This window comes from Streptomyces sp. NPDC086549, from assembly GCF_044746205.1.
Classification (GTDB): Bacteria; Actinomycetota; Actinomycetes; order Streptomycetales; family Streptomycetaceae; genus Streptomyces.
Map to the genome: position 1 here is coordinate 1 of NZ_JBIVBS010000034.1, position 46,489 is coordinate 46,489.

At 69.7% G+C, this 46,489-nt stretch carries 41 protein-coding genes and 5 pseudogenes; 12 read left to right on the forward strand and 34 right to left on the reverse strand.

All coding sequences use genetic code 11. The features are described 5' to 3' along the window. Nucleotides 1-94: 94 nt before the first annotated feature. Both ACIPSA_RS48765 and ACIPSA_RS48770 read right to left on the reverse strand, forming a co-directional pair. Nucleotides 95-292, reverse strand: a pseudogene (locus tag ACIPSA_RS48765) (transposase); the annotation flags it as partial. A 58-nt stretch (nucleotides 293-350) separates the two neighbouring features. Then, complete coding sequence (locus tag ACIPSA_RS48770; RefSeq protein WP_402648070.1) at nucleotides 351-935, reverse strand: GNAT family N-acetyltransferase; 585 nt, start codon at nucleotides 933-935, stop codon at nucleotides 351-353. 429 nt (nucleotides 936-1,364) lie between these two features. On the opposite strand from ACIPSA_RS48770, the pseudogene ACIPSA_RS48775 reads away from it, so the two are divergent. Next, a pseudogene (locus ACIPSA_RS48775) lies at nucleotides 1,365-1,466 on the forward strand (IS5/IS1182 family transposase); the annotation flags it as partial. A 165-nt stretch (nucleotides 1,467-1,631) separates the two neighbouring features. On the opposite strand, the gene ACIPSA_RS48780 reads toward ACIPSA_RS48775, so the two are convergent. The 4 genes and pseudogenes from ACIPSA_RS48780 to ACIPSA_RS48795 all read right to left on the reverse strand — a co-directional run bounded on the left by ACIPSA_RS48780 (nucleotide 1,632) and on the right by ACIPSA_RS48795 (nucleotide 4,441). Next, a complete protein-coding gene (locus ACIPSA_RS48780) occupies nucleotides 1,632-2,030 on the reverse strand; it encodes a hypothetical protein (RefSeq protein WP_402648072.1) in 399 nt (132 codons plus the stop codon). After that, nucleotides 2,027-2,347: pseudogene (locus tag ACIPSA_RS48785) on the reverse strand (IS5/IS1182 family transposase); the annotation flags it as partial. The pseudogene ACIPSA_RS48785 and the gene ACIPSA_RS48780, both read right to left, overlap by 4 nt. 23 nt (nucleotides 2,348-2,370) lie before the next feature. Further along, the gene (locus ACIPSA_RS48790; RefSeq protein WP_402648074.1) at nucleotides 2,371-3,336 is read right to left on the reverse strand and encodes an SMP-30/gluconolactonase/LRE family protein; all 966 of its coding nucleotides are present in this window, start codon (nucleotides 3,334-3,336) and stop codon (nucleotides 2,371-2,373) included. Nucleotides 3,337-3,517: 181 nt separating this feature from the next. Beyond that, nucleotides 3,518-4,441: a helix-turn-helix domain-containing protein gene (locus ACIPSA_RS48795; RefSeq protein ID WP_402648077.1), complete on the reverse strand. Its 924-nt coding sequence runs from the start codon at nucleotides 4,439-4,441 to the stop codon at nucleotides 3,518-3,520. Nucleotides 4,442-4,580: 139 nt separating this feature from the next. Between ACIPSA_RS48795 and ACIPSA_RS48800 the strand changes: the two genes are divergently transcribed. Together ACIPSA_RS48800 and ACIPSA_RS48805 are read left to right on the forward strand one after the other, a co-directional pair. Beyond that, entirely contained in the window at nucleotides 4,581-5,120 is a 540-nt protein-coding gene (locus ACIPSA_RS48800; protein WP_402648080.1) for an SRPBCC family protein, read from the forward strand. A 10-nt stretch (nucleotides 5,121-5,130) separates the two neighbouring features. Next, nucleotides 5,131-5,913: a hypothetical protein gene (locus ACIPSA_RS48805; RefSeq protein WP_402648082.1), complete on the forward strand. Its 783-nt coding sequence runs from the start codon at nucleotides 5,131-5,133 to the stop codon at nucleotides 5,911-5,913. A 31-nt stretch (nucleotides 5,914-5,944) separates the two neighbouring features. On the opposite strand, the gene ACIPSA_RS48810 is transcribed toward ACIPSA_RS48805, so the two are convergent. Continuing rightward, nucleotides 5,945-6,820: an IS5 family transposase gene (locus tag ACIPSA_RS48810; protein WP_402648169.1), complete on the reverse strand. Its 876-nt coding sequence runs from the start codon at nucleotides 6,818-6,820 to the stop codon at nucleotides 5,945-5,947. An 80-nt stretch (nucleotides 6,821-6,900) separates the two neighbouring features. Here ACIPSA_RS48810 and ACIPSA_RS48815 point away from each other — a divergent pair. After that, a pseudogene (locus ACIPSA_RS48815) lies at nucleotides 6,901-7,904 on the forward strand (IS5 family transposase). A 19-nt stretch (nucleotides 7,905-7,923) separates the two neighbouring features. On the opposite strand, the gene ACIPSA_RS48820 reads toward ACIPSA_RS48815, so the two are convergent. The 13 genes from ACIPSA_RS48820 to ACIPSA_RS48880 all read right to left on the reverse strand — a co-directional run bounded on the left by ACIPSA_RS48820 (nucleotide 7,924) and on the right by ACIPSA_RS48880 (nucleotide 26,729). Next, complete coding sequence (locus tag ACIPSA_RS48820) at nucleotides 7,924-9,579, reverse strand: DUF2637 domain-containing protein (RefSeq protein WP_402648085.1); 1,656 nt, start codon at nucleotides 9,577-9,579, stop codon at nucleotides 7,924-7,926. A gap of 86 nt (nucleotides 9,580-9,665) precedes the next feature. Next, the gene (locus tag ACIPSA_RS48825; RefSeq protein ID WP_402648088.1) at nucleotides 9,666-12,380 is read right to left on the reverse strand and encodes a hypothetical protein; all 2,715 of its coding nucleotides are present in this window, start codon (nucleotides 12,378-12,380) and stop codon (nucleotides 9,666-9,668) included. Then, nucleotides 12,377-12,958 (reverse strand): hypothetical protein, encoded by a 582-nt coding sequence (locus tag ACIPSA_RS48830; protein ID WP_402648090.1) that lies wholly within the window; start codon nucleotides 12,956-12,958, stop codon nucleotides 12,377-12,379. Before ACIPSA_RS48830 ends, ACIPSA_RS48825 begins: the two co-directional genes overlap by 4 nt. Before the next feature lie 148 nt (nucleotides 12,959-13,106). Further along, on the reverse strand, nucleotides 13,107-13,259 hold the full coding sequence (locus ACIPSA_RS48835; RefSeq protein WP_402648092.1) for a hypothetical protein: 153 nt from the start codon (nucleotides 13,257-13,259) through the stop codon (nucleotides 13,107-13,109). Between the two features lie 459 nt (nucleotides 13,260-13,718). Continuing rightward, nucleotides 13,719-14,639, reverse strand: a complete 921-nt coding sequence (locus ACIPSA_RS48840) for a replication-relaxation family protein (RefSeq protein ID WP_402648172.1) — start codon at nucleotides 14,637-14,639, stop codon at nucleotides 13,719-13,721. 146 nt (nucleotides 14,640-14,785) lie between these two features. Then, nucleotides 14,786-17,419: an ATP/GTP-binding protein gene (locus tag ACIPSA_RS48845; RefSeq protein WP_402648095.1), complete on the reverse strand. Its 2,634-nt coding sequence runs from the start codon at nucleotides 17,417-17,419 to the stop codon at nucleotides 14,786-14,788. Beyond that, on the reverse strand, nucleotides 17,395-18,042 hold the full coding sequence (locus ACIPSA_RS48850; RefSeq protein ID WP_402648096.1) for a hypothetical protein: 648 nt from the start codon (nucleotides 18,040-18,042) through the stop codon (nucleotides 17,395-17,397). The genes ACIPSA_RS48845 and ACIPSA_RS48850 overlap by 25 nt, the downstream gene beginning before the upstream one ends. Further along, nucleotides 18,039-19,151, reverse strand: coding sequence for a C40 family peptidase (locus tag ACIPSA_RS48855; protein WP_402648099.1), 1,113 nt, complete (start codon nucleotides 19,149-19,151; stop codon nucleotides 18,039-18,041). Before ACIPSA_RS48855 ends, ACIPSA_RS48850 begins: the two co-directional genes overlap by 4 nt. A 35-nt stretch (nucleotides 19,152-19,186) precedes the next feature. Beyond that, the gene (locus tag ACIPSA_RS48860; RefSeq protein ID WP_402648101.1) at nucleotides 19,187-22,060 is read right to left on the reverse strand and encodes a hypothetical protein; all 2,874 of its coding nucleotides are present in this window, start codon (nucleotides 22,058-22,060) and stop codon (nucleotides 19,187-19,189) included. Between the two features lie 346 nt (nucleotides 22,061-22,406). Then, nucleotides 22,407-25,064 (reverse strand): ATP-binding protein, encoded by a 2,658-nt coding sequence (locus ACIPSA_RS48865; RefSeq protein ID WP_402648104.1) that lies wholly within the window; start codon nucleotides 25,062-25,064, stop codon nucleotides 22,407-22,409. 32 nt (nucleotides 25,065-25,096) lie between these two features. Then, entirely contained in the window at nucleotides 25,097-25,672 is a 576-nt protein-coding gene (locus ACIPSA_RS48870) for a hypothetical protein (RefSeq protein WP_402648105.1), read from the reverse strand. Beyond that, a complete protein-coding gene (locus tag ACIPSA_RS48875) occupies nucleotides 25,669-26,010 on the reverse strand; it encodes a hypothetical protein (protein WP_402648108.1) in 342 nt (113 codons plus the stop codon). Before ACIPSA_RS48875 ends, ACIPSA_RS48870 begins: the two co-directional genes overlap by 4 nt. After that, complete coding sequence (locus ACIPSA_RS48880) at nucleotides 26,007-26,729, reverse strand: conjugal transfer protein (protein ID WP_402648110.1); 723 nt, start codon at nucleotides 26,727-26,729, stop codon at nucleotides 26,007-26,009. Before ACIPSA_RS48880 ends, ACIPSA_RS48875 begins: the two co-directional genes overlap by 4 nt. 1,206 nt (nucleotides 26,730-27,935) lie before the next feature. On the opposite strand from ACIPSA_RS48880, the gene ACIPSA_RS48885 reads away from it, so the two are divergent. From ACIPSA_RS48885 to ACIPSA_RS48895, 3 genes are all read left to right on the forward strand, one after another. Continuing rightward, on the forward strand, nucleotides 27,936-29,396 hold the full coding sequence (locus tag ACIPSA_RS48885; RefSeq protein WP_402648112.1) for a hypothetical protein: 1,461 nt from the start codon (nucleotides 27,936-27,938) through the stop codon (nucleotides 29,394-29,396). 225 nt (nucleotides 29,397-29,621) lie between these two features. Further along, on the forward strand, nucleotides 29,622-30,176 hold the full coding sequence (locus ACIPSA_RS48890) for a hypothetical protein (protein WP_402648115.1): 555 nt from the start codon (nucleotides 29,622-29,624) through the stop codon (nucleotides 30,174-30,176). A 986-nt stretch (nucleotides 30,177-31,162) separates the two neighbouring features. Then, entirely contained in the window at nucleotides 31,163-31,687 is a 525-nt protein-coding gene (locus tag ACIPSA_RS48895) for a peptidylprolyl isomerase (RefSeq protein WP_402648117.1), read from the forward strand. Nucleotides 31,688-32,148: 461 nt separating this feature from the next. On the opposite strand, the pseudogene ACIPSA_RS48900 reads toward ACIPSA_RS48895, so the two are convergent. Beyond that, nucleotides 32,149-32,946: pseudogene (locus tag ACIPSA_RS48900) on the reverse strand (IS701 family transposase); the annotation flags it as partial. 58 nt (nucleotides 32,947-33,004) lie between these two features. Between ACIPSA_RS48900 and ACIPSA_RS48905 the strand changes: the two are divergent. Beyond that, nucleotides 33,005-33,463 (forward strand): DUF4231 domain-containing protein, encoded by a 459-nt coding sequence (locus ACIPSA_RS48905; protein WP_402648120.1) that lies wholly within the window; start codon nucleotides 33,005-33,007, stop codon nucleotides 33,461-33,463. Between the two features lie 130 nt (nucleotides 33,464-33,593). On the opposite strand, the gene ACIPSA_RS48910 is transcribed toward ACIPSA_RS48905, so the two are convergent. The 11 genes from ACIPSA_RS48910 to ACIPSA_RS48960 all read right to left on the reverse strand — a co-directional run bounded on the left by ACIPSA_RS48910 (nucleotide 33,594) and on the right by ACIPSA_RS48960 (nucleotide 41,436). Next, nucleotides 33,594-34,103 (reverse strand): hypothetical protein, encoded by a 510-nt coding sequence (locus tag ACIPSA_RS48910; RefSeq protein ID WP_402648122.1) that lies wholly within the window; start codon nucleotides 34,101-34,103, stop codon nucleotides 33,594-33,596. After that, nucleotides 34,103-34,876 carry an aldo/keto reductase gene (locus tag ACIPSA_RS48915; protein WP_402648125.1) on the reverse strand — a complete coding sequence of 258 codons (774 nt, stop codon included), beginning with the start codon at nucleotides 34,874-34,876 and terminating at the stop codon, nucleotides 34,103-34,105. The genes ACIPSA_RS48910 and ACIPSA_RS48915 overlap by 1 nt, the downstream gene beginning before the upstream one ends. Further along, the gene (locus ACIPSA_RS48920) at nucleotides 34,873-35,469 is read right to left on the reverse strand and encodes an AAA family ATPase (protein WP_402648128.1); all 597 of its coding nucleotides are present in this window, start codon (nucleotides 35,467-35,469) and stop codon (nucleotides 34,873-34,875) included. Before ACIPSA_RS48920 ends, ACIPSA_RS48915 begins: the two co-directional genes overlap by 4 nt. Further along, nucleotides 35,466-36,068 (reverse strand): exonuclease domain-containing protein, encoded by a 603-nt coding sequence (locus ACIPSA_RS48925; protein WP_402648131.1) that lies wholly within the window; start codon nucleotides 36,066-36,068, stop codon nucleotides 35,466-35,468. Before ACIPSA_RS48925 ends, ACIPSA_RS48920 begins: the two co-directional genes overlap by 4 nt. Further along, nucleotides 36,065-37,255: a radical SAM protein gene (locus tag ACIPSA_RS48930; RefSeq protein ID WP_402648133.1), complete on the reverse strand. Its 1,191-nt coding sequence runs from the start codon at nucleotides 37,253-37,255 to the stop codon at nucleotides 36,065-36,067. The genes ACIPSA_RS48925 and ACIPSA_RS48930 overlap by 4 nt, the downstream gene beginning before the upstream one ends. Nucleotides 37,256-37,281: 26 nt before the next feature. Continuing rightward, on the reverse strand, nucleotides 37,282-38,316 hold the full coding sequence (locus tag ACIPSA_RS48935; protein WP_402648136.1) for a nucleoside-diphosphate kinase: 1,035 nt from the start codon (nucleotides 38,314-38,316) through the stop codon (nucleotides 37,282-37,284). Between the two features lie 14 nt (nucleotides 38,317-38,330). Beyond that, nucleotides 38,331-39,356 (reverse strand): thymidylate synthase, encoded by a 1,026-nt coding sequence (locus tag ACIPSA_RS48940; RefSeq protein WP_402648138.1) that lies wholly within the window; start codon nucleotides 39,354-39,356, stop codon nucleotides 38,331-38,333. 86 nt (nucleotides 39,357-39,442) lie between these two features. After that, nucleotides 39,443-40,105: a hypothetical protein gene (locus ACIPSA_RS48945; protein ID WP_402648141.1), complete on the reverse strand. Its 663-nt coding sequence runs from the start codon at nucleotides 40,103-40,105 to the stop codon at nucleotides 39,443-39,445. After that, the gene (locus ACIPSA_RS48950; protein ID WP_402648144.1) at nucleotides 40,102-40,272 is read right to left on the reverse strand and encodes a DUF5999 family protein; all 171 of its coding nucleotides are present in this window, start codon (nucleotides 40,270-40,272) and stop codon (nucleotides 40,102-40,104) included. Before ACIPSA_RS48950 ends, ACIPSA_RS48945 begins: the two co-directional genes overlap by 4 nt. Before the next feature lie 220 nt (nucleotides 40,273-40,492). Further along, nucleotides 40,493-41,086 (reverse strand): hypothetical protein, encoded by a 594-nt coding sequence (locus ACIPSA_RS48955; protein ID WP_402648147.1) that lies wholly within the window; start codon nucleotides 41,084-41,086, stop codon nucleotides 40,493-40,495. Beyond that, nucleotides 41,083-41,436: a hypothetical protein gene (locus tag ACIPSA_RS48960; protein WP_402648150.1), complete on the reverse strand. Its 354-nt coding sequence runs from the start codon at nucleotides 41,434-41,436 to the stop codon at nucleotides 41,083-41,085. Before ACIPSA_RS48960 ends, ACIPSA_RS48955 begins: the two co-directional genes overlap by 4 nt. A 639-nt stretch (nucleotides 41,437-42,075) precedes the next feature. Between ACIPSA_RS48960 and ACIPSA_RS48965 the strand changes: the two genes are divergently transcribed. The 4 genes from ACIPSA_RS48965 to ACIPSA_RS48980 are packed head-to-tail and all read left to right on the forward strand — an operon-like array spanning nucleotide 42,076 to nucleotide 44,035. Further along, complete coding sequence (locus tag ACIPSA_RS48965; RefSeq protein WP_402648153.1) at nucleotides 42,076-42,495, forward strand: hypothetical protein; 420 nt, start codon at nucleotides 42,076-42,078, stop codon at nucleotides 42,493-42,495. Continuing rightward, a complete protein-coding gene (locus ACIPSA_RS48970; RefSeq protein ID WP_402648155.1) occupies nucleotides 42,455-42,979 on the forward strand; it encodes a DUF6879 family protein in 525 nt (174 codons plus the stop codon). The genes ACIPSA_RS48965 and ACIPSA_RS48970 overlap by 41 nt, the downstream gene beginning before the upstream one ends. 7 nt (nucleotides 42,980-42,986) lie before the next feature. Continuing rightward, a complete protein-coding gene (locus ACIPSA_RS48975; RefSeq protein WP_402648157.1) occupies nucleotides 42,987-43,841 on the forward strand; it encodes a helix-turn-helix domain-containing protein in 855 nt (284 codons plus the stop codon). 20 nt (nucleotides 43,842-43,861) lie between these two features. Beyond that, the gene (locus ACIPSA_RS48980) at nucleotides 43,862-44,035 is read left to right on the forward strand and encodes a DUF397 domain-containing protein (protein WP_402648160.1); all 174 of its coding nucleotides are present in this window, start codon (nucleotides 43,862-43,864) and stop codon (nucleotides 44,033-44,035) included. 194 nt (nucleotides 44,036-44,229) lie between these two features. Here the strand turns inward: ACIPSA_RS48980 and ACIPSA_RS48985 are convergent, their stop codons facing one another. Both ACIPSA_RS48985 and ACIPSA_RS48990 read right to left on the reverse strand, forming a co-directional pair. Further along, on the reverse strand, nucleotides 44,230-46,032 hold the full coding sequence (locus tag ACIPSA_RS48985; protein ID WP_402648163.1) for a serine/threonine-protein kinase: 1,803 nt from the start codon (nucleotides 46,030-46,032) through the stop codon (nucleotides 44,230-44,232). Next, complete coding sequence (locus tag ACIPSA_RS48990) at nucleotides 45,978-46,373, reverse strand: hypothetical protein (protein ID WP_402648166.1); 396 nt, start codon at nucleotides 46,371-46,373, stop codon at nucleotides 45,978-45,980. Before ACIPSA_RS48990 ends, ACIPSA_RS48985 begins: the two co-directional genes overlap by 55 nt. Between the last annotated feature and the right edge of the window lie 116 nt (nucleotides 46,374-46,489).

Here is a 46,489-nt window from a genome sequence, read left to right on the forward strand (position 1 = left end):
ACCCGTCGAATACGAGATCAACTACTACCGAGCAACCACGAAACCCCAGGTCGCAGCCACAAAGTAGAGTCTCGATCAAACCCGGAACGGTTCAGACTCCGGAGCAGCCCACAGTCTCGGCGGGCACATCGCGCCACGCGACACCGGTCCGCAACACGTACATGACGCCCGCGAGGGCCGCCCTGTCCGGAACGCGCAACCGCCCGGGGTAGCGGCGGCGCCGTTCGGGAGTGGGCGGAAGCAGCGGAGCCACGCGCTCCCACAGGTCATTTGAAACAAGATCAGCACGCACGCGGACACCCTGCCGACCAAGATCGCCGAGCGCAAGGTCCGAGGCTCAACTGAATTGGTCAGAAAGGCTGGTGGGCGTAGATCTTGCGCCACTGGTCAGCGGTGCCTCGCTCGCTCATCCCGGCGGCCCGGTAGACGCTGAGAGCGCCGGCAGAGTTGTGGGTGTCGACGTCGACGCCCACGCTGTGATGGCCACGGTCCCGGAGGAGCCGGAAGACGGTGAGCAACAACTGCGTGCCGATGCCGCGGCCGCGGTAGGCATCGAGAACTCCGAGCCAGGCGATCCATGCGCGCTCCGACGGGTCGCGAGCGATGACAGCACCCGCACAGACCCCATCGACCTCGGCCAGCCACCACAGGGCCGCGTCGTAGCTGCCGCGCTGTCGCTGGGCACGGTCAAACTCGGCGAAGGTACGCCGCCGGTGGTTCCAGTGCCCGGCCAGCGCGTCCTCCAATACAGAGTGGACGGCGCGCCGGTCCTGGTCATCGGCAGCGACGCGCAGTCGCACACCGAGGGGTGGCTGAGCCGGTTCGGGGAACTCGGTGGTGTCCAGGTCGACTCTGAGGCGCGTGTAGCTGTGCACGATGCTCCAGCCCTCGGCGGCCATGAGGTCATGGGCCGGGCAGTTGGGCAGCTGAAACATGGTCACGGGGGTGTTGGGGTGTGACACGTCCCGTAGCACCCACTCGTCGAGCAGGTGAAGCAGTGCTCGAGCCGTGTCCGTAGCGCCGTCTGCGGGTGCAAGGATCAGATGGGCCCGGAGTTGGCCAGCCTGCGGTGCCGGATGCAGGGCGACGAAGCCACTGAGCCGACCCTCCTTCGACTCCACGACCATCGTCCGCGACGCCACATCCAGGCCGGGGCTCGCGAGCAGATCACGCACGTCTGCTCGCGTCGTCTCCCGGCGCCCGATTGCGGCGTGCTCGGCGCAGCCGAATAGATCGAAGATCGCCTCGATGTCAGACTCGTTGACGGCTCTGCAATGCACACGGGCACCGTCGCAGGAGCGTGCAGTTGTTCACAACCGATATTTGTCGTTGACTATCTCGGGGACCCGACCCAGCATCGCCCACGGCTCCGCACCCGCTACGAACGACAGGCCGACCTCCACCAGGGCGTGCTCGAACTGGCCTGCTGCCTCATCTGCCTCCGTCGCCTGGGCACCTCATTCTGAAACGATCAGTTAGCCGCGGCGCGAGCCGAATTCGCGTTGGCGACCGCGTTGAGACGGGCTAGATGCGCACATTGCGATACTTCGCCCCCGTAAGTGGCGGTTCGTAAGGTGATGATCGTTCCTGGCTGAGGTGGGGGCAAGGACGCTGGTGGAGGTTCTGTCGGGCTATTGCTTCCTGGCAAAGTTGCCGGTGTCGGCCTCGGTGAGGATCCCGAGTTTGACCAGGCGTTTCAGCTTGGCGCGGGTGCCTTCGACGTTCTTCGGCAGCAGTTCGTGGCCGAGGACTTCGCAGACGTCCTTGGCCCGTAGCGGCTCGGTCGCGTGGTTGAAGGCGGCGAGGATGCGGGGGTAGTCCGGGTGCTCGGGCAGGTCCGGCGCAACGGCCGGGAGCCGGTCGGCGAGGGCGGTGACGGTCTTGCGGGTGATCGTGAGGTGCTCCAGGTGCGTCTCGGCCTCCCGCAACCGGGTCTGCCGGTCGTCGATCTGTGCGCGGAGGTTGTCGGCCAGGGCCCGGGCGGCGTCTTCCTGGAGGTCCAGGGCTTCGAGCAGGGGCTGAATGTTCACGCTGCCACCACCTGCGCCACGCGCCAGGTGGGTGCGTTCGCGCCGGTGAGGCGTCGGGTCATCACGTGAGTCATCGCCCAGTAGACGCGGGAGGCGGAGGAGGAGGGGCGGTGCTCGTAGTCACGGACCAGGCGCCGGTGCAGTATCAGGATCCCGTAGGTCTGCTCGACCCTCCACCGCTTCGGCTGCGGCACGAACCCCTTGTCCTGCGGGTTGCGTGCGACGATCTCGACGTCAATTCCCAGGCCGACGCCATGCACGACGACCTGGTTCTTGAAGCCCTGGTCGACCAGGGCTTTGCGGACGGTTCCGCCGGCACTCGGGTCGGTGCCCGCGGCACTCAGCGCTTCAGGTGGACGCGGAGCAGGTTGGGGTCCTTGCCGGTGAGGTAGGCGGCGCTCGTCACATGGACGGTGTCTCCACGCACAGCAAGGGAGGTGGGGTTCTGCAAGCCGTCGGCCGGGGTCAGCACGATGGAGTGTCTGCCGTCGGGCTGGACGAGCGTGACCTGGCTCGTACCGTTGAGGGTGGCCAGCAGCTGGTCGCCGCGCCCGGTGAAGGCGAAGTCGTCGATCCCCTGCAGGCCGGTGGCCTCGGTCCGGACCCGGCCGGCGCAACCGTCTGGGCGGATGGGGATGCGCAGGATCGTGCCCTTGTCGAGGTTGGTGGCCCAGACCGCACCCTTGTGGATCTTCAGGCCGTTGGCGCCGAGGAAGCCGGTGGAGGCCAGCTCGGGGGCGGTGGACCAGGCGGTGGGGGTGCCGCCGGTGGTGCGCACCCTCCAGATGGTTCCGAGAGCGGAGTCGGTGATGTAGAGCATGCGGGTGCGTGCGTCCAGCGCCAGGCCGTTGGGCAGGCCGTTCGCGGGGAGCGCGGCGATCCGCTGCGGCTTGCCGCCGGGGCGCAGGCGCCACACGCCGGTCAGGTCGGCGGTACCGGTGGCGTACAGGAAGTACAGGGTGCCGTCGTGGGCGCGGACGATGCCAACCGTCAGCGGGAAGCCCAGCACCGGGGTGTGGATGCCGCCGTCGGCGGGCTTGGGCAGGGTCGCCAGGATCCGGGTGGTGCCGTCGCGGGAGACCTTGGCGACCTGGCGGCCCGCGGCGAAGGTGACATACGCGTCGCCACCCGGTGTCAGGGCTATGTTCTCCGGTGTCTGGCCCTTGGCCAGGTCGAAGTGCACGGACACTCGCGGGCCGCTCAGCGGCGCGGCACCGGTCGAGGCCGGGCTGAGCACTGCCGCGCTGGCCGCGACCAGGACGGCTGACGCCGCCGAGAGAGTGAGCAGCTTCTTGTTGCTGGACATGGTTCCTTCATTGGTTTCGGCCATGCGGCAGCCGCACGCCGATGCATGTGTGTGACTGGGTGAGAGAGGGTGGTCCAGGGCTGGGCAACCATGTGGCTGCTCGGCAGCGGCTGGTGGGCCGTGCCCGGCGGATGCGCCTGAATATGCGCGGGTGCGATGTGGCGGGCGTGTTGTGTGGGTGTCAGTCGGTGAGCAGTCGAGATCCCGGCAGCGCCGGGTCCGCCGGGCGGGGTTCTTGCGTCACGGGCCGGGTGGTGGACGGTGCGGTGGCCTGGGTGAGCAGGGTCAGTGCTGCACGCGAGGGCGAGTCCGCCTCCGTGGTGGCGACGACGACAACGGGGCCGGGCCCGTGGCTCAGGGTCTGCTGGATGACGGTGAGAGTTCCGACCAGTGGGTGCCGCATCTCATAAGCCGCGACTGTGCACGGCTTGACCCGGTGGTCGGCCCACATCGACGCGAACTCGGTGCTTTTCGAACCCAGTTCACCCACCAGCGCGTGCAGCGCACTGTCCTGCGGGTGCTGGCCCGCCACGAGCCGCAGATTCCCCACCACCGCCCTGGCCTTACTGGGCCAGTCCGCGTACAGCTCGCGGGTGTGGTGGTCGAGAAACACCAGTCGGGCCATGTTGGGACGCTCACCCACGCTCACCGGGGCGTCGGGGTCCAGGTGTCCGGCGAACAGTGCGTGGCCCAAGCGGTTCCACGCCAGCACGTCGCTGCGCCGGCCGAGCACGACCGCGGGAACGTCCTTCAGGACGTCCAGCAACTGACGTGCCGCCTCGGTCACGCGCTCCGGCGCGGGCCGCCGGTTCCGGGGGCGATGCCGGTCCGCCTGGGCCAGGTCGTGCAGGTGCAGCCGCTCGGACTCGTCCAGCTGCAGGGCTCGGGCGATCGCGTCCAGTACCTCGGGTGAGGCGCTCTGCGACTGGCCCTGCTCCAGCCGCGTGTAGTAGGAGACGCTCACGCCCGCCAGCTGTGCCAGCTCCTCGCGCCGCAGACCCGGCACGCGCCGGCGCTCGCCGTAGGTGGGCACTCCGACATCCACGGGACGCAGCTGGGAACGCCGCGTCCTCAGGAAGTCTCCGAGCTGTGCTTGTCCGTTCATGGCTCCGAGTATCGACCCGTTCAAAACGCCTTGCCTGCCCCGGATGTGGATAGGAACGGGCGGGCCTGGCTACCGGGCGACACCATCGGTGAAGTGGGTACTGCCGATCCGGCATCCCACGTACCCCCAGGAGCACGCTTTGAGCGCCCCCACCAGCGAACACGACCCCATCGAGACTCCGGACGCAGCCGACTACGCCTTCACCAGAAGGGTATGGGTCGACGCCGCACCCGCCCGCGTCTACGACTTGGTCAGCGACGTGTCGGCGATCAGCCGATGGAGCCTCAACGCGAGCGACGTCGCCTACGACCACGGTGCCGGGCCCCGCGTCGGCGCCTGGTTCAGCGGCCGCAACCGCAAGGACGGAAGGGAGTGGACCACCCGCTCCCAAGTCGTGCGAGCCGAACCCGCCACCGCATTCGGCTTCGTCGTGGGCGGGCACGAGAAGGGCATCGTGCAATGGGGCTGGACCTTCCATCCACAGGGGCGCGGCACCATCGTCCAGCAGTCCTGGCAGCTCCTGCGCCTCGACCCGGTCCTGGGCACGACCCGCGCGGACTTGGACGCGCTACGCCGCTACATGGAAGACAGCGTCGAAACCACCCTGGCGTCCCTGGCCCAGTGGATCGCGGAGGATCGCCGGCCACGCGAGACCACCGACGGCCATTCCTCCTCCTAGGGCCTGTCCGATGAGTCAGGAACAGGGACGTCCACCCCGGCTGCCACGGGGGCGCTTTAATGCCCAGGTGGTGAACTGGACGCAGATGCACGACTGCTACGGGGATGTCGATCGCGTCCCCGCGCTTCTGGAACGGGTGGAGCTCGAGGACAACGCCGAAGCGTGGGAGGAACTGGGATATCGGCTGGTCCTCGAAAACGACCTCGTCTTCCCCGCCAGCTTTGCCGCCCTGCCGGGCCTGGTGCGTCTCGCCTCGAGGAGCGCACGGGCGCGTGGACTGGCCGGGGCGATCCTGCGAGGTGCGGCAGGACACCACGGCTGCGACGATCTGCTGGCGGACTGCGCCGACGCGATCGCGGAGTTCCGCAAGCTGCTGGACCGGCACCTGCAATTGCGGCCGGTCGACTACTTCGCGGCCTTCCTCGATCTGCTTGCGGCCAAGGAGGAGTACCACTGGAGTGCCGTCCTGGGGGACTTCACGGACGACTTCTACCACTTGGCCTGCCCCCACTGCGCCGTGGAAGTGACGTTCGCCATCGGGGACTACGGGCGCTATTCAGCGATCCGGGACTGGAACCTGGGCGACGTGGACCGTCGCGGCCTGCGGCCGGCGTCCTTCGAGGAGCTCTCCGGCACCGGCCGTTGGATGCACGAGACTGCCGTCCGCGACGGACACGAGGCACTCGCCGACGGAATCGCCCACCTCTTCGGCAAGGCCGAATGCCCACACTGTGCCAGCGTATTCAACATCGCGGACGAGTACACATCCGCCAACCGCCCTGTCCTGCGGTAGACAGGGTGAATCGGAAGTAGGCGGGGAGGGCTCAGGAGCGGAGCCACAGCCGGATCGCAGTGACGGTCACCGTGCCGTGAAAGACGTAAGCCCGTTTGTCGAACCGAGTGGCCACGGCGCGGAAGCCTTTGAGGGCGTTGATCGTTCGCTCGACCTCGTTTCTGCGGGCATACCGGGCTCGGTCGAAGCCGGGGGGCCGACCGCCCTTGCTGCCGCGCTTTTGCCGATGGGCCCGCTGGTCTCGGCGCTCGGGAATGGTGTGCTTGATCTGTCGGCGTCGCAGATAGCGGCGGTTGCGGCGTGAGCTGTACGCCTTGTCGCCGCTGAGGTGGTCCGGCCGAGTGCGAGGACGCCCGCCGGCCGGGCGCGGCACACGGACGCGCTCCAGCACCGGGATCATCCGTGGCCCGTCGCCTGCCTGCCCCGGTGTGATCAGCACGGCCAGCGGCCGCCGCCCGCCTTCACCCACCAGATGAATCTTCGTGGTCAGCCCTCCCCGGGAGCGGCCCAGCCCTTCGTCGTCCCGATGATGAACGGGCCGACTCCGCCGACCGGGGAGGCGCGGAGGCTGCTTCCGTGCACCGGCCGCGTGCTGGTGCGCCCGGCAGACCGTCGAGTCCACCCCCGCCATCGTCCAGTCCAGACGGCCCTCGATATCGGCGTCGGCCTGGACGGCCCGCAAGATCCTGTCCCACGTGCCGTCCGCCGACCACCTGCGATGCCTGTCATGCACCGTCTTCCACTTGCCGAACCGCGTCGGCAGGTTCCGCCACGGGATGCCGGTCCGTTGCCGGAAGAGAATGCCGTTGAGCACCACACGGTGGCTCTTCCACCGCCCGCCCCGGCCTGCGTTGAGGGCGTGAAGTGCGTCCTGGTCGAGCGGCTGTCGGCAGGCGACGGGCCGCAGCGTCCTAGGGCGCGTATCGAGTCGTGATCAATCTATCGATTCGCCCTCGCGATGAGGCCTGGACCGGTAGATCTTCTTCCGTGACGCGAGTGCAACTGAGGGATGTGGAATGGGAGTTCATCGGGCCGTACCTGCCGATCGGCGAGTACGGCCCGTATCCCGAGCGGCTGCGACAGCAGTTCGAAGGGGTGATCTGGCGGTTCAGGACCGGCGGGCAGTGGCGGGAGATGCCGAAGGAGTTCGGCGCCTGGTCGACCGTCCACAACCGCTTCCGGCAGTGGCGTGACGCCGGCGTCTTCGAGGCTCTGCTGGAGGGCCTGATCGCGGAAGCCGCGAAGCGAGATGAGGTGGACCTGTCCCTGGTCAGCATCGACTCCACCACCGCGCGCGCCCACCACGACGCGGCCGGGATGCACCTTGGCGAGGACGTCCTCACCGCCCTGGAGAAGGCTGCCGCCGAGGCGGAGAAAGCCAGGTCAAAAGGGGCAGCCTCGAAGAACAAGACGGACAGGACGCCGAGGCCGATCCCGAGCGCGAGGAGCGACGACGCATCCGGCGCCGGCGAAAACTCCGGCTGAAGGCCGCCCTCCTGGGACGCTCCAGAGGCGGGCAGACCAGCAAGGTTCACCTGGCCGCCGACCGCAAGTGCCGCCCGCTGGCGTTCGTGCTGACCGCGGGGCAGGCCGCGGACAGCCCGCAGTTCATCCCCGTGCTGGGGAAGATACGGGTCCGCGGCCCCGTCGGCCGCCCCCGCAGCCGGCCGGACGCGGTCGCCGGGGACAAGGCCTATTCCTCCCGCGGAAACCGGGCCCACCTGCGTAGACGCGGTATCAAGGCAGTGATCCCGCAGAAGAGGGACCAGGCCGCCAACCGGAGGAAGAAGGGCTCCGCGGGCGGTCGGCCCGTCAGCCACGACGCCGCCCTCTACAGAGAGAGGAACACCGTCGAGCGCCTGATCAACAAACTCAAGGCCTGGCGAGGCATCGCCACCCGATACGACAAGACCCCGGACAGCTACCTCGCTGGCCTGCACCTGCGCGGCTCGGTGATCTGGATCAAGGACCTCACTCGGACCACCAATTGATCACGACTCGATACGCGCCCTAGCGGTCTTGTCGGAGTGCCAGCCAGCGGCGTTCGAAGGTCTCGTGGTGTCGTTTGAGGTCTGCTTCCTCGATCGGTCTGTTGTATTGGCCGGTGATGCCGGATTGTGCGAGTTGAGTGGCGACCTGGGCGAGGTTCGGGTTGTCTGTGCTGGCTTGGTGCTGGGCCCAGACGGCGTAGATGCGGAAGCCAAGCAGGTAGCGGGCCAAGGATTTGGGTTTGACTGGTTGGCCTCTTCTGTCGAGTACTCCGTGGTGGGCAAGGTGGGCTGAGAGTTCAGTCGTGTCTGGTTCCCGGCCGTGTTGCTGTTTGAAGCTGTGCCAGCCTGCGTAGTACCGGTCCACGGTGGTCGGTCGGGGGGCGTCGGCCTGTCTGCGGGCACGTGCGCTTGCCGGACGGGATGGCTGAGGAGCAGCCGCCAGACCGTGTAGGGGCGGCCGGGGTTGCCCGGCGTTGAGGCTGGAGGCGGCCGGTTCACCGGAGTTGGCGGGGTGCTCGGGCTCCTGGTGGTCCGCCTCGACGGACGCGGCGGCACGGTTGCCGACGTCGTGGCGGGTGCGGATCGTCCGGTCCGGCGTGGGGAGGCTGTCGGCGTTCTTGGGGGCGGGCTGCTCGAGCGGCTCGGGCTGCTGTCGGTTGTTCGGCTCACCGTGTACGGGTTGGGGGCCGTGGCCACCCTGAGGGTTGGTTTGCTCGCGGGCCTGGAGCCAGCAACTTTGGCCCGGTGCCTGTTGGTATTCCGGTTGTCTGGTGTTGTTGCTGGTTGGATTGGGGTGATGCCGGTTGGGAGGTGCAGATATGCCCGCCTGTGCCCCGGCGGTACGGCTCCCCGCATCTGCGGCGTCTGGTTCGGCTGAGTGCGCCTCGGGCGGCTCCCGCGTGCCCGTGGTGGCGGGTGCGGCCTGCGGCGGTGCCGCTGGTGTCAGGACTGGTTGGATGCCTGCTGCTGTGAGGCCTGCCGGGGCCGTTTCCGCGAGGGGGATACCGTACCTCGCCAGCCTCAGGGGCATCAGGGACTCCACGGGAGCCTTGCGGCGCCAGGCGCGGCCGAAGCGGGCGTGGAGGCGGGCCTGGTAGACGAGACGTTCCTGCTCCAGCTTGATGACCTGCTCGTAGGAGCGGAGCTCCCACAGCTTCATCCGGCGCCACAGGAGGAAGGTGGGGAGGGGGGAGAGCAGCCAGCGGGTGAGGCGGACGCCCTCCATGTGCTTGTCGGCGGTGATGTCGGCGATGAGGCCGATGGCGTGCCGGGCCGCCTCGACGGCGACCACGAACAGGATCGGGATCACCGCGTGCATGCCCACGCCCAGCGGGTTGGGCCAGGCGGCGGCGCCGTTGAAGGCGATCGTGGCCGCCGTCAGGAGCCAGGCCGTCTGGCGCAGGAGCGGGAAGGGGATGCGGATCCAGGTCAGGAGCAGGTCCAGGGCGAGCAGGACGCAGATGCCCGCGTCGATGCCGATCGGGAAGACGTAGGAGAAGGTGCCGAAGTCCTTCTTGATCGCCAGGTCGCGGATGGCTTGGTAGGAACCGGCGAAGCCGATGCCGGCGATGGCGAGGGTGCCGGTGATGACCGTGCCTGCCACCGCACGCTGGGCACGGCTGAGGAATCTGGGAGTGCCGGGGCTGGCCGGCGGGGCGCTGTCTGCTGGGCGCATTTGGGCGGGCGCGTGCTGTGCGGGTGTGGGGTGGGGGTGGGGCATGCGCCCCCGTACCGGCTCGAAAAGTGGTGGTCGGGTGCGGGTCATTGCTGGTGAGCCGGTTTCGGACCGCTGTCGTGGAGGAGCTCGTTGATGAGTTGTTCGGTTTCTGGTTCGAGGGGGCAGTTGAGGGCGGCGTTGATGCGCTGGATGCGGGTGATCGCTGTGTGGAGACCTGACCGGTTCCCCGCCGTGGCTTCGACTTGCATCCACGCTCTGTAGAGCCCTTCAGCGCCCTCGTCGACGTCGAGTCCGGTGGCGATGGCTTGGCGGGCGAGGGTGAGGTTGTGGTGGGGGCCGGGTGGGGTGCGGTGGGTGGCGACGGTGTGGGCGATGTCCGTGATCCGGGTGGTCATCTCTTGCTGGTGGGGTTCGGCCCAGGGCAGCGGCCGGGGCCCGAACGGTTTTCCGCGCACGAGACCGAGGGCTTCTTCCAGGTCGGGCAGGCCGGCCGGCCCTTTGGGCAGGGCGTGTTCGGTGAGGTGGAGGAAGTGGGTCCAGTCGCAGCGGATGTGGGGGTGGAGTCGGTAGGGGTCGTCTGCTGTGCGGCGGCGGGGGACGTAGGGGTTGCCGTGGGAGTCGGTGCCGAGGGCGCGGCGTAGTTGGTGGAGGCGGGCGTTGAGGGTGGTGGCGGTCCAGGGGGTGGTGGGGTCCATGTCGGTGCACAGGGCCTGGGCGGTGCGGCCGGGGCGGAGGTAGAGGAGGGCGGCGAGCTGTGCGGTTTTGGGGCCGTGTCCGGTGTGGGGGACGCCATCGACTTCGACGGGTCCCAGAACGCGGATTTCGGGCGCGTGCGGGTCGGGGGTGTTTCCTACTCCCATTGCGTTTGCGCCTGTGTAGTCCGTCTGGCCGGGCGCGTGGTGGTGGGCGTGGTCCCCGGAGGTGTGTGGCGGCCTGGCGGTGGTGGAGGCCTTGGCCGGGGCTGCCTGGCTGCGGCGCTGTCCGGTGTGTGTGAGGTGGGGTGCGGGCGGCCCGGTTGCGGCGGCCAGCAGGGCCGGGAACACCACGTCCACGTCGTTGGTGCCGGCGCGGCCGACGGGTTCTGGTTGTCGCGGTGTGCCGCTGCGGTCATCGTCATCGGCAGGACCGTCTGCCGCGGATCGTGGCTGGTGGCCGGCCGGGGCGGGCGCCTGCGCCGTGACGTTCGATTCCGGCCGTTCGGCTGCCGTCTCCTGGCGCGGCTCGCCGACCAGTGACTGCGCCTGCTGCCTTCGGCCGCTGCGGCCGAGGGCGGTGGTGATCTGCTGGTAGGCGGCGTGGTCGACGCGCTGGAGGGTGATGTCGGCGTTGATGAGGTCGAGGTGCTGTGGCCGGTCGGTGGAGGCGTTGAGGACCGGTGCGTGGGGGAAGTACGGCCGGGCGGTGGAGGCCGGCGCGATGAGTGTGAGGGGGAGGGAGCGGGCTGTGTCGATGAGGTCGGCGAGTTGGTGGGCGGTGTCGGTGTCGAGCGTGGTGGCGGACAGGATGAGGCAGGGCGGGGGGTGGGGGGCGGGGTGTTGGTGTGCGTCGAGGAGTCGTTCGGTCAGGTCCTGCAGGGCGCGGGCGGGGTGGCTGGCGTGGCTGATACGGCGTTCGGGGAGCAGGTCGGGCAGTTGGTCGCCGAAGCCGATGGTGAGGAGGTCCGCGCCGTCGGCCCAGGGGCTCATGGCGTGTTCCAGGGCGAGTGCGGTGCACACCTGCGTGATGTGCGCGGGGTCGCCGTCCAGCAGGAGTGCGGGGAGTGGGGCGAAGTTGAGCAGGGCGAGGGTGTCGCTCGTGGTGTGGCCGAGGGGGAGCAGGGCCGGGTAGGGCGCGGGCACTTGACCGGCGTGTTCGTCTTCCAGGAGTGGTGCGTCGGCGGGCAGGTGACACCATCCCTGCGCGTCGACCTCGGTGAATGGCGGGTGGGGGTGTGCGGCGGGATCGTCGGGCAGGACCTGCACGGTGTGGGGGCCGATGAGAGCGGCCCGCAGGCCGGGTAGCTCGCCGTGTCCTTGCTGGGCGATGTGGTGGGCGAGGGTGCGGAGGGCCTGGTTCAGCCGGTTCGCGGCGTTCGGCTCGGCAGCGGCGGCCGATAGGCTCTCCTGCTTTGGCCCTTTGGTCACGGGGCCGGTCTTCGGGCCGTTGTGGCGGCGTCGTCGTTGGATGCGGCGGATGGTCAGAGTGCCAGTGATGAGGGCGGCGAGGAGCAGGAAGGCGCCGAGAGCTTCGTACAGCATTGACGGCTGGGTGGGGGAGGCTGCCGGTGTGGGCGACGCACCGCCTGAGGCGGAGGGGGAAGGCGTCTGGGAGGGGGAGGGCCCGGCGGGGGCTGGTACGAAGGCGCTGGTGCTGGGTTGCGGGGCCGGTGTCTGGCCGTCCGGCGCAGGCGCGTGGCCGGGCGCGCCGGCTGACGCGGTGGGGGTGGCTGTGCTGGCTGTGTGCGTGCCGGCCGGCGTGTGCGCCAGGCTGCCGTTGCCGCCGGATGGATCGTCGCCCGGGTGCCGGCTGTGGTCGCTGAGGTCCTTTACTGCTTGGCGCAGTGCGGGGGTGGGGGAGGTGAGGGCGAGGATTTTCGGGTCGGCGAGGTGCGCTCCGGGGCTCAGGGCGAGCGAGGGTGTGGGTGAACCCGCCTGGGAGCGCGGGGTGGTGGTGGATGCTGTGGAGCCGAGTGTGCAGGCACAGGCGGTGGTGGGAGCGGGGCGGGCGATGTCGGCTGCGACGAGGAGGGCTGCCAGGGCAGGTACGAGTAGAAGCCGAGCCACCGTGCGGGTGGGCAGGGGTGTCATGGTGCCGCTCACGTGGTGAGGGTGAGGGTGGCGGACTCGAACAGGGGCATCTCGAAGTCGACGCGCGTGGTGCTCGTGGGTGGTGCGGGGAACTGCATGAACACGGCGACGCTTTCGCCGCCTTGGAGTTGGGACAGGCCGGTGGTGGTCAGGGGGCGTGCGTCGGTGTCGCGTAGGACGTAATAGCGCTTGCCTGCGGTGAAGTCGACGAGGGTGGCTCCGGCGAGAGACGGGCCGTTTTTGAGGACGGCGGTTTCGTTGCCGCGCAGTTCGGCTGGGACGACGACCAGGCCGGTGCCGGTGTTCTTCAGTGTGCCGCGGACGGTGACGGCTCCTACGGGGGCCCGGCGGGCGGAGGCGAGGGTCAGCTGCAGGTGGTGCTGGCCGTTCAGGACGGCTAACGGCGTGTTCTGCCGTCCTTGCTGGGTACGCGGCGGTGAACCGTGGGCCGTTGCGGTGGAGGACGCCGCCACCGTGCGCTCCTGCGGTGTGCTGTCGCGTGAACAGCCGGCTGTCCCCAGTACGAGCCCGGCTGCGATCGTCAGTGCGGTCAGCCGTGTGCCGGGGGCTGTGGGGGGCCTGGTTGTCATGACGCGGCGGCCTTTCTGTGAGCCGGGAGGCGTGCGGCGGACTGGATGGAGGAGCTGGGGTGGGGTCGGCGCGCGTCGGTGTCGCGGGGGTGGGGCCAGGTGCGCGCTGGGCCGGTGTGCGGGGGCGGAGTGGGCCGGTCGTCGCGGGTCATCGGGGGGTGGTGGGGCGTGGCCAGATGGTGATGACGTCGCCGTCGAGGGTCACGTGCCGGTGGGGGAACTGGCGGCGTACCAGGGTGAGGTCGTCGAGGTCGAAGTCGCCGGCGGCGGTGGCCACCCAGGCGTCACCGATCCGGGACACGTCCCGCGCGCAGGCGGGCCACACCGGCCCCGATAAGTCTTCGGTTGTGTGAATGTGTGCAACTGGATGGTTCATTGCGTGTCCTCGTCGATGCCTGTGACGGTTGCTCTTTGGCGGGTTCATGCATGCTTTTGAAGATACGGTAAGCGTTCGCGTGAGCAAACTTCAAGGAGTTTGGGGAACTTGGAGAACTGCTGTGCCTCCCACGGTTCTTGTTGCCCAGGCGTGCCTGGTGACGCCGGGGGCGGCCGTGGTCCGGTGGTGCGTGGAGCGCTGTGACATGGACGTGCACGATGGGCCGTGCGCCGGCCGTGCGCCGTGCAGTGGTCCGGAGCCTCGTGGCTGCGCCCCTGCCGGGCCCTTGCCGTCGATGGCCGTGCAGAGCCGCGTGGGGGCTGGGCACGGCCTGGTGCAGCCCGGTGGGCACTGCCTGTTGTCACCGCCGGCTGTGCCCTTGGGTCACAGGTCGGTCCAGGGGCGCGGTTCGCCTCCGGCGAGCGGTGTCCACACTGCATGAGTGGGTCCGCGCTGTTCGAGGTCGTGGAGGTGGGCTGCGGCGAGGGGTACGTAGCGGGCGAGGGCGGCGACATGGGGGTGCTGGGCGGTCATGGCCTGCAGGTCGCCGATCCGGTGCTCCAGGCTGGGGCGCGGGGCTCCGGTGAGCACGAACAGGATGCGGGGAAAGAGGGGATACCAGCGCAGCCACAGCGGGCTCGAGCCGGCGGGTTTGCGGGCGTGCTGGCGGCCGGCGGGCTGGGGTTCGTAGGACCACAGCCGCGCGTATTCGATCAGTTTTGCGGCGAGGCGTTCGCTGGACATGGTGGTGCGGTCGACTTCGATGAACGCCCGGAGTTTGGTGCGCTGTTCGGTGCTGGTGAGGGTGTAGTGCAGGACGGCGTCGGCGGTCAGGCGGGTGTTTTCGCCGATGGAGTGGGAGACCTCGGGGGTCCAGTCGAGGGGGCCGTGTTCGTCGCCGCGCTCGCGTGCGTCGGCGGCGAAAGCGAGGTGGGTGCGCACGACGGTGAGGGTGTGGGGGGTTTTGAGGGAGGCGGCGGTGGCGGAGGTGATCGGATACGGGGGTCGGCCGCGCAGGGCGGGGTGGTCGCGGGTGATGCGGGCGCCGTCGGCGGTGAGGTACCAGGCGCGGGTGCGCTGGGAGCGCGGCAGCACGACGTAGTCCACGAGGCCCTTGTCGCGCAGCGCGTTCAGCGGCGTGCTGATCGTCTGCCGGGCAACCTCGGGCCGCAGCATCGCGTGGAGTTGCGCGGTGGTGGCCATGCGGTGCTGGGCGAGTGCGGTCAGCAGCCGGTGCGGGAGCCATTCAACAGGACTGGGCTGCCAGGCCCGCGCGGTGATTGCAGCGCCGCTGGTGCCTTCCATGCCCTCTGTCTGCCCGAGGGCGGCGCTCCAGGCTGTGGCGCTCGGGTCGGCGTCAGCACTGGTGTCGGCGTGGGCGTGGATGCTGCTGTCGGCGTGGGTGCTGGTGTCGGTGCCGAGGGTGTCGGTGGTGGGTGGGGTGGGGGTGGTCATTGGTATCCCGTCTGTTTCTGCAGTCGTACGGGCGGCCGGGTGGCGGCTGTGTGCTGGGTGAGGAAGTCGCTTACGCGGCCGAGCTGGTCGGTGGCCTGGGTGGTGAGCTGGTCCAGCGGCTGGGCTGCGGCGTTGGCGAGGGCCGCGTGTTCGAGGGCTGCGGCTTGGTGGGGGTGGGCGTAGTTGGCGAAGACGTCGTCGAGGTGCGGGCCGGTGACGCGGACGGGGCCGATGCGTCGGCCGTGGACGGTCAGGGACATGTAGTGCTCGTACCGGTCCAGGGCGGCCACCACATGGGGGCCGGGCGTGTCTCCCCATTCCGCCGTGATCGGTGCGATGGCGGACCGGGAGCCTGCGGTGGAGGCGAGGGTGGAGGCGTTCTGCACGAGGGACAGTCGCACCGGCATGGGGAGGCGGGCCAGGAGCTGGGTCATGCCGTGGACGTGCACCTTGTACTTGCGGAAGTCCTCGAACATCGCCGCGATGGTTTCCGGTGCCGCACCCGTGAGCGTGATCAGCTCGTCGAAGTAGGCGCGGAACGGCACCCGCTGGTGTTCGGGGGTGTCGCGGCGGGAGCGCACGGCGCGTAGCAGGTCGCGGGCGATCAGTGCGGTGATGAGCCGGTCGGTGGGGCCGTTCCCGCCCGGGCATACCCACACGATCATCCGGGAGTCCATCGCGGCGCGGATGTTGTAGACACCGGCCGGCTGTCCGAGGAAGGCGCGGGTGACGGGGTTGGCGGCCAGGCGGGCGAGCGGGTTGAGGACGACTCCGAACGCGTCGACCGGGAGGGAGGGGAAGACGGTCTGCCACCAGGAGAGCGTTTCCTCATCGAGCCGGCCGGCCGTGGCGGCAAGCGCGGCGGCCCGGAAGCCGGGGTCGGCCAGCAGGGCCCGCACATGGAAGAGGGTCGCCTGGTTTTCGGGCTGTCCGGCCTGGCAGGCGGCCTCGTTGACCGAGGTCAGGACGGTCAGGGCGGCCGTGAGGATGGTCAGCGCGCGGGGTGCGGTGGCGTCGTCCCAGCCGAGGGCTGCGGCGAAGCCGTCGCAGGCCGCCTCGACCACCTCGTGCGCTGCCTGCCCCTGATGCATACCCAGCGGATTCCACGAACTGATCTGCGGAGAAGAGCCGAGGGCGTTGAGGTCGATCAGGGCGATGCGTGGCATGAGGTGGTCGTGCGCGAGGAAGGGCAGGGCGCGGGGCCAGGAGTCGCGGTGCGGGTCGACGAACATCAGCCCGCCGCCGGAGTGGGCCCAGCCGACGGCCTGCGCCAAGGCTCGTTCGGTCTTGCCGCCTCCGGCCTTGCCCACCCCCACTTCGAACAGGGTCTCGCTGGCGTAGGTGGCGACCAGGCGGCGGCGGCCGTCGGGACCGCGGTAGAGGCCCTGCAGCAGCAGCTCGGGGTCACCGAAACGGTAGGCGGGCAGGTCTGCTGGGAGCAGCGGCAGGCGGCAGTGCACGGTGGGTGGTTTGAGCAGGCCGGTGAGCTCGTCCAGGCGGACCCAGTTCGCGCGGGGCGGCTGGCAGTGCCCCAGCCGCCAGCGGCGCTCGAACCCGCGCCGGCTGGGCCACCGGTCGGCCCCCACCCGCCACGGCCCCACCCTCCACCCGCGCATCGCCCACCGTGAACTGGCGCCGAACACATCGAGGGCGGCCTGGAGCTGGGCGAGCCGCGCCTCGGCGCGGCCCTCGGTGTTCGACGCACACAGCACGAGCAGCTGCACCCGCACGAGGCGGTCGTCGGAGGCGAGCTTGCCCAGCGCCTCGGCCGCCTCGATGCGGCGGGGCACGGGCGGCATGACCAGACGCCGCCCGCCTGCGCCATGGTCTTGATGGCCGGAGGCGAGCTTTAGCAGCTGCCAGGTCAGCGAGTCCTCGATGCCGGTGGCATCCTGCCGCACCCACCGCGCCGCCCGCTGGGCCTCGCGCCGCTCCGAGCGGCGCGCCGCACTCATCAGCTGCACACGGCGCGCCCGCAGCGCCCATTTGGGGGCGCGCTGGATATCGAGCCGGACCTCGGCCAGGTCCCCCAGCTCGGCCCGCAGGTCGCAGACCGCATCGATCAAAGGCTGCAACGGATCCGGTACCAGCGGGACCTCGCGCAACGGGGCAGTGGGCTTGCCGCGCAGAATGAACTCCGCCCGCACCACATGCTTGCGCGGCGTATCCAGGATGGAGCGGGCCCGGTTCACGGTGACGGCCGGGCCGAACGGGGTGATGGACAGCAGGCGTTCGCCGCCCGCGGGACCTTCAATGCGGTAGCGCAGCGGCAGGGTGCCATCCGCGCGCAGCCTTATCTGCACCGTCTTCGCCCGGCGCGGCGCCCACCACGGCATGCTGGTGGAGGCCCTGGCGAGCTGCACCCCGCGACGGAGGATCTCCTCCAGGCCAGGGTCGAAGTGCCGGGCGGGGACGAGTTCGAGAGCCATCCGCTCGGCCGAGGCCTTCCGCGCCAGCCGCCGCACCACCACCTCGCTCACGGCCCACACGCCGAGGGCGGCCACGGCCGGCACCCACCAGTGGGCGATCATCCAGCCGGCGGTGCGGACGATACCGGTGAACAGGCTGAGCGCTGGGCCGGATGCCGACAAGGTGGCCTGGCCGGTCAGGTCTGGGGTTGCGCTGTCCACGCGAATGCTCCTTTCGATGTGGTGGTGCGGGTGAAGTGCCAGTCGGTGATGCGGCCGTCGGTGAAGGTGCCGCCGCGGTCCGTGCCGGCCCACACCAGGTGCACCACTGCCAGGTCATCGGCGCCGTCGCGGCGGGCGATCGCCGCCTGGATCCGGAACCGGCCAGTGCCGAACGCCGGCGCCAGGCCCTGGCCGGAATGGGGGAAGACGCCGGGCCACTTCGCGCGGCCGATCCCCGTGGCGTCCGCTCGCAGCAGAGCCCGCCCGGCAGCGAGCAACTGGCGCTCGTCGCCTGGGGGTAGGTCTGCGGGCCAGGCCGCCTCCAAGGCCTGCTGGATGGCCGTATCGCCCGCTGGGCCCTCACCGTGCGGCGGCAGCAGCGATGCCGCGGCCGGCTGCGCCGGCACCTCGACTGCCTTGGTGCGTGTCGCTTCCGGCGGCGCTGCCGGGGTGCGAGGCGCCGGTGCGGGCAGCGAGGAGGAGGTGGCCGCCTGCGGCGGGGGAGCCGCTGCCGTGTGGGCAGGCCTGCCATGCGGCAGCAGCAGGAGGCTCATCCCCGCGACGGCCAGCATCACCGTGGTGATCAGCAGGAAGCGCGCAGAACGTGCCGGGCTGGTGGTCACAGCAGTCGGGCTCCTCCCGCGTAGCCGGACACCGCGTCGACCGCGTCGAGGCGTACGACCGTCCCGGGCCTGGGGGCGTTGACCATCCGGCCGTTGCCGACGTAGATCCCGACGTGGTAGATCGTGGCGTCGTGGCCGGGGGCATAGGCGTAGAAGACCAGGTCACCGGGCTTGAGGACGCCTGTGCCGAGGCGGGCGGGGATCCGCCGGCCAGCCCCTGCCTGGGCGGATGCCGTACGGGGCAGGCGGATGCCGGCCGTAGCGTACGCATAGGTGGTCAGCCCGGAGCAGTCGAAGCCCTTGATGGTGGTGCCGCTCTTGCCGCTGGGTGAGCAGCAGATCCCGTACGACGGGCCGTTCTCATTGCCGCCGCCCCACGAGTAGGGCACGCCCCGCTGGGAGAGCGCCGCCTCGATGACCGTGCGGACCGTGCCGGAGACGTTCTTCAGGTCCGGGTCTGTGGCGGCCGCGGTGTACTGGTCGATCCAGCCCATCACGTTCGCTACGTACTCGTTCGAGTGGTTGTACTGCAGGATCGCCGCCTCGAGTTGAGCCCGGTCGGTCAGGTGACGTCCGTTGCCGCACAGGTAGATTGCGGCGCCGAGCGCGGCGTCATCCGCGTTGTGCGGGTCGGCGACTTTGTCGTCGTTGGCGTCTCTGCCGACGCCTTCCCAGGTCGAGGGCAGGAACTGGAACGGGCCGACGGCGCGCTCCCCGGTGGCGGTGCCGTCCCACTTGCCGCCGTCGGTGTCCGGGACGGCGGTGGTGTTGCCGCCCGCGCCGGAGCCGTTGAGGAGGACCCCGTAGATCTTGGGGCGGATGTCTCCGTTGTCGGCGATGTTCCGTCCGATGGCGTGGTTGGACTCGACCTTGGCGATCCCGGCCAGGATCGGCCAGCGCATGCCCTGGCACGTGGGCACGTACGTCCCGATCTGCTGGACGGCCTTCTTGTAGGCACTCAGCATCCGGGCCGGGATGTCCGCCGCCGTGCCGCCCTCGGCGATGCCGCCGTCGTCCGTCGCGCCGGTCTTGAGCGCGACGTATGCGCTGATCGCGTTCGAGACGGGGGCAGCGCAGCACACGGCGGCGAAGAGCAGGACTGCGACCACGCATCCCCATCGGCCGATGCGGCGACGGGCCGGCCTCACGTGTCCTCACCGTCCCCGCTGTCGTCCGTGTCCCGACGCTGCTCGCGCTGGCGGCGGATGCGCTCGGCGTCCGCTTCGGTACGCCGCATCAGTTCCTGGAACCGGCGCCGGGCCTCGTTGCGGGTGTTGTCGCCGGTGCTCTCCGGCAGCAGTGCTGCCGGCCCGTCACTGAACCGGGGCCGGGCTGAGCCGGTGCGCGGCCGGGGAGGTGTGTGCGGTGGCGATGCGGGTGAGGACGGTGGCTGAGGGCGTGCGGGTGACGGGGGTGGCTGGGCGGTTGCCCGGCGCGTGCTCGTGGGGGGCCAGGTCGTCGGGGCGGGTGGGGTGCGGGCCGGGCCTGGTGCGGGTCCGGCCGGGGTGCCGGGGCTGCCGGCAGGGGTGGCGGGGTTGTCGGGGGTGTCGGGGTTGTCGCTGAAGGTGTGCAGGGCGTGCAGGACGTCGGCGGGCAGACGTCGGCCGGCTGACCTGCCGCCCGGGCTGCTGGTGCCACTGTTGCCGGGTGCGGTGGGCGGCCGGGAGTCCTGGGGCGCGGGCTGGCTGCGGCGTCTCCAGGCGTGGGTGTCCTCACGGACGGTGTTGCCCCACACCCGTGCCTGCTGGCGGGCGTCGTGGGTGTAACGGGAGCCGCCGGTACGGGCGCGGCGGATGTTCGCCGGCAGCCCGATCGTGGCTCCGTAGACGAGGCGGCCGCCGCGGTGCAGGATGCGGTAGCCGCGGAAGCGGACCAGCCGGTTGTGGGCGCGCGTGGCCAGCAGGGTGCGGTCGGTGTGCTGGTCGTGCAGGACCTCGCCGCTTTCGCGGTCGATGATCTGACCCTGGTCATTGCGGTGCCGGTCGGGCAGGCCACCGGGCCTGCGCGGTCCCGCACCGCCAGGGCCGCCTGGGCCGGCCGGTCCATCGCCCGCCTGTCCGCCGGTGTGCGGGTCGCCATCCGCGGTAGCCCTGCGCCACCTGGCCAGTTGCTCCCGGTCCGGGCGGCGGCCGATCAGCAGCCAGTGCGCTCCTCTCACTCCCAGGCGCGTGCCCAGCCCGCCCACGGCGGTGGCCGCGGTGAGCGGGGCGAGGCCTCGCCCGGCCTCGGCGGTGGCATCCGCGAGCATCCCTCCGGTGTCCACCGGCATGCCCGCCCCGTCGAACAGCGACGTCAGTGCACCCATCAGCCGCTGCCGGGTGCCCAGCCACCCGAACCGGCCGCCACCGCCCCGGGTGAGGGCGCGCAGTCCGCCGCCGTATCCGCCCAGAGCGGCAGGTGAGTTCATGGCAAGCGCGGCGCCGAGCTCGCTGGTGTCACCGGGCAGGTGGGTGCCGCCGACCTTGGCATAGCGCATGCGCATGGCCATGCGCCGGCCGAAGGAGGTGATGGCGGTCAGCAGGCGGCGGTGTCCGGCCGCGCCCGCGATCGCCAGGACGTCGATCAGCAGGATCCGCTCCACCATCAGGTCCGGGCCGTTGGTGATGGTGGCGTCCACAGCGATGCCGAAGAACGGCACGAACGCGCAGATCCCGACCAGCGTGAGGATCGCGATCCCCCACAAGGAGAGCCACTTCCACACCGACTGCCGGGCCGGTCCCGGCAGCATCCCGGCGACGAACGTGATCCCGCCTGCGGCCGCGGCGGCGGCGCAGATGCCCTGGGTGCCCAGCATGACGATCGCGGCAGACAGGAGCATGCCGCAGATGAACAGGGCGGCGATCAGCAGCAGTGCGGCGCCGCCGACCCGCCACCAGCTGGGCTTCTCCGCGTAGGCGGCACAGGACCTGCCGACCGGTCCGGCCCTCTTCATGTCGTTCAGGAAGGCGGCAAAGGAGCGGTCCTCGTCGGTGACGATCGCCTGGGAGGAATCGAGGAGTTCACCCCCGGGAGTGAACTCGGGCAGACTGCCGTTGGGATCGCTGCTGACCGGATTGCCGTCGATGCCGCGCTCGCAGTACTTCTTGGCCGGCCCGTGGATCCGGCTGCAGGCGTCCTTCGCCTTCTGCGAGGGGCCGCTCGCGCTCGGCAGGTACCCGCCGGTGACCCACTTCAGGTGGACGGCATAGGCCTTGCGGTCGGCAGGCTTCGCAGGGTCGAGGATCCGCCCGTACTGGAGCAGCATGTACGGCTTGACGATCAGCGCGTTCGTGACCGAATCCTGCAGGGGCCGGGCCACCTCCGCAGCAGAGACCGGGCCTTCGCCCTCCCGCTTGAGACACTTGAGTTCTGCGTTGCCCGCCAGGCCGTCGCACGGATCGAGGCTGGCGAGCTTGCCGCCCCAGTCGTAGGAGTTGACCGACTGCTGCGCGACCTCGGCCGCCACCTGCTCCGACTGCCCCACCGGCCCGTCCTGGGACAGCAGATAGTCGGGGCGCACGAACGCGGACGCCGCGAACGCCCCGATCAGCAACGTCAGGAAGATCTCGCCGAGACCGCGGCCCACGCGGCCGCGCACGAGCATGAAACCGGCGAACACGAACGACCAGGCCAGCAGCAGCCCCTTCACACCGAGCGTGTCGACCACCACGTGGTCGTAGACGCCGGCGACCTTCTCCGCCGGGTTGGTGAGGATCTTCAGCAGCGGGAACCGGAAGGCCAGCTCGATCGCCCACCCGGCCAGCCCGACCAGGAGCCGGATCAGGGTGAACAGACCGGACAGGGCGAAGGCCAGCGCCTGGGACTTGAACGCGACGATCGAGCCGCCCTCCGCGTCCAGCTCGTAGCCGTTGATCGGCACCCCCTCGGAGGAGGTGATGTTCAGCGGCGCCAGCAGGTCCCCGGTCTCGCTGGTGCTGCTCGCCGCGTACACGACCTGGGCGTTGACCATGACGAACACGCTGGTGAGCAGCAGGACGAAACCGGCCGAGCGCAGCGTGCCGCGTTCTGGACGCCTCATGTCAGCGCCACCTCTCCACGGCGAGCCTGCGGCGTCGCCACATCACGAGGGCAGCCAGGCCCGCCGGCGGGGACCAGCCGCCACGCAGTCCCGGCAGCACCGCGAGGCAGGCCGGAGGCGGAAGTGGTGCCGCGCTCGCAGTACGCCTTGGCCGGACCCCCGATCAGCCGGCACGGGTTCTGGCGTGCGGGACGGGGGTCGGTGACGAAGGCCTGCCCGGTGCGTGGCCACCACGGCTCCGGCACAGTCAGCCCAATGGCCAGGACGAGCACGCCGACGGCCAGGGCGATCGCGGTGAGGGCGCTCGCAGCTGCTCGGCGGCGGGAGCGATCCCTGCTGGAAGTGTTCACCGCACGTGCTCCGTTGGACGGGCGCCCGTGTCCTGACCGGACAGGGCCTCAGGCCCGGGAGGTGAGACCGTGCCGGCGCGGCGTCCCGGGGTGGTGGTGATGGACGTGGCGATGCGCGCGACGCGGGGGATGACGACCTTGACGCGGCCGGTGTTCTGGCGGGGGCAGGTGATCAGGAACTCGCCTTCACGGCCCTTGTGGCCGACCGGGGACAGGCCGGTGGCCACCAGCCGCCACAACTCGGGGTCGTTCGCATCCAGGCCGAGGAACTCCAGTCCGCGGCGGGCGCGTTCGCGGTCGGTGGTGCGGGCGAGTGCGCGGTAGGCCATCAGGCCGCGGTCGGGGCCGAGTTCCTGGGCGTCGTGGGATCCGGCGATGAGGCCGGCGCCGTGCTTGCGGCCGTCGTGGAGGATCTCGTGGACCAGTGCGGTGCCCTCGGCCGAGGACGTCAGCCAGTACAGCTCGTCCAGCACCACCGCGGTGAACCGTGCGGGGTCCTCGAACGCGGTCTGCCGGGCGATCGCCGCGATCAGGTAGAGCACCGCGCGGCCGATCAGCGCCTCCAGGGGCTGCTGATGCAGGATCTCGGGTTTGTCGAACGCGGCCTTCGGCGGCAGCTTCAGACCGGTCGTCGTGATCACGATCATGTCGGAAGCGGTGGAAGCGTCCAGCCGCACCGGCGGCAGCGCAGGGTCGAACACCATCGCCGCCAGGGAGTTGGTGGCCACGACCCGCAGGAGGCCGGCGAGGGTGGCGGCCGCGTCCTGCCGCTTGCCGACCCCGTGCACGGCCATCTCGTCAAGGACGTCCAGCACGCGGTGCATGGAGGGGCCGTCGCTGGCGGCGGCCTGTTCGACCGCGTGGTGCAGAACCTCGCCGTTGGTGCTCATCGGGCCGATCCCGAGCTGCAGGGTGAGATAGCTGAGCGCGTAGTGGCGCCCCTCGGGCCCGTTGAACATGCGCAGCGGGTCGATGGAGACCTCAGCCTGGGCGGCGTCAATGATCTGGCAGCGCCCGGCGGCAGCGGAGCGGGCGAAGGTCGCCCACTCCCGCACGGGGGTGCGGTCGATGCAGATCGCGACCCCTCCGCGCGCCCACACTGCCTCGGCGATCAGTTTTTGCAGGACGCTCTTGCCCGCCCCGAGATCGCCGACGATGCCCATGGAGGCCGATGCGTCCTGCTTCGGCGCATCCGCCACGTTGATCATCACGGGGCGGGTGGTGCCGCAGTCCAGGTCGATGCCGAGGAACATCCCGTTGGGGTCGCCTGCCTCGCCCACGGTGAAAGCACCCGACAGGGCCCAGTCCTCAGAAACCTGATGCTGGGTGAACTCCCGCACCACACCGGGCCGCACCGTGCCGGGCAGACCGAGCGTGAACAGGGCCTCCTGCAGGCCGGCCGGCCGCACGGCGCGGTAGTCGGCGCCACGGAGCAGTGCGGCCAGCGCCCGGGCGCGGGCGTCGCAGACGGCAGCGGTCGGCCCCCACACCGTCAGCACGGTCACCGACAGGACTTCCACCTCGACCGAGGTGCGCGACAGGCGGGCGTCCAGCTCGCCCAGGTCGCGGGCGGCCTCGGTGAGCGAGGCCGGCATCCCAGTGGGGCGGGCGTCGTACTGGTCGGCCTGGTCGATCAGTTCGTTCTTCTTGCGCCGCACTTGATCCCGCGCCTTCTCCGCAGGCACCAGCGTGAGGTCCACGGTGTAGTCGACGGGAAAGTCCAGGCTCTCCAGCTGGGCGAACAGATCGGCAGCGTCCTGGCTGACCGCGGGCGGGCACTCGGCCAGCGTCAACTGCGCCTGATAGCCCACCCCGGCGTCGGATTCGACCTGCAGCCAGCGCCTGCGCAGCGGGGATGACGTCTTCAGCCGCCACCAGGCCCTATGGCCCGACGGCGCGATGCGGTCGGCACCGGCCAGGTCGTCGACGTCATCGAGGTCGGGGCCGACACCGCCTTCCTGCAGACGGACCTGTCCGAGGTCTGCGTAGCTGGGGGAGCGCAATACCCCGTCCCGGAGCTGCCCGCCGTACAGGTCACTGCTCTCGGCCTCGGTCAGCAGCGGCTCCGCCAGGCCGCGGTGCAGGGCGTGCTGGATCATCCACACGATCTCCGCCGGACGGGCCGGGCGGAACGCGACGCCGCCGCCGAGCGCGGCCTGAACCCTCGTTGCCTGCTCGCGGTAGGCGTTCACCTCCCGCCTCGCCACGGGGGCGGCCCGCATGCCCAGCACCGGGGCGACGTCCGCCCACATCGCTCCCAGCGACGCGGTCACTTGGCCACCGCCCGCGTCGTTGCGCAGCGGGACGGCCAGCCACAGCGTGCGGCGGTGCATCTCCTGCTCGCCCAGCAGGTCCAGCGTGGCGTCGACGTTCTCCACCCACGGATGCACACCGCCTGCAGCCGACCGGTCGCCGGGCTCGATGCCCTCGATCATGCGCAGGGCGATCTCGCCCGGGTCGACCTGCGCGCACAAGCCGAACAGGCGCGGCGCCCCGGACAGGGAGCGGACCAGGTGTGTGATCTTGGCGAGCTGCTCGTCACGGACCGCGGCCGGCACGTAGGTGCCCTGGACACTCTCCTCGCGGCGGCCGCGCTCGTCCGGGCCGGGGTGCAGCCGGTAGATCGCCCACACGCTGCCGTGCGTCGACCACACCAGGTGCCCGGTAATGTGACGGACCGGCACCCTCACCGCACACCCCCGCTCTGCTCGCCCAGAGCGAGCAGCCGCTGCACACCCGACGCCGGCCCTGCAGGCTCCCGGCGTGCCCCGGGCGCCGGACCCTGCCGCCGGGAGGTCCTCGATGCCGCACTGCGGCGCGGACTGCGGCCAGGCGCTGCGTGTGCGGCCCGGTCCGACGCGGCCGCAGAAGACGGGGCTGAGCCGTCCTCGATGGTGAAGCCGCCCAGCAGTACATGGGCTCCGCGGTCGCGGGCGGCGCGCCCGCCGATCCGGCCGCCCCGGGGCTGCCGGGCGAGCAGCACCCAGCCCAGAGCTGCCTGCAGCGGGGCACGCCCCTTGATCTTGGGCCGGCGTACCGCCCAGACGGCCAGCACCCACGCTGCGATCGGCACCGGTCCCATCCACGACCAGATCGGGATCGTCTTGACCAGGAGGAAGCCGCCGACGACGGCGACCGCGATCTGCGCGGGCGTGTAGGGGCCGAGAGGGATCTTCCAGTCGGCGACCTTGCCCAGCACCCATGGGTGGCGGCGGGCGGAGGTGTAGTACCGGCCCACCCGCCCCGCTGCTGCCGCGGTCACAGCCGGCCTCCAGCCCCGACGGCGTGCGTGGGGGTGAGCGGGTCGGGGCCGCGCACGATGCCGGGGACGGCAGGGGCGCCCTTGGAGGGGTTCTTGACCTCGTCGGAGAACATGTCCGCCAGGTCGTTGCGGGAGTTGTACAGCCCCAGCGCGACCACCATGAGCAGCAGGGCGCCGATCCCGGCCTTCAGACTGAACTTCTGGATCATGATGACGACCACGAGGCAGACCAGGCCGGCCTGCAGACCCTTGGTCGCCCACTCCTTGAACATCGTGATCCAGCTGTCGCCCAGGTCGTTCAACTCTCCAGCGAGCACAAGCCCGTGCACCGTCGTCACGATCGGCCCTCCTTCTGCGCGGTCCCCAACTCCAGGGCCGCAATTTCCCACCGGCCAGAGCGGGCCCTGAGCTCGAGCTCGTACGCCAGCGGCCACCGCCCGGCCTCGTCCCGGGCCTCGACAGCCGCTTGTACGTGGACCCCGGTGCCGTCGGCCGGAACCTGGTCGACGGCCGCAGCCTTCTCGACAGCGAGGACCTGCTGGAGGGTGACCGTGGTGTAGGGGGCGGGGGAGACGCCGGACAGTTGCACGCCGGGGGCGAGGTAGCGGCCCACCTCACCCGCACCGGTCAGGTACGCGCCGAAGAACTCCCCGACCGCGGAGGCCAGATCACCGCCGGACGGCACGGTCACCGCGTACGCCGTCTTCGGCACCTGGGCCCGGGCCGGGCCGGCCACCACCCCGGGCGCGCCGGTCACCGTGAACGAGTCCCCGGTGCCATCGGCGGCGACGGGGACGACGAAGTAGCGCACAGAGGCGTCGGCGTACTGCGCAGCCACCGTCACAACCCACACCCCGGCGTTGCGCTGCGCACTGCGCACCGCGGTCACCGACTCCAACCGCGATCGCGCATCGGCGACCGGGCCGGGCAGATCGACGTCCGGCGCAAGCGCCTGCGCAAGCCGCGCCTGCGCACTTGCGGCGTCATCCGCGCTGCTGCGCAGCCACGCGCCGACGAACAGCTGCGCATAGCCCGCCGGGTCGGCCGCGCTGGCCACGCTGCGCACCGTGGTGGGTTTCGCTACGGGAGCGGCCGCAACGGTGGTCGGGCTAGACAGAACTGCAACCCCCAGCGCGACGGGCCCGGCTGCAATCGCGGTGAACAGGGCCAGGCGTGTCACGCGTACGCGCCGCCGCATCCGTTCCAGCCGGGTGCCCGCAGGCAGCGCAGCACCGCCCTCGCCCTCCGGGGCTTGCTTGCCAGGAGACATGGTCCAACTCCCAGGTGAGAAGGTGTACTTGCTGACCTGGAGGAAACCCCCAGGCCCCGACCAGACCACCGACCATGAAGGCCCGACCACGGTCACGATGCGGACACAAAGCTGTGGTCAGGCCGACCACAGGCCTGACCAGGAGCCCCTTCGATGGGCGGCGGATGCGACGAAGCCGGAAACCGTCGTGAAGGTGAGGAAGACCGGGAACTGCCCGCAACGGTCCCGGGTCAGTGCGCAGGTAGAGGCTGCCGACGAATCCGGCGCACAGCGCTGCTGGCAGTCAGCCGGCTTGCGCACGCCGGAGCCGGGTGCGCAGCCCGTGACCGACACAGCGTCCCGCTGTGCGCAGCCGGTATTGCGCATGCCGACTGCGCAGTACCCCGAACGGCTTGCGCAGCTGAATGCGCAGGAATGTGCCGCCCTCGCTGCGCAGCCCCGATTGCGCATCGCCCCGGAGCACCGTGGTCAGGAGCCTGGTCAGGCCGACCGCAGCCCCGACCATGGCCCTGACCACGGCTCTCGACAGGGACGGGCGCGTCTGAGCCGTCGGCGTGGGAGGGGAGTTGGCCGGTGCGATGAGGGACAGCACAGACGAGAGAACACCGACGGACCGGGCTCCCGCCGCCCCAGAAGCTTGCCGTGGCGGACCGGTTGCGCATGTCGGCGCCGCAGGCCCCCGGAGCTCGTTGCGCAGCGGTCTGCGCAGGGCCGACTTCGATGCGCAGCCACGGTTGCGCATCGCTCCGGAGCAGCATGGTCAGGTTCGTGGTCGGCCTGACCAGAGCCTGACCATGGCGGATCAGTGTGCTTGTTGCCGGATCGTGACCGGTGGTCGGGGCTGGTGGTTGGTGGTCTGGTCGGGGGCGCCGGGTGAGCTGACGGGATGGATGCCGCGCCCGTCACACCCCTCGACGCCTTCGCTCCCCTCGCGCCTGCCGACGTGCACCGGGGTGCAAGCGGCTGCGCGCTCAAGGCCGGTGGCGGATCGCGATGACCCGAGTCGGGGCGGAGGTCCGCCGTGGGGTGATGGCCGCGGACCAGTTCACGCAGATCGCCAACGGCCTGTTCCGTGACAGCAGACTGTCGTTCAAGGCGAAGGGCCTCTTCGGCTGCATCAGTACCCACGCCACCGGCTGGCACGTAACGGTCGCCGACCTCGTGACCTCCGGCCCTGACGGGCGGGATGCCGTGCGGGCCGGCCTGAGCGAACTGGAGTGGTACGGCTATCTCGTCCGTGAGCAGGTGCGGCACGCGAGCGGGACGCTCGGCGAGACCGTCTACTCGATCACCGACCGCCCGGCCATGACCGGCGCCGACCTTTCTCAGACGGACGACGCGGCGTTGGCCTCCGCGCGGACGGGCGGGTCGGGCCCGGGTGTCGGGGCGGGGGTGCGCCGTGGGGTGATGGCGGCGGATCAGTTCACGCAGATCGCCAACGGCCTGTTCCGCGACAGCAGGCTGTCGTTCAAGGCCAAGGGCCTGTTCGGTCTGATCAGCACGCATCGGGTGGGCTGGCGGATGAGCGTCGCGGACCTGGCCGGCCGGGGCCGCGACGGCGAAGCAGCCGTCAAGAGCGGGCTCAAGGAGCTGGAGAAGCACGGCTTCCTGCTGAGGGAACGCGAGCGCCACCCCGACGGCACCCTCGGCGCGACCGCGTACGTCATCACCGATCTACCCGGCTTGCAACACGGCAGGTCGCAACCGATGTCGGGTTTTCCACCGGTGGACAATCCGACGTCGGTCCATCGCCCCACTAAGAACACCATCAGTAAGAACACCAACAAGCAGAGGACCAGACCCCTCCGTCCGTGCGACCCCGTCGACGCCACACAAACACCCGGATGGACCAACCAGCCTGCCCCGGCCGTCACCGCGGCCACCGCGCCTGTGGCGGACGAGATGCATCCCGGGATCCGGCTGCTGCTCGAGATCGGCGCGAGGCGCCCGGAGTTCTTGCTCACCGGCAAGACTTTGACCGATCAGGGTCGCGTGGCCACCGTGATGATGGACGCCGGCTGGAGCCCCGAACAGCTGCGCCACGTCATCACCAGCCGGCCCTTGCCGAACCCGGTGCGCACCTCGGTGGGGGCAATCGTCGCTGCCCGGCTGCGGGCCGCGCAGGCCTACCCGCCGCCCGCCACCGCAGCAGGCCAGCACGACGGGTTCCCGCTGGACGAGCCGCCCGCGCCGGTGAACACCGAGCGGTCGTCGACGGCGCCCGCCGTCCGCACGGTGAGCGAGGCCCTGTCCTACCGGGCCCTCGTCGAATGCGCCAGCTGCGGCGTGCCCGGAACCGCTCCCGGCGAGGACCTGTGCCCAGCCTGCCTGGGCTGGCCGTCGTGCCGCACCTGCCCCGGCCCGAGCCCCCGGCGCGCCCACCCCGGCGGCGACGGCCGTTGCCCGACGTGTGCCTCTGCCCGGCGGGGCTACCTGGAAGGCAACAGCGCATGACGGACCGCAGCACACAGCACCCCCGGCGCCCTCACGATGCCCCCCTTGCTCCACCCTTGCTCCGCACCAGCGGGAGGCACACGAGCACGCGCACTGCCGACCAGCCGACGAGCCGGCTCCACGGCACGGGGTGCACCGGAGGCAGCGATCCGCCCGGACCGACCGACCACAAATGCCACCGCGCAGGAGCCACTGCGATCGCGCCAGACGAAGGGATCCCGTTTCATGTCTCATTCCCGCACCAGCCACGAGCAGCCAATCCCCGAGGTGTACCTGCTTTTTGCCCACGAGCCGTACTTCCCGGCCCCCGGCACCCGCGAGGTCAACGCCTCCGTGGTGGCCGCCGCATCACTGCTGCACCCCCGGGTGCGCCAGCCCGACGGCGCCCGGATCCACGACTGCCTGGTCCGCGGCCGCCGGACGGGGGAGATCGTGCCGCCGGCCACGCTCACTCACGAGCTGGGCGGCGGCGCCGACTGGCCACAGGTCGGCGACTGGGAGACCGTCACCCAGAACCTGGTGCAGCTGGTTCGCACCGACGGCTGTGACGCGCTCGGCCTGGGCCTGCCCGCGCTCGCCCGCGCCCTCATCTGCACCAGCCCCCACAGCCACGTGCGCGCCTACGACCCGAACGCACGGCAGTACCGGACGTACGGGCCCGCCGACCGCATCGAGGTCCTCGTCGAGATCGGCAGACACCTGCTCGGGGCGGAAGCCGGCCACGCCCTGTGGCCCGGCGACGGCCTGCTGCCCCCGGCCCATCCCGGGCAGTCCACGTGATATCAGGCGGCGCCCGCGAGCGGCGGGAGCGGACTCAGTGGGTGCTGCCTCTGCCCTGCAGCCGTGCCCGGTGTTCTGCCCGCTGGCGGGGATGGCTCCCGCTAGCAGATTCTTCGTCTGCTGGTGGTACACCGCGTGCAAGGCCCTGACGAGCGCGAATACGAGGTTTGATGGAAAGCTGGCGGAGTCTGGCCCGCGTATGGTCCGGATCTTGATGAGTGGTACGTGGTGCTAGCGAGTGGGCCGCGGTACCACATGGCACAGGTTGTAAAGACCGTCTTTGGGCGTCCACGTCAGTCCAGGGCGGGTGCGTAATAGCAGGTCAGGCCATCGCGGTCCGGGGAAGTCGGCGGAGTTGGTGACAGACTTGTGAGAGCGCCCGTTCGACGAAAGTCCCGCCGACGCGGCCCGGCGGGGCTTGCGAAGCAGTGGGTTGCAGCGTCTGACGTTGGCACGTTGCACTCGGTTGTCCTCTCTCGTAGCACCCGAACAAGGACGCGGTGATGACAAGCGTCGTACGGTCTATGCGCAGCACGTGACCTCGGAACTCCCCGCGACGAACCAAGCCGTCCCGTTTGCTTCTGCACACCCGTCGGCTTGCTCCGACGGGACGTGGACGCCCTGATCGGCCAGCCGACGCTGTGCCGCACCCGAACGAAGTGGCCTGCGACCGCGGGCCGAAAGCTGGGAGGCGGATGTGGCTTGCGGGCGGGTTCTCGCCCGCCGGGCCGCGCTTTAGGCTGCGACCGCTCCGAAATCTGGCGATCTTTTGGAGGGTGTGCAGGATGAACCGAGCTCTCATGGCCGCATTGGCGGCAGCAGCGTTGGTCGTGTCCGGGGGCACCACCACTGCCTCCGCTTCCGATGCCCCGCCGCGAACCACGCACGGTCCTTGCCAGTACACCCAGACCCCGGACGAGCCGGCGGCGCGGCGGGTTCCCCTGCCGCCAGACCCGCGGCACACCCCCAGTCACGGCACGGTCGGTATGGCTGTCCGGACCAGCCAGGGCCCGCTCCCGCTGAGTCTGGACCGGACGAAGGCGCCGTGCACGGTCCAGAGCTTCGTGCACCTGGCGCGGCACCGGTTCTACGACCGTACGGTGTGCCATCGGCTGACGGCGTATCCGACGCTGAAGGTCCTGCAGTGCGGCGACCCGACCGGCACTGGCGAGGGTGGGCCGGGGTACGAGTACAAGGACGAGCTGCCGGTGGACCTGCCGCCGGCACCGAGCGATCCGACCGGCGTCCGTCGCCTTTACGGGCGTGGTTTGCTGGCGATGGCCAACGCCGGGCCGAACACGAACGGTTCGCAGTTCTTCGTCGTCTATGGCGACTCCGCGCTGCGACCGAACTACACGGTGTTCGGCACGGTCGGTGCCGCCGGCCTGAAGACGCTCGACAACATCGCTGCTGGCGGAATCGAGCCAACTACGCAGGACCCGGCGCCTGTCGACGGTACGCCCGTGCTGCGGACCGAGCTGCTCAGCGTCCGGCCGTCCTGCCGGCCCTGATGAACTGTGGTGCGGTCACCGTGGGTCCAGCTATGCCGCTGGATCGCCGACCTGCATATTCATGAATCCGCGACCGTTTCCGGGGCCTGGCGGTTCAACGTGTGGAGTGCGTCGTGATGCCTGGATCTGTCGTGGATTCGAGGGTGGAGACCGGGGGAGCGCGGTCGTAGTGACGGCCGGTGGTGGGCTGTGGTTGTCGATGACGAAGGTCATGCGCCCGACTCAACACCTCCCAGTTTCTCCCGCAGACCGCGAGGTTCCACTGCTGACCAGGTGAGGGCCTGCGCGGTTCGCTCTCACTTTGAAGAGATCGATCTGACCGCTTCTGTCGGCGCCCGCCCCGGTCCGCGTTCACTCGGCCGGCCGCCACCGCGCCGGCTGGCGCCGTTTTCGCATGAGGGCCGGGATGGTCGCGAAGGGGAGCGGGCGGGGCGTGCGGCTGGGGGATCGGGGCGCTCTGGCCCATGGCCGGCCGCCAGCGCGGCCACCGGGGACGGCTTGTCCCGGTAGCGGGGCTCAGGCTTGCGCCCGTTGCCCGACCACCCGGGGGCGGCGGGCTGCGCGTCGTGCGGGTGGACGGTCACGTCGGAGCGGACGGCGACGACGTAGCCGATGCCCCGGCTGGCCAGGCCGTCGCGGAAGTCGGCGTTCTGCCCGTAACCGGCATCGGCCACCACCACCGGCGGCACCAGACCCCACCCGGCCAGCTCATCCAGGCTGTCCAGGGCCAGCCGCCACTTCTCCCGGTGCCCGACCTCTGGCGGCATCCCGGTCTTCTGCCGCCGTGGCGCATCGTCCGCCCACTCCTCAGGCACGAACAACCGCCACTGCAACGGGCAGGAAGCGGTGTCGGAGACCGCGTGCACACTCACCGCGACCTGGCAGTTGGCCTGCTTGCCCAGCGCCCCGCAGTACTGGTGGGCGACCGCCACCGACATCCGGCCGTCCTTCGGGAACGACACGTCATCGACCGCCCAGGCGTCCGGGCAGATTCTCGGCACCATCCGCTGTGCGATCCGCCGCCGTACCGGCACCGGATCCCAGGTCGACTGGTTCACGAACTGCTGCAGGTTCTGCTCGTTGCCGTCCGGCAGCCGCTGGGCCATCGGCTGGATCGACTTGCGCCGACCGTCCAGCATCAGCCCCCGCAGGTAGCAGTCACCCTTCGCCCGCTGGTCCTTGCGCGGCACCGACGCGAACACATCCGCCACGAATAACGCCAACGTCGCCCGAACACGGTTCACTTCATGTGCGTCCACACAGTCCTCATGCCCCTGAACACGGCAGGCAAGCAGACCTAACGGAGTCCTACTAGGCGTGGGTCTCAGCCCGGGGGAGACGGCTGTCCTCCTGCTGGAGAAGATCCGCCAGGGCAACGACTACGCTCGCAGCAGGAAGTGGCGTTTCCGTCGGAGTGCTTCGGTGATCAAGATGGTGACGCTGGTGTTGTCCGCTGCGTCCACCATCATTCTGGGTCTGCAAAGCCTCAACACATGGGCGGGTCTGGCCTTTGCGCTGATGGCCTTGGTGACGTTGCTCGGGGCCGTTGAGCCGTTCTTCAACTGGCGCTCTCGTTGGGTGCTTATGGAGGAGACGCAGTACCGGTTCCAGCGGCTTGCCGATGACCTGGAATACCTTGCGGCGTCGACGCCCGCAGACGAGCTGACGCATGCCCAGCTCGGTGATATTTTCACCAGGTATCAGACTATTTGGGCTGACCTGAGTCGGACGTGGCTGGAACATCGCCGGGAACCGGCGTCGTCGACCACCGTCTGACAGCGATTTACTCCTCGGGCGCCATCGCCATCTTCCCCGGGCCGAAGTGCTGGAGCTGGCGCAGGTTCCAGCTGTCCTGAACGGGGCGGTGGCCGGCGGCCAGCTGCGGCGCTCGACCGGCCCCGGTGCGTCACGCTTGCAGGTCCGCGGGCGGTTCGGCCTGTACGACACCTGCTTTGATGAGCGCGGTCTGGCCTGTGGCGAGGGCCTGTAGACCGACCACGATGCGTGTCCGGGCGGTAGGCCGCACCGTGTCGAGAAGCCGCAGGGTGGGAAGCGCGCGCACCGTGGCGCGTGGGTCGCGGTACACCAGTTCTTCCAGCGTGTGGGGCGTGGTGGGTGTGGCTGCCAGGATGTGGGTGATGACCTTTCTGCGGCGGGTCTGTATCGAGTCGACGGCGACGTGACGTAGAAGCTGCAGGCCGCCGTTCGGGCCGGAGAGGATGTGGTGGGCGGCTTCCTGCAGTGTCTGCCCGTCGTTCACGCCGCCGACGGGCAGCATGAGTGTTCCCTGCAGGTCGGCGACGGCGAGGCAGTCCGGTCCGACCGGGACCAGGAGTGCGACGCCGACCACCGGGGGCCGCCAGTTCTCGTAGGCGGCGCGACGGCGCACCGGTGGTGTGACGGTGGTGGCCGACATCAGGCCCGACCGTCTTGGAGGGATGCCACGATCTCGCCGAGATGCCGGGGCTGGCTCGTACTGGGAATGGGTGCGATGTGGGGTCCGTAGTTGAGGAGCCAGTCGAGCGGGACCCTCGGCCCGTATGTGCGGGCGAGTTGGCCGGCGTCGAGCGGCCGGTAGGCCACGTACGGGATGTCCAGGTCCCGGCACAGCTCCACGACGGGGTCGAAGCGCTCGTTGGTGTTGAGGACGTTCTGCACGGCGGCGACGGGCTGATCCTTGAGCACCAGGCGCAGGTTTTCGGGCGTGACCTTCGACAGGCCGACGTGCCCGATCTTCCCCTCCTCCTGCATGGCCTGCAGGACAGCGATCTGGTCATCGAGCGCCACTTCGGGGTCGATGCGGTGCAGGTAGCACAGCTCCAGCCGTTCGACGTTCAGGCGCCGAAGGCTTGCCTCGACGGTGGCGCGCAGGAAGAACGGGTTACCCAACGGCGTCCACTGTCCGGGTGCGGGGCGGACCATGCCGACCTTCGTGGCGATGAGCACGTGCTCCGGGTACGGGTAGAGCGCGTCGCGGATCAGGTGCTCGGCCGTGTGGGGTCCGTAGGCGTCGGCGGTGTCGATGTGGCTGATGCCGTGAGTGTGGACGGCCTGGCGGAGCACGCTGAGCGCGGTGTCCCGGTCGGCGGGGTCGCCCCAGGTACCGGGGCCGGTCAGACGCATGGTGCCGAAGCCGAGGCGGGAGACGGTCTTCCCGGCGATGGTGATCGTGCCACCGGGGGGTGTCATAGTGCGGCCTCCTTCAGACAGAGCTGGACGGCGACGTCGACGGCGTGGGCTTGACTGTCGGGGTCGCTGGTCACGCGCTGGTGGGAGATGTTGTCGTTGGCCAGGAGGCGGTGCGCGTGCTGGTCGACGAGCCACCGGTATCCGGCGTCGTAGTTGTGGCTGGTGTCCACCGGTACGCGCGGGTCGAGCTCGGTTGCGAACAGCAGGTCGTACTTGGGTAGTTGCGTCGATGCGAGTGCGAGGAGCCGTTCGCGTTCCAGGCGGGGCGGTGTCTCGGCGCGGAAGGCCAGTGCGGCGTGCCAGTAGGCGATGGCGTCGTGCGCGGCCCGGTCGATGAGGACCACTTCGGCGCCCTGGGTGACGGCGTCGATCTCGTCGACGATGCCTTGCGTGATGATCCACTCGGTGGACAGCGCGGTGTGGTGCTGCATCTTCGGCAGGCCGGCCGCCGCGGCGCGCTTGCCGAGTCGACCGGTGCGGGCGACGGTGATGCCGTGGCTGCGCAGCTCCATCTCTATGCGCCGTAGGAGCGTCGTTTTGCCGGTGGAGTGCGTGCCGAGCACGCCGATCCGGATGGGCTCGGTGGATGTCACCACAGGGTTGGGTCCTTTTCGGGTTCGGGGGCGCCGGGCAGGCCGGGCGGCACGGCCGCCGCGACCAGCTGGTCCCAGGTGTCGTACCGGGAGGCCATGGCGATCAGGAGCTGGGCCGTGGCGAAGGCGTCGAACGTGGCCCGGTGCCGCTGGGCGGGGGCCTCGTTCAGGTCGGGCTTCACGTGCTTGATGAGGGCGTCCAGGCTGTACTTGCCCAGGTCCGGGAATGTGGCCTTGGCGAGCTTGACGGTGTCCAGCACACCGGCCGGCTCCCAGCTCGGCAGGTGTGCGCTGAGCACGCGGTAGTCGGTGTGGGCGTTGTGCGCGCAGATCCACGCCGTGCCCATGAAGGTGTGCACCTGGCCTGCGATCTCCGCCCACGCCGGCTTGTCGGCCAAGTCGTCGTTGGACAGACCGTGCACCCCGGTTGCGAAGGACGTGACCGGTCGGTTGGGGCGCGTCAGCCACGCCTTCGCGGTGGTCTTGTCGGGGCGGCCGTCCCGGACGGGCAGGGCGGCCACCTCGACGAGGTCGGGCGGATTGGTGCCGTTGCCTTCGACGTCGACAACGAGCAGCGTGGGCCAGGTGCTGAAGATCATGCGGGGTCGGTTCCGTTCTCCGCCTCCCAGCCGATGTAGGCCCGGCCGTGCTGGCGGTACAGGTGCGGGTGCTCGCGGGCGTGGCACTGGTAGCCGAACCCGTGCTGCAGGTAGTAGCGGGGCGGCTCGTCCAGTCCCTCCACGACGATGGCACGGTCGTTGACCTCAACGGCGCCGACCGCCCCAAGGGCGCGGGCTGCGCGTTCGACGGCAGCCAAGTCCGGCTTGACCCACGCCTTCTTGCACAGGGCGAGCTGCTCGGGCGGGCAGATGTCGCACAGTTCCTTGACGCCGTAGTGGCCGTTGTAGTCGGCTTCCCCGTGCGCGTACGCGACGCCGCAGCTCGTCTTGCGGAACAGGGTCCCCCACGGCAGGCCACCGGGCTGCTGGCTCGTGTCGAAGGCGCTCAGGATCCGCTGCTCCGCCAGCTCCGGCATGATCTTGCGCCGTGCCGTGCTTTCGTACGGCATCGGCATGCCGTGCGACTCGTAATAGGCGGCGATCTCCTCCCGGAAGAACAGACCCGTGAACACCGTGGCGTGCGCGTGCAGCGACAGCTCCCGGGCCCGCTCGATGTGCTTGTCCGAGTCGTTGAGGCCCGGCACGATCGGCCGCCAGTACAGGACCGTCCGGTAGCGGTCGGCATGCTCGTACAGGGTGCGCAGGCTGTCGGCTGCGATGCTGGAGTCCACCGGTTCGATGCGCTCGTTGTCGATGCCGGAGTGGGTGATCAGGACGGTGATGCGCAGGTTCTTGAAGCTGTTGAGGACGGCGCAGTCGTCGGCGCCCACCCGCCAGCGGGTGATGGTCAGCACGTGGTTGGTCAGGCCTCGCTCGTCGAGCATCCGCAGCTTCGTGAACAGGTGCGGCTTGACGACCGGCAGCATGGGGTCGGTGGCCCGGTTGTAGAGCTGGATGGGCGTGTTGTGCGGCCGGAAGTACTGGTGGCCGAGGAGGGCTTCGACGGCGGCTTCGTCGCTCATCAGCCGACGGGGCGTCTTCATCTGGAAGTTGTCGAAGAGGTGGCGGACGCAGTAGCCGCACTCCAGCGGACAGCCGACGATGTCGTTCAGGGACAGGCCGGATTTGCGGTACTCGACCACGTCGGCGAGCTGGGGCTGAAGGTCGGCTATCTGCGCAGGCGACAGCAGGGGCAGCATGCGGCGGGCCGGGGCAGGAGCGGTCACGGGGGTCTCCAGATGGGCCTGGGTGGTCAGCGGTCGGCGTTCGTGGGCTGGAGCGGTACGCCGGACGGTGAGGTGAGCAGCAGCAGGCGGCGGGCGGCACCGAACCAGGTGCCGAAGTCCCGTCGGGTGGCGTTCGGGTCGTCCGAGGTGTGCACCAGGTTGTGGACGAGGCGCTTCTCGGCGAGGGCTCGGTCGAGGCTGTCGTTGCCGAGGTCGCCGCGGATGGTGCCGGCGGCCGCCTTGGTCGGGTCGAAGTACCCGATGAGGTTGCGCAGCCGAGCGTGGATGCCCGGCTCTCCGTAGGCGAGGGCTACCGTGACCGTTTTGCCCGTGTAGGCGTCATCCAGGCACGCGGGGATGTCGCGGTCGGGGAAGTAGTCGGCATCGACGAGGAGATCCCAGTAGTGCACGTGGGCCTGCCACGGTTGCACGGTGACGTCGAGACGGTTGGCGATCGTGACGCCGACGGCGGTGAACCGTTCGAGTACGGCGTCGACGAGGCCGCGCTGCACCGCGTCCGGCTTGCACAGGATCACCGAGCACCGGTCGAAGTCGGAGACCTGCAGACGGATGCCGGGCCCGAACCAGGTGCCGTATTCGCGGCGAGCGGACGCCGGGTCGTCCGAGGTGTGCACCAGGTTGTGGACGAGGCGCTTCTCCACGGTGGCGACGGCCACGCTGTCCTCACCGAGGTCCCCGCGGATCGTGCCGGGCACTGCCCGGGTCGGGTTGGTGTGCCCGATGAGCTGCCGCAGCCGGGCGTGCACACCGGGCTCGCCGTGCGCCAGAGCGACCGTCACCTTCTGGCCCACGTAAGCGGCGTCGACGTACGACGGCAGGTCACGCATGTCGCGGCGCCCGGTGTCGGCGAGCATGTCCCGGTAGACGACGTGCGCCTGCCAGGCCTGCGCGACTACGTCCATGCGGTCGGAGACGGTGATACCCGCGGTGGAGATCATGTCCAGGATGCGGGGGACCAGGCCCCGCGCCACGGCGTCCGGCTTGCACAGGACGACCACCCAGCGGTCGAAGTCCACGCCTTCGACGACGGTGCCGCTCATCGGCTTCCCCGCGCTCACAACGAACCTCCGGCCGAGTGCGTGGCGCAGGCCGGCCACTTGCGTTCCATGAGCCAGCGCAGGCCCGGGTCGAGCGCGGCCAGCAGGTCGGAGTCGACGGCCACGCTCTTGTCGTGCTGGATCTGCCGGTACAGCTCGAACAGCATCACCACTTGCTGCCAATACGGCTCCAGGCCCAGATCCTGGATGTGCGCGGCGCTGTAGCGCATCTCGTTCGTGCGCAGCGCCTCCTCGTGCTGCAGCACGTTTGCGATGGTGGCTGCGCTGGTGCCCTCGGGCATGGCCGGGAACAGGAACGTGGTCGGCGCCGGGCGGGTCGTGGCCTCGGTGACTACCCGGCGGACGCGGTCGGCGTTGGCATCGTTGACGTGCGCGGAGCCGATCGTGTGGGTGTACGTGCCGAGCTGCAAACCGAGCTGGATGGCCGCGAACTCCTGGATCATCGTGAAGGAGAACACGTCGCTCAGCAGGCCGCAGTCCAGATCGTTGGCGCGCATGTGGCACACCGTGTGCAGGCGGCCACCGCGCGGAAGCAGATGCAGACCGGCCAGACACGCGACGTCCGGATTGGCACGGTCGGCCAGTTCCTTCGCGGAGAAGACGGGCAGGTAGCCGCGCTTGCTGTCCTTCTCGTTCAGCAGCAGCTCCAAGACCCGGTCAAAGGGAGACAGCTCGTCGCCGTCGGCCGGGTTGAACAGCGTGTAGCCGTAGGCGGATCCGCCGAGACTGATGCCGTCGGCGCTACTGGCCCGCATGGACGGCGCGTAGTAGCTGATCATTTCCAGGTCGCGGCGGCCGGCGAGGCACCAGAGCGCTTCGGCGAACTGGAACACCACATTGGCCTTGCGTTCGGCCAGGTACGGCAGGCGCTGGCGGGGATCGGTCAGCCGGAAGCTGACGCCGAGGACCTCGTGGGCCGCGTTGCCGCGCGCGTCGATGTGCTGCTCGGGTTCCTTGGTCGCAAGCTGCAGCAAGGCGACGTACGCGCCTTCGACGCTGCGGAATGTCGGTGCTGTGAGCAAGGCACTCTCCAGGTCGGGGATGGATGGGTGGAGCCGTCCGACGGTCCGGGCTCAGGGGGAGGGGCGGCCGGGCCGCCGGACGGGGTCTATGCGGCGAGGGGCATGAGCTGGTCGATGTCGATGGGGGTGCAGCCGTGCAGGGTGACGATGTCGCGGGCGGCGATGATCCAGCGCAGGTCCGGATGGCCGTGGGGCACGAAGTCCAGGTCCTGGTTCGTCGGGGCCGGGAGCGCGGTGAGGGTTTGGGGGTCGTGCAGGATGCCGGCGACACCCCACGGGGACGGGTATTCGACCCGGGCAGCCACTGCACCGCGGCGCAGGTGTGAGCAGTTACGGAGGGCTTCCGCCGCACATTCTTCGTGTACGGGCGGAACTGCTGTCCGCTCGCCTTCGACGATCGGTCTGCCGTTCCGCTCGCCCATTAGGAACAGGTGCCGTTCGTCGCGCCTAGGGTAGGTCGACGTGCCGCATACCTGGCACAACAGGTGCGTCATGGCCTGACGCTGCCGCAGGGCGTGCACACCCGCCAGGCGCGGTTCCCCCACGCCGCGCACGGCCGGCATCCGCACCCAGAGGATCCCGTGGCGACGATCCACTCGGGGATTCTCGTCGGCGTATCCGATGCCACCGCCCCGCAGGTTCGGCGGCCGCACCAGCGGCACGTGGATCCGCACCTCGCTGGACCAGGGCGCGATGAACGGCACCCGCACGCCCCGCCAGAAGAACTGTCGCGGGCCGGCCTCGCTCATGCGCTCACGCTCACCGGGACAGGCCGGCGCGGAGGGACGATCCGCCCGTCCGGCAGGAGCTCACCGGTGTCGTCGAACACGATGGCACCGTCGGACATCAATGACCATCCCTGATCGTCGTGGCGGGCAACGACGGTTGCGGGGCAGGGGGGATCGTGCCGACACACGGTGGCGTCCTCTCTTGAATGAGTTGTGCGGTTGAAGGACCCTTCGGTCCTCTGCGAACCGTGGGGCGCTGGAGGTAACAGCTGATGAGTGGGCATTGCGGTGGTGGTCGCCGGGCTTGCGGGCGAGAGCCGTTCGGTCTCGTTGTTCCTGCACGCCCCGGGCCGGAGTGCCCTCTCGGCTGCGTCGCGTGTCGGGCGCGAGCCGCGTCACCTGCGGCCTTCAGGCGATGGTGCTCAGCACCGATCCGAGGAGCGTTTCGTGCGGGGCGGGGCTCGGTTGGAACTGGTCGAGCAGTGGCCGCAGTGCGGTGGGTGGCACGAGCCGGTCGCCGCGGCAGGGGCGCAGCCAGTAGGGCCCGGGCGGCTCCGCTGATGTCATGGCGGGCAGCGCGAGGCGATGGGGCTGGCCCAGGCATGTCGCGTACCGGTGCGGCGCCCACTGCTCGCTGGTGCCCGGGGGCACGAGCCAGATGAGCCACGACCTTTGAGGGTCCTCGATCACCGGCCCGCATGCGTCCGCCCGCTCGTCACCGGTGTGCTGGATCCCGTCCATCACCTTGAGGGCGGCATACGCCTGCGGGCCGCTCGCCGTGACGATGATGTCGAAGAAGCGGCCGCCCAACGGCAGCTGGAGAACCCGCTGCTGCTGGAGCGCCATCAGGCTGCGCACGCGCGAGGCCAGGTCCCCCATGTCGTGGGCGACGAGCGAGGGATCTATGGGGAGGCTGGTCGGGGTGAAGCCTGCGGGCTCGGCGGGCGGGCTTACCCGGTCGGCGTCGACCGGCCGGCGCGGCATCTGCCCGGTGCGGCTCATGCCGGGCTCCAGGTGGTGGGGAGGAATGCCGTCACGGTCTTGCCTACGACGTCACCGGTGGTGGCGTCCGTCTTCGGGTCCCACGACAGGGTTCCCTGGTAGTGGCGGACCCACCAGAGCCCGGGTGGCGGGTTCGAAGGCTCGGCGGTCGTCGCTTTCTCGAAGTCGGCGAACTCGGGAGTGGCGTCGTCGACCTCGATGAGCAGCGCGTCCGTCTTGGGCAGCACTGTCAGCCTGAGTTCGACCCAGCCCTCGCCGGGCCCGAACGGTTCGGCGTGCTGGAAGGCGTTGTCCACGAGCTTGTCGGCGACTCTGGCTGCCGCGTCGATGTTCCCGGGCCAGTGCGCCACGGTGAGCCGAGTTCGCACTCGCAGGCGGGCGTTGGGGCCAGCGCCTGCGTTCGCCGTGAGCCTGGTCTGCCATTTGTACGACGGTTCTTCGTCCTGCGGTGAAGGCAGGGCACGCAGGGTGTCACTGGCTGGGGGTGCGTTGCTCTCAAGCTCGACCTGTAAGGGCAGGAGAACCACGGTCGCACTGACCGGGTGCTTGCCGTGATCGAGCTCGGCTGACGTGACCGTGTCTGCAGAGGGAAGAACCTTGCGGTGCTGTGTAGGGGGGTTCACGAGGCGCTCCTGGTTCAGGGTTGTGAATCGTGCGGGCGCGTGGTTGAGGGGCGTGAGCACGTTGTTCAGCCACTCGATGTGGCTCGCGTCGAGGCCTGGTGTTCGGTAGGGCCCACGCCATCCGCAGTGCGGGCCCTTACCGGAGCCGGATGTCCGTCTTGGCGGCAGGGGCGATCTTGAGGTTCGCGTGGTTCCGGCGGCGGGCGCGTTCTCCGGTTCGAGCTGCAGTCAAAGGTAGATCCGCCGTTGACCAAGCCCCAAGTAGATTGCGCGAGTTTGCAGCAAGTAGGTTGACTGGCTCGAATGCCCGGCCGACCATCCTTGTGTCGCGCAAATCCGAGCAAGGATGCAGACAGGAGAACGACCTTGAAGCTACGGTTCCTTGGTAAGAACTCCACGGTGGGTGACTGTCCGACCCTGTATGCCACCGATCGGGACACGTACCTCGTCCAGGGCTGGAAGATCTTCGCGAACGACCTGCTGATGCAACTTGACATCCCTGAGGGGGAAACGGCCGTGGAGGTGCCCACAGAACTGTTCGAGCACCTCGCCAAAGACGGTCTGCCGGCCGGGGAGATCAGGCGGGTCCAGGACCCGATCATGATCCTGACGCCAGACGGTACGTTCGTCGTCCAGGGCCGCGAGGTGACAGACACCGAAACCCTGGCTCAGATGGAGATTCCGGACTACGAGACCGTGGTCGAAGTACCGAAGACCGCGATCACCGCCCTACTGGAGGAACCGCGTGGAGCTGATTTCCAGCGCCGAGCGCAACCAGCTCTTTGAGAGCTTCGCGCAGGATGCATTCCACCTGGAGTTGAGGGACGACTACTCCGTTTCCGATGAGGAGAGTCCCTTCACGAGCTGGCTCCGCGGTGAGACCGTCGACCACTCCTACATGACCTCGTGGACCCAGCTCATCCGACGTGTCACTGCCGAGGGCAAGACGGTCCGACGTGTCCGCGTGGTCACTGTGCCGCACAGCCGCTACATCCAGTGGGAGCACGCGACCACCGCTCTCAACGAGGAGGCTGGCGAGAAGATTCGCTGGCTGCCCCGACACCGCCTGCCGGAGGGCACGGCGTTTCCTGTGGGCGGCAATGACTGGTGGCTCTACGACGACCGTCTCCTCGCCGTGGGCCACTTCGACTCCAAGGGCAGAGTGTTGGGCTCGGAGATCGTCGAAGACCCGGAGACCGTAGCCCAGTGCGTGCGCCTGCGCGACAGCCTCTGGGCTGCTGCGGTCCCCCACGCCGAGTACCGGTCCTGACCGATCCGTGAGTACGCAAGTAGACGAAGCACTGCAGGCGCTCGGTGCCCGGTTGCGCGGCTTCCGCAAGGATGCGGGCTACGCCAGCGGCCGGGCATTCGCACGTGCCACCTCGTGGCAGGAGTCCAAGGTCTCCCGAATCGAGAACGGCAAGCAGCGCCCCAGCGAGACCGATATACGCATCTGGTGCGAGGTGACCGGACAGAGTGACCAGTTGGGTGACCTGGTCGCCATGGTCCGCCACGTCGACGAGCTGTGGCTCGACATGCAGCGGCTGCTTCGAGCGGGCGCGGAGCAGCGACAGCAGCAAGCGCTTCCGGTGTACGACAAGACCAAGGTGTTCCGGATCTGGCACCCCACGGTCGTCTGGGGGACCCTTCAGACTGCGGAATACGCTTCCGAGGTCTTCAAACAGGTCGTCAGCTACTACGAGATTGCCAACGACGCCGAAGCGGCAGTAGCGAAGCGGCTCGAGCGCCAGCAGTACCTGTACCGGGGCGATCGCATCTTCAACGTCCTGCTCGGCGAACAGGCCCTGTACACCAATTTCGGGGGCCCGGAGGTGATGACGGGGCAGCTTGACCGGCTCCTGGCCGTGATGAGGCTACCTCGCCTTAGCCTGGGCATCGTCCCCAGGTCCGCGCCGGCATCCATATGGCCAGGCAACTCGTTTTCGATGTTCGATGACCGGCTCGTCCTCGTCGAGACCTACTCGGCAGAGCTCTCTGTATCTCAGCCCCGAGAGATCGAGCTGTATACCAAGGCATTCGCTCTCTTGAAGCAGTCGGCGGTCTACGGCAGCGCTGTCCGAGACCTTGTCTTCACAGCGATCCAACACTTCGATCAGATGCCGAATGACTAGGAGGTCACACCATGCAGCCCATGGCCCCGAACTGGCGTACCAGCTCCTACACGAAGTCAGATAGCTGCGTTGAAGTGGCCGATAACGACCCGAACGAGATTAGAGTCCGGGACACAAAGGCACACGACGGGGGCGTCATGTCTGTCCACCGATCCACGTGGACGACGTTCGTGGAGTACACCAAGTGCTCATAGCGTGATCTTCGCTATGGAGCAGTTCTGGTTCAGCGGACTGCCCCTGTTGCCGATCGCGGTTGCGCAATCGGTGCGCAGCGCTGTGACCTGCGTGGTTGAAGCCCTGGTTCCAGCTCATCAACGAAGAGCGGGCCGTGGCGGAGGCTTCCTTGATCACTGAGGCGCTGGACCGCGCCGACTGCCGCCAAACCGGTCTAGTGCTGGGCGATGGCCGCGCGAATCCGGTGGTCGACGCGTAAGTCGTGCACCAGGTGGCCGAAGTACGTCACGCACTCCGGGTGCTGTCGCAGCATCGCCGCCACCGAGCTGGCGGCGTCCCTGCTCAGGGTCGTCCACCAGGAGAAGCCGTCGGCCTGGCTGCTCTGGTCGTCCAGGAGGGGGATCCATTCGAACGCGCCACCGCAGCAGGCTTCCAGGAGATCGAGCTCCCTCGCCCGGGCCGCCTCCTTGGCGATATCGGCCAGCCACCTGACGGTGGCGCCGAGTTCCTCGGAGCCGTGGGAGACGTCCGAACCGAAGAGTGTCGCCATCGCGGACACGACCTCGACCGCACGAGCGGCGTCGGCCAGCAGACCTGCCATGATCGAGGCGACGGGAACCTTGATCAGCACGTCGAAGTAGAGAGCCGCGTCGTCGGGATGCGTAGCGGCCAGTGTCAGGAGGTCCGACCCCGCACCCGTCGACCCGGCGAACAGTTCCCGCTGGAGGTGCTCGCCGCGTAGCGCAACGGGCTCCGCCGGCCCGTCCAGCTCTTGCGCGACGAAATCGAGGAAGGCGGACACCGTGGCCGGGCGTCGCTCCGGGTCCCTCTGGGTCGCCTCCCGGACGATCGCACGCCAGGGGCCCGACTTGGGGAGCAACGGGACGTTCACGAGGGGCATCTCGCCAGTGACGGCCCATCCGATGAGCTGCCCCAGGCTGTAGATGTCGGCGGTGGGGCCCACGAGGTGGGCGTCGCTGTAGTGCTCAGGGGCCGCGAAACCCTCGGAGCCGAGGAAGACCCCCACGCGGGTCCGCTGCGGATCGGTCGTCTGCCCCAGGGGCCGCCGCACGATCCCCCAGTCCGCCAGGACCCAGCGGCCGTTCAGACGCAGGACGTTGGCTGGCTTGATGTCCCGGTGGATCCATCCTGTCCGGTGCGCCACCGCGAGGACCGAGCAGAGGGATTCCAGCAGCTCCCGCAGGGCCGCATCATCGGAGAACTCCTCCCGGCAGCTCTCGGCGGTGGCCTCCGCGTACGGCATGACGAACCAGGTGTGCTTTGGATCGAAGTCCAGGACTGGCATCGCGTACGGGTTCCCGATCAGGCTGCGCCCGCATTCGATCTCCCGCTTCATGCGGGCAACTTGACGTGCGGGCGGGTACTTGTCCTTCAGCTTCTTGAGGATGACGACCTCGCCGCTGGGCTTGTGCACCGCCTTGAAGACGTCTGCCTGGCCGCCGTCGGCGAGGGGTAGCCGTTCACACCGGTAGTCCTTGCGCTCGCCCCGTCTGGAGGGGCTGACCAGCTCTCCCGTTCGTGGCGCGACCAGCGGCTTGCCAGCGATCTCCTCCAGTTCCCCGGCTTCCGAGAAAAGAGTGATCCGGTCGCTCGTGTGGGCGATGGCATCCGCGAGGCTCGCCGAAGTCGGCGAGTTCGCGTCCGCCGGGCGCCGGGGAGCGACGACGTTCCGGAAGACCTCCGCGGGATCGAACCCCTCGGCGAGGTACTGGAGCACCTCGCGTTGGTCCTCGGGAAGTAGCGGCTGGAATGCGTCGAACTGCGCCCTGTCCGTGATGGTGCGGATGGCCTCCAGGGTCTGGCCGTCGATGCCCAGCTCTGTGAGGTCGGTGGCGGAGAACCGAGCGAAGAGAGTTGTCGAAGTGTGGGAGGCGGGCCGCGAAGTGACCAGCCGCTCCATGGCCGCGACGTCCCGCACCTCCAGTCTTCCCATCGCGGAGTTCACGGAGAAGAGCCGGGTGGCGGCCCACTGCAGGGCCTCGTCGTGCGGCAGCACCTTGAGGACGGCGGTCCGGACGCGGCCGGAGCGCGCGGTGTGAGCGTCAGCAGGTAGCCGTCGAGCCCGTCGGGTGCCTCGTGCAGCCGGAGGAGAAAGGTCTCACTTCCGTCGTCGGGCGCGAGGAGCACGCCCCTCCAGAAGGCCGTGATGCGTATCGTCCTCATCCGCGGATCACGGGCCATGCGCGCGACGGACAACCCCAGCCCCTTGTCCGCGTACAGCTCGGCCACCGTCAGCGACTGGAACTTGGCCATCGCCTTGCGAACCCCGGCCCGGACGGGCTTGTCCAGCTGCTCGTAGTCGGTCCAGAAGGTGTGCACGAAGGCGAGCTGCGGCAAGGGTAAGTCTCCTACGCGAGAGGCTAGTGCCGCATCAGGCAACGTTCGCCTCGTCTTGAGTTACCTCGTGAGCCTTGCGGTGGGGTGGGTGAGCTGGAAGGCTCCCGGTCATGCCG

Coding starts and splice junctions, on each gene's coding strand:
- ACIPSA_RS48915 (WP_402648125.1), bottom strand. CDS start 34,876: ATGACACCCCCCGGTGGCACGATCACCATCGCCGGGAAGACCGTCTCC.
- ACIPSA_RS48910 (WP_402648122.1), bottom strand. CDS start 34,103: ATGTCGGCCACCACCGTCACACCACCGGTGCGCCGTCGCGCCGCCTAC.
- ACIPSA_RS48795 (WP_402648077.1), bottom strand. CDS start 4,441: ATGAACGGACAAGCACAGCTCGGAGACTTCCTGAGGACGCGGCGTTCC.
- ACIPSA_RS48890 (WP_402648115.1), top strand. CDS start 29,622: ATGTCTCATTCCCGCACCAGCCACGAGCAGCCAATCCCCGAGGTGTAC.
- ACIPSA_RS48925 (WP_402648131.1), bottom strand. CDS start 36,068: ATGATCTTCAGCACCTGGCCCACGCTGCTCGTTGTCGACGTCGAAGGC.
- ACIPSA_RS48790 (WP_402648074.1), bottom strand. CDS start 3,336: ATGTCCAGCAACAAGAAGCTGCTCACTCTCTCGGCGGCGTCAGCCGTC.
- ACIPSA_RS48860 (WP_402648101.1), bottom strand. CDS start 22,060: ATGAGGCGTCCAGAACGCGGCACGCTGCGCTCGGCCGGTTTCGTCCTG.
- ACIPSA_RS48805 (WP_402648082.1), top strand. CDS start 5,131: ATGAGTCAGGAACAGGGACGTCCACCCCGGCTGCCACGGGGGCGCTTT.
- ACIPSA_RS48830 (WP_402648090.1), bottom strand. CDS start 12,958: ATGACAACCAGGCCCCCCACAGCCCCCGGCACACGGCTGACCGCACTG.
- ACIPSA_RS48955 (WP_402648147.1), bottom strand. CDS start 41,086: ATGAGCCGCACCGGGCAGATGCCGCGCCGGCCGGTCGACGCCGACCGG.
- ACIPSA_RS48770 (WP_402648070.1), bottom strand. CDS start 935: ATGTTTCAGCTGCCCAACTGCCCGGCCCATGACCTCATGGCCGCCGAG.
- ACIPSA_RS48895 (WP_402648117.1), top strand. CDS start 31,163: ATGGCTGTCCGGACCAGCCAGGGCCCGCTCCCGCTGAGTCTGGACCGG.
- ACIPSA_RS48840 (WP_402648172.1), bottom strand. CDS start 14,639: ATGGAAGGCACCAGCGGCGCTGCAATCACCGCGCGGGCCTGGCAGCCC.
- ACIPSA_RS48820 (WP_402648085.1), bottom strand. CDS start 9,579: ATGCGCCCAGCAGACAGCGCCCCGCCGGCCAGCCCCGGCACTCCCAGA.
- ACIPSA_RS48935 (WP_402648136.1), bottom strand. CDS start 38,316: ATGAGCGGCACCGTCGTCGAAGGCGTGGACTTCGACCGCTGGGTGGTC.
- ACIPSA_RS48980 (WP_402648160.1), top strand. CDS start 43,862: ATGGCCCCGAACTGGCGTACCAGCTCCTACACGAAGTCAGATAGCTGC.
- ACIPSA_RS48885 (WP_402648112.1), top strand. CDS start 27,936: ATGACCCGAGTCGGGGCGGAGGTCCGCCGTGGGGTGATGGCCGCGGAC.
- ACIPSA_RS48945 (WP_402648141.1), bottom strand. CDS start 40,105: ATGAGCGAGGCCGGCCCGCGACAGTTCTTCTGGCGGGGCGTGCGGGTG.